This is a genomic window from Streptococcus sp. SR4 (assembly GCF_000517725.1).
Taxonomy (GTDB): Bacteria; Bacillota; Bacilli; order Lactobacillales; family Streptococcaceae; genus Streptococcus; species Streptococcus salivarius_F.
This window is the reverse complement of the sequence record NZ_AZYW01000026.1, coordinates 1-41,624: the sequence shown is the minus strand read 5'-3', so window position 1 is coordinate 41,624 and position 41,624 is coordinate 1. Positions and strand designations below refer to the sequence as shown.

Genomic DNA, 41,624 nt, shown 5'->3' with positions numbered 1-41,624 from the left:
CAAAAGAACCTGGCTGTTGCCAAGTTCTCATTTTTAGTGTGGAGGACTCCCCTCCCATTTGTAATCTGTTCAATGCTAACGAACTGAGCAAGCAACTGTTATTTCACAGTATTTTCACGGCTCACATTTTGTGATTCGCCAGCCTTGCCGTTGATACGATAGTTGCTGTAGTCAGAACTGCTACTGCTAGAATCGCTATCGTCACCAACAGATTCCACATTACATGACCAAGAGATTTTATCTTTGATATCTCCTGATGACTTGAATTTCGAATCATAACCATAATAGAAATCATAAACTGCTGTGAAGGTCACCTTGAAGGTCTTCTCACCAGTCTGAACGACTTCTGTGACGTCAACGTCTGAGAAAGTAATACTATCAGCGGCACGGTTTTTAGCACCTGTAGTATTTTTGTCAATGTCAGCCGTTACATCCTTGTACATGGTATCATCAGTACCATTAAGGAAAATGTCGGATACACCATCTGGTGTCGTGTTGTGATTAGAAGCGTAGCTACCAAATTTACCGTAGGCAGCAGTCAAGAGACGATCTGCCGTATCACGGTCAAGAACTCCATCAGCATCTAGAGTAACCGTTTGACCTTCAGAGATTTTCTTAATAGACAATGTCTCTGTCTTGATAGAGCTACCATCTTCGAAATTCTTCTTAACATAAACGGCTGATGAACCAGCTACTGCTACCTTGTTAACATCTAGTTTCCCTGAGTTAAGGATTCCAATCTTAGTACCACCAACATAGAGGTCTCCATCCTTGAGATTAGACTTAACAGTAAAGCTGAGATACTCTACTGAAAGATTGACTTCTGTTTTAGAGGTCACATTTTCCTCAGATGAGACAGTGATATCTTGATCATTGACCTTACCAGAAGCCACAAAATTGTAGGTTCCTGGATAGAGATGATTCAATTTAGCCGTGTAGTTATTACCATCTGTAGTAGCGTAAGAAACCCCATTAATGGTCACATTCAAATCAGCTGTATTAACAGTCAAATCAACCGTTCCAGGATCTACCACGACTCTCCACTTTGGAAAAATAAGGAACTGACGTCCAACCTTTTGCATACGTTCACCAGACATGAGTTGGCTCTTGCTATAGGCTTGTGTACTTTTAGTGTCTGTGTACTTGACTTCGGATGTTTTAATTTCCTTTTTAGTATCAGACCATACTTGGTATTCCAAGCTATCTTTAAAACTCTTCTTAGCTGCTGCTTCATAACGCTCTGCTACTTGACCACGTGAGTAGTAGTAAGAACCAAAGCCGTAACCAGCAAGTGCTAAGACTGCTGCAACAACACCAGCAATAATCAGGATTTTCTTCCCTTTAGCCATAGCTGGCTTGGCTGGTTTCGCAGCCTTACCATCTGAGATAAACTGATGGATGGTTGATACATCATAACCTGAAGACTTACCAAGTAGGAATTCCTCAGGAAGAGGTTGACGTCCAACATAGGTTTTAAAAGCCTTCATCCAGATAGCTTGTGCTTCTTTAGAAGCGGCTTCAGAATTTTCTTCAGCTTGACCTTGATCAGCTTGAGATAATGGTGCAAGCTCCTCTGTTTCTAAAGGAGTCGTTTCCTCTTCGTCACCAAGCGGTACATCTTCAAATACTTCCTCGGCAACGTCATACTCATCAACTTCTTCTGTTGATTCAGAAGGAGTGGCTTCTTGGTCCAAGCCCATTGCCGCAATGCCTTTAATAGCCTTTAAGTCAAAGTCTGCTTTCTGGCCTTCTTCAATCTCCAAAGCATGGGGCGGACGACCAACTGCCTTTTCAAATAAATCAATCCACTTTTCTTTTGTTGCCATAAAGACTCCTATAAACTTACTTTTTCAAAAAATGCTAGAGGTTTACTTAGATTAGAATAGAAGCCCCACCATAAATGATGACATAATAGTAAATACGATTGCAAACAAGATTGACAAAATTACACCATTCAAAAGTGCTGCCAAGATCATTTGATAGAACTTATCAGCCTTCCACGCTGTTGTTACAGGAACAATTGTAAAGAGGTTTGCAAGTGCAAATAAGAAGTAAACAACATAGAACAAGAAAAGTGGGAAGCCAACAAGTCCAATAGCTCCGAACAAGATTGTTACGAGCAAGATTGGCAAGGCCAATGACGTCAAGCGACCAAAACGGTCAAAGCTATTCAAGAAAGTAGTCTCAGGATCACGGAAGATGGCCTTACGTGTCACAAACCCTGCCAAGATGAAGGCAAAGATGAAGAAGAAGGCAGCTAGAATACTTGCGAAGAAAGCTCCAAAACCAATGCTAGATGTATGGCTTGAAAATGAAGATGAGTAACTATCTGTTCCGTAAGAACCAAACATACTAGACAATGCGTTTGTTGTTGATACAACTGGGCTAACAAATTTACGTGCCATAGCGCTCAAGATTGCAAAGAAGGCAAGTCCAGTGAAGAGTGACAAGAAGATATAGTTAAGCCAACCATTGTGTTTCCCATAATCTGTCATGTCAGCTGGACGACGCCATGCATTAAGCAACCATGTCCAGTAGTTTTTGAAAGTTGTCGCAAATGCTGATGGTTGTGCTGGAACAACTACGGCTTGACCGTTGATAAATTGAACGTTTTGACCTGGTTGAAGAGGTTGACCGTTAGCAAAAGCTGCTTGTTGACCAGCTTGAGCATTGGCAAAACCAGCTTGTGGTTGTGCTGCCTGATTTGGCACTCCTTGTACTGGAGCAGCTTGAGCACCTGCAAAGGTTGGTTGAGGTTGTGCTGCCTGAGCATTTGCAAAAGGAGCTTGCGCTTGTGCGTCTTGTGCACTCGCAAAAGTCGGCTGTGGTTGCGCCTCTTGGGCACCAGCGAAAGTTGGCTGTGGTTGCGCCTCTTGGGCTGGTGTTTCTTGAACATTAGCGAAAGCTGGTTGTGCTGGCGCTTCTTGTACTGGAGCAGTTTCTACTGCTGGTGCGTCATCTTGGAACTCACCAGCTGCAAGTGCAGCTGCAATTTCTTCTTCAGTCGCTGAACGACCGTTGATGGCTTCAAAAAAATCTAACCAATCTGCTTTAGTCATAATAATCTCCTTAAAAATACATAGAATGACTTTATTTTATCACAAATAAAGCCATTAATAAATGTCATTTTTATTAGAAAAAGGCTTGGAGCAAACTGTCCAAACCTTATATCTTCTTATTTATTTCTTTGTAGAGATTTTTGAATCTGGCGATCCAGCTCACGCTTAATGTGTGGTTCTGGTGCAAATCGCTCTTCCCAGTCACTTGGTTTAAGAATTTTGTGGGTCACAGGATCAAAATGAGCCTTGCCATCTGGGAAAATTTTCCCCATATTAGCCTCATGAACCGTATCAAAGAAAGGTTTAGGATCCACCCCCATAAGAACAAATGAACCATAGGTCAAGTAAAGCAAGTCAGTCAAAGCATCCACCTGACCAACCATCGTTGACTCTGAGTGCTCTTTAGAACTAACTTTGAGGGCTGCCTTATCAAGAGCAGCATGCAAATCCAGAACAGCCTGACCAAAGACACGCTTGTCCCCACCTGATGAGGCATAAAGAAATTCGACGATTTCTTCCAACTTGAAGTCCGCACGGTGACCAGCTTCCTCAATACCGTAAACACGAGGCATGTCGGTAGTTGAGCCATCCATCAAATGGTGGAAATCCTTAACCTTGTTGAAGTTGTCATCATCACTGGTAAATGAATTTTCTGTCTCAAAGTGAATCAAACCGTAGTGTGATAAGGCTTTGGCAATCCCATTCTGGTTATTAGTGTCAGTGACATGGGTAGCCTGGTCTTTCAGCTCGTCTTCACCATTACCCATGGCAACACCAATGCCGACGCCAGACAGCATTTCTAGGTCATTTTCCGAATCCCCGAAGGCCATAACCTCACTGAGTTCGAAACCAAAAACCTCACCTAGATGAGCGATACCTTTCAACTTAGATTGGTCCGCTGAAATAATATCGGCTGAATAAGGACTTGAACGGGTAATCTTCACATGAGGAAACTTTTCTTCAATATCTTGTGTTTCACCTACCGTCGCTACCATAACCACCTGATAAATAGGCTCACGCATGATAGTCTTAAGAGTCTCAATACTTTGTGGCTTGAAACGACGAATCAAAGACTTGAAACTACGTTCCACCATCTTAGCCCAGGACTTAGGGACAATACGGCTAACGATTTGCCCAAACTTACTCGTTCCCATACTGATAATATTGGAACCAACAAGACCTGTGCTAGTCCCTAGAGAAATCTCTCTACGGTGCTTGGTGGCATAGCGAATCAAGTTGTAGACTGTTGATTTAGGGAGCTGATTTTGATACAGGACCTTGTCATGAGTCAAAATATATTGACCATTATAAGTGACTGCAAAATCCAGACCCAGATTGTCCATGAAGGGCTGAACAAATCCTGGACCACGACCTGTTGCCAAACCAACCAAGATACCATCTTCCTTCATTTGACTGATAGCTTTTTTGGTTGAACTTGACACACGTTTTCGGTCATTTAGAAAAGTCCCATCAATATCAAAAAAGACTGCTTTAATAGCCACAGAGCTCCCCTCCTTCTAACATTTTATGCTAAAATAAATTATAACATATAATATAATGGTGAGTAATATAAATGACAAAAAAAATCCTAGTCCTTCACACTGGAGGAACAATTTCCATGTCAGCGGATAATGATGGCAAGGTCAGTCAAAACGATGATAATCCCATGAACCATGTGGGGCTTGATTTAGACAATTTAGAACTAACCGTTCTCGATTTTCTTAATATCCCTAGCCCGCATATCACACCCTACCACATGCTGGATATTTACAAAAAAATCAAGGAAACAGCTGGGCAATATGATGGGGTGGTCATCACTCATGGGACAGATACTCTGGAAGAGACAGCCTACTTCCTAGACACCATGGCCGTCCCTGAAATTCCAATCGTTTTAACTGGTGCCATGCGTTCGTCGAACGAGCTAGGTAGCGACGGGGTCTATAACTATCTCTCAGCCCTACGCGTTGCTAGCGACGACAAGGCCGCTGACAAAGGAATCCTGGTCGTAATGAATGATGAAATCCATGCAGCTAAGTATGTGACTAAGACCCATACCACAAACGTGGCAACCTTCCACACACCAACTCATGGTCCACTGGGTATCATAATGAAGCATGATATCCTCTGGTTCAAAACTGCTGAGCCTCGTGTTCGCTTTGATTTGGAACAAATCACAGGAACAGTCCCAATCATCAAGGCCTATGCTGGGATGGGTATCGGAGATGGTATCATCAGTCTCCTAGACCCTGAGAAGATTGACGGTGTAGTTATCGAGGCACTAGGTGCTGGAAACCTACCACCATTAGCTGCAAGAGAAATCACAAATCTTATGGAAAAAGGTGTCCCCGTTGTGCTCGTTTCCCGCTGCTTCAACGGTATCGCCGAACCTGTTTACGCCTATGAAGGAGGTGGGGTCAAACTCCAAGAAGCTGGCGTTATGTTTGTTAAAGAACTCAACGCACCAAAGGCTCGTCTCAAACTTCTCATTGCACTTAGTGCGGGACTCAAAGGCCAAGAATTGAAAGACTATATCGAGGGGTAAAACATGAAACTTAGTATTGAAGCAACCGATAAATTGAAAAATAAAGATTTCCACTATGAGCTAACAGTCTCAAAAACATATATCACCATAGTCTGTGGTACCGTGCTAGCCAGTCTAGCCTTGGTCGCATGGTTAAAGAAAAAATAAAAAAGCTTGAAGCATGGTCACTAGAGAAGTGACTGAACTGCTTCAGGCTTTTAGTTTTCTTCGTCTGGTCTATATTCAAGAATATCTCCTGGTTGGCAATCTAACTCCTTACAAATAGCATCCAGTGTTGTAAAACGGATTGCCTTGGCCTTGCCTGTCTTAAGAACTGAAAGATTGGCTGGGGTAATACCAATACGTTCTGCTAGCTCACCCGAGCGCATCTTCTTCTTGGCAAGTTCAACGTCCAAATTGACAATAATCATAAGCCCCTCCTAAATCGTGTACTCATTTTCCTCAGCAATGGCATTAGCCTTAGTCAAAATCATAGCAACAGCATAGAGAACAAAGCTAACTAGCAAATAACTGATATTAAAGAAACTATAACTATGGTTGCCTGTCCCAAATGTAAAGATACCATTATTGATAAAGGCCCCAAGAACTAACAAATGTGCTGACCAACGAACCAACTTGGCATTTTTAGCGATGAAAATATCAGAACGATAAAGATTAATCAGAAAGGCACGTAGACACAACAAGAAGCCTATGTTGACTGACATACGAAGGAAATCAATGATTGCTGCAAAAAGCGTCAGACTAGTGCTACTACTTTTCACGGTAACTCCCGAACCGAGAAGCATACGCAAACCTTGTTGTAAGAGCCCTTCATGACCTGTCAGGATAAAGGCATCATTAAGAATGGTAATAACAAGACTTAAAAAGCCCGCAAAAAGGAGGACATTAACGAACAGGAGAACACTACGCAGACGTTTCTGTTCTTGCGTTTCCTGACGATTTTTAGCACTTTTAGCCGATCTCCAACCATAATAACTAGAACCAGCCAAGGCTAGGATGATTAAAAAATAAAATAAGATAGTTGTCATGTGTTACCTCGATTGTAAATTCATTTGATTTCTTTGGGCATAGACTAGAAAAAGCCAAGGTGCCTCTAGGAGCCCTTGACCTTATACTAAATCAGTAGCTAACTATTAACAGTATTAATTATATCGAATATCAATATAAAATACTAGTTTATAGGTAAGATTTTACTACTTTTCAAATAAGATGCTTTCAATTATTTGACAGCGGTTTGTCCCTTACGAAGACGGACAGCATCACAAGCTAGAGAGACCAAGAGGAGCCAGACTGATGTGCTGAAGTCTACTACAAGGTGATTAGTCGTTCCCAACTGCAAAAAGATATTCAAGCCTGAGGGCACAAAGGTTAGAAGAGCAGCCTTTTTCAAGAAGAGAGAAAAATCTTCTGTCCAAAATGCCTTCCAAGTAAAGTCTTTAAACTCTTTACGAAGGAGACAAATCAAGGCAAGATAGAAGGCGAATTGTAACTCTGATACAAGCCAGTAACCCCATCCAGAAAGATAATGAACCTCAGCACCTGGGAAAAGATTAGTCACATCCACAAAAGGAAGGATAAGTAAAGTAAGCATTGCAAGACCGTAGATTGCCATAAGAAGAATAAGAACTGCGTTGATGATTGATTTAAGTGTTTTCATGATAAGTATTTCCTTTATTAAATAGTTTTTGGTATATAATTTCTCTTTTTCGCGAATAAGATTATCTTTATCGAAAACTTATTGCCGTTTATCGATAATTATATATTACACTCTTTATTTCTCCTTGTCAACACATTTTTATCGTTTTTCGATATTTTTTGTCTAAAAATCAAAAAATAAAAACCAGTCAAGAAAATCTCAACTGGTTAGCTTACTTATGTTAATCGCCTAGACTGGTCATGCTTCCGTCTAGACTTTTTATGAGTTTAAGAAGAGGGATTCTACGTTATGAAAAAAAGGAAAAAGGGATTTTGGAAAATAAGGGATGAAAGTTGTAGAATATGGGTAAATTTAGCCTCTTCCTAGCATCAATACTAGTTTTGATAAACCTTAAAGTCTTGAGGATGCTTCTGGAAATTTCGGTTGTAGGTTACTTTAATTTTTACTGTCATTGTTATGTCCTCCTTTTTAGGAATGGTTTGGCTTAGCCAAAACGTTTTATTATCAAAACCTATCTCGTTTTGATGGTTTTATTATAGGTGTCCTAACTTAAAGAAAGCTTGTAATAAGCTTGAAGGAAACTTAAAACTCTCAGTGAGTTTACTGAGAGTTTTTCTGTCTAAAGCATGGATAAAATAATTCCCAAGACCAGAGCCACCCAAACGGCATAGCGAATTGTCGCATGATAGCGGTAACTTTCAATAACCTTGGGTAGCTTTGTAAAGAGATAGGCAATGTAGGCAACTATGGAAAGAAAATACCCTTTAAAATTCCAGGACGAGCCTAAGATACTAAAATCTTCGAATAGGGGCACAAGCATCAGTACAGCCGTAAGCATACACCAGACCGGCAAAAGCGTCCTTTCCTTTTGATGCTGTATATGTATAATCAGCTGAGCTATAAAACCCGCGACGTACATAATCAGTAATATCGAACAAGCTAGAGAGATAAGAAGTGAATAAAAATATAGGGTATGAAAGTCCGTCTTTCCTTCTATCAGCTTTGCCAATTCGGTAATAAACCAAATCAAGATGAAGGCGAAAAAATAAAACAGGAGACCTAACATCATAAGAAATAAGGGATGCAAGATAGCAAAAAAATCGATTTTTAACCGTTTCTTTTTCATGGGTTCCCTCCTCAATCAAACTCGCCTTGGCTTCTCAAATGAGCTCCTAGCACCTGCCAATCAGGATTCTCACGCCAGTTAGGGTCAGACACAATTTGGCTGGCCACGCGCCTTGCTTCTTCTAAGATATTGTAGTCTTCCACAATATCAGCCACTTGAAATTCAGGAATTCCTGACTGACGTGTTCCAAAGATCTCTCCTGAACCACGCATTTTAAGGTCCTCTTCTGCTAGAACAAAACCATCCGTAGTCTCACACATGGCCTGCATGCGTTTTTTCCCGGTATCATTTTTAGGATTGGCCACTAAAACACAGTAGGACTGCTTATGGCCACGACCTACACGGCCACGAAGTTGGTGCAGCTGGCTAAGTCCAAAGCGGTCGGCATCCATAATGACCATAACCGTAGCATTTGGCACATTAACCCCCACTTCGATAACTGTGGTTGATACTAAAATCTGAGATTTTTTATCCTTGAAGTCCTGCATAATTTGGTCTTTTTCATCATTTTTCATGCGACCATGCATCAGGGCCACTGTAGCTGAATCCCCCAAAAAATCTGTGAGTTCCTGATGAAGGGCCACCGCATTTTTCAAATCGAGAGCCTCAGACTCTTCAATCAGAGGTGAGATAAAATAGACCTGAGCATCTTCTTCCAACTCGCCCTTAATCCAAGTCAGTACGGTATCTAGTTGCTCATGTTTAACCCAACGGGTAATAATGGGCTTACGTCCAGCCGGCATCTGGTCAATGATTGACACATCCATCTCCCCAAAGGCAGTGATTGCCAAAGTCCTAGGGATAGGTGTCGCTGTCATCATAAGGACATCAGGATTGTCACCTTTCTCACGGAAAATACGACGTTGATTAACCCCAAAACGGTGCTGCTCATCAGTAATTACTAGCCCAAGCCTGTGATAAGTCACAGCATCCTGAATCAGTGAGTGAGTCCCCACAATCATCTGAGCCTCGCCAGATTCGATTTTGGAAAGAGCTACTTTTTTGTCCGCTGCCTTCATCCCAGAAGTTAGGAGCACTACCTCTAGCTCAGGAAAAAGTCCCTGTAAACTCTGATAGTGCTGCTCTGCTAAGATTTCCGTCGGTACCATGAGGGCAGACTGCAATCCTGCCGTATAAGCCCCATACATGGCCAGACTAGCGATAACTGTTTTCCCTGAACCCACATCTCCTTGCAAAAGACGGTTCATATGAGCCCCAGATTTCATATCAGCTAGGATTTCCGATAAACTACGCTGTTGGGCTTCTGTCAAGGGAAATGGTAATTCTGCAATTTTGGCTTTGATTTTAGCTTCATCGTAAGCAATTGCTAGACCATTGGTTTCGGACTTATTCTCAGCCTTGAGCACCTGTAAGTTCATCTGGAAATAAAAGAGCTCCTCAAACTTGGTCCTACGTAGAGCCTGCTTATATTCAGCCAAATCTTTCGGAAAATGCATGGCACGCACAGCCTCTTGGCGACCCATAAGACGATACTTGTCCATAAGCACCTGTGGGAGACTCTCCTCCAACAAATTCAAGGCCCCACTATCAAAAGCTGCCCTTATAGCCTTTATCAGCTGGGCCTGACTAACGCCCTGGGCCACATGGTAAACCGGCTGCATATCGTCTTCAACTTGGGCCAACACTTTCATACCAGTCACTGCAGACTTCTTCTGGTCCCATTTGCCAAAAATAGCGACTTCTGCCCCCATCTCAATCTTGTCTACAAGATAAGGCTGGTTGAAGAAACTAATGGCAATCACTGCCTCTCCTTGCTTGATTTTAAAACTCAGACGATTACGTTTAAAGCCATAATACTGCACATTGGCAGGGGTTACCACGGTTCCCGTAATAACTGCCTTTTCGCCATCCATCAGTTCAAAGATAGACTTACTCTTAAAATCTTCATATCGGAAAGGAAAATAAAGCAAGAGGTCCCCAACCGTGTGCAAATCTAATTTGGTAAATTTTTCAGCGGACTTAGGACCAAAGCCTTTCAAATCCGCAATCGGTGAATCTAGTTGAATCATATCCTCTATCATTTCTATCGTGTTCTTCTCCTCGTGAAAAAGGAAGCCTTATCAGCTATTATAACACATGAAAATGGTCTTCACTAAAATCAAAAAATCCAGTATCAAACTGGATTTCTCTTTTTATTTATATTAATCATAGCTACGAGGTACACGATCACTAAGCAAACAAAGAACTTCGTAGTTGATAGTACCACGTTTTTCAGCCACCTCTGTCGCAGTGATGCTTGCTCCTCCATTTTCACCCATAAGAGTAACAGGAGTTCCTAGGGGATAAACCTTAGGAAGGCGAACAGTGATTTGGTCCATAGACACACGCCCAACAATAGGACAAAGCTGTCCATCCACAATAACGTGGAAACCTTGTAAATCTCTGGTCCAACCATCCGCATAGCCAATCGGAATGGTTCCAATAACCTCATCAGCTGTCGTCGTATACGTTGCACCATAACCCACATCTTGACCTGCTGGCAAGGTCTTAACATGAACAAGTGCTGTCTCCAAACTTAAAGCAGGACGAATGTTATATGGAAGGTCTAAAACACTGCCACTAGGATTGAGACCATAGATGACGACACCCAGACGTACCGCATTAAAGACTGTTTCTGCATGCCAGATGCTTGTCGCAGAGTTGCTAGCGTGTACCAAGCGAGGACGGTCCACCAAGTTATTAACCAAATCCGTGAAGAAGACCAATTGACGCTTGAATTTACTATCATCTGCCTCATCAGCCGTTGCAAAATGAGTAAAAATACCTTCGACATTCGCACCAAGTGATTTCAGACCAGCAATCAAGCTATCCGCATCCCCTTGGCTACGCACCCCAATACGACCCATACCTGAATCAACCTTAATATGACAGGTTAAACCAGTCAAATCAAGCCCTTGATTCTTAGTCATTTCCAACCACTCTAGCGAAGCTACCGTCAGCGTGATGTTTTCTTGAATAGCCAAAGGAACCTCGTCTGGCAAGACTACTCCTAAAATAAGTATCGGTTGTTCTAAGCCAGCTTGACGAAGTTCAAGCGCCTCGTCTAGGTTGGAAACACAAAAACCATCCACCTGCTTAGATACATGCTTGGCCACTTCGACAGCGCCATGACCATAAGCATTGGCCTTAACAACTGCAAAAGTCTGCACCTGTTTAGGGATGTGACTAACCACTTGTTCAATATTTTCTGAAATTGCTGATAGATCAACCTTTGCCAAGGTTGGTCGATGTAAACTTGAAATCATAAGCTATCCTCTTCCAACATCTATCTCTTAGTTTTTTTCTAAAATGACACTTGCCTGAACAAAATCACCGCTATGGGAAATCGAGATAAAAACCTTGCCTTCAAAAGGTGATTGGGTCACCACTGGAGCTCCCTTGTCATTGGTCAATATTTCAATATCCTTAAAGCCGACTGCTCCAATACCAGTACCCCAGGCCTTTGAAAATGCTTCCTTACCGGCCCAACGCCCTGCTAAATAGGACATCTGACGATTACCAGAAAGGGATTCAAAACGCTCCCACTCTTTTGGTGTCAATACCTTTTTTGCAAAGCGTGGATTACGGTCATAAGCCTTTTTTACAGCTGAAATTTCCTGCAAGTCTATACCATATCCAAAAATCATAATTATAACGAAAGTCGATTGTGGATTTCACGAATAAGGCTATCTGTCTTATCCCAACCAAGACATGGATCTGTAATTGATTTACCATAAACTTCAGGTGTGTCTTGACGACCATCCTCAAGGTAAGACTCAATCATAAAGCCACGCACGGTATCCGCGATACGCTCATCCCACTCACGGTTAAGAAGGACTTCACGCACAATACGAACTTGCTCCATGAAGTTTTTACCTGAGTTGTCATGGTTAGTATCAACAAGGATAAATGGATTTTCCAGATTAAGTGCACTATACTTGTCCAAAGCCTTAACCAAGTCCTCGTAATGGTAGTTGACAATGTTCTGACCATTTTCATTGTTGGCACCACGCAGGATAGCGTGAGCGAGTGGGTTACCATCTGTTTTAACTTCAGCACCATTGTAAAGGAAATGCTGTTGATTCTGCGCAGCATAGATACCATTAAACATGACATTCAAATTCCCTGACGTTGGGTTCTTCAAGCCAATTGGCACATCAATACCTGAAGCTACAAAGCGGTGCTCTTGGTCCTCAACAGAACGTGCTCCAACAGCATGATAGCTAAGCAAATCATCAAAGAAGGAAAGATTTGACGGATAAAGCATCTCGTCAGCGATGGGAAGACCTGTCTCAGTAATAATACGTGACTGAAGGTGGCGAACTGCCTTAACCCCAGCAAGAAGGTCTACATCACCCTCTGCATCTGGCTGGTGGATAAGCCCCTTATAACCGTCCCCATTAGTACGTGGTTTAGCTGTATAAACACGCATAACAATAAAGATTTTATCTTTCACTTCTTCCTGAAGTTTGGCCAAACGGTGAGCATAGTCAAGAACAGCTTCTTCATTATCAGACGAACATGGACCAATAACCAAGAGAATACGTTTGTCCTCACCCTTGATAATTTTTGCCAAAGCCTCATCATTAGCCTGTTTAGTTACTAGTGCATCTCCCGTAAGAGCATGCAATTTCCTTACTTCCGCTACATCAATAAGCGGACTATTTTGATGAATTCCCATCTATTTCCCTCTCTTTGTGAAAAGAGAGCGAACCGCTTGGTCATCCAAACGGTTCACTCCCCATATATGGTTTCTGTTACCTTATTATTTTGACAAAGTATCGTGGATTTCACGAATCAATTCTTCTGTCTTATCCCAACCAAGACATGGGTCAGTGATTGATTTACCATAGACATCTGGCGCATCTTGACGGCCATCTTCAAGGTAAGATTCGATCATGAAACCACGTGCAACTTTGTTGATTTTTTCATTCCAGTCACGGTTAATCAAGGTTTGGCGAACAATACGGATTTGTTCCAAGTAACGTTTACCTGAGTTATCATGGTTTGTATCAATAACGATGAATGGATTTTCAAGGCCCATTTGCTCGTAGTGTTCAATTGTTTCAAGAACATCATCATAGTAGAAGTTAGGCACGTTTTTACCATATTCATTCGTTGAACCACGAAGAATAACGTGGGCCAATGGGTTACCTGAAGTTTCAACTTCTTCACCATTAAAGAGGAAGTTTTGTTTGTTTTGTGCAGCGTAGATACCATTAAACATAACGTTAAGATTCCCTGATGTTGGGTTCTTCATACCAGTTGGAACATCAATACCTGATGCAACAAAACGGTGTTGTTGGTCTTCTACAGAACGTGCACCGATGGCAATATATGACACAAGGTCATCTACCAAAGGAAGGTTTTCTGGGTAAAGCATTTCATCAGCAGTTGTGATACCAGTTTCAGTGATAACACGGTAGTGAAGATTACGCACAGCCTTGATACCATTGATTAGGTTTGGTTTACCTTCAGCATCAGGTTGGTGGACAAGTCCTTTATAACCATCACCATTTGTACGAGGTTTAGCTGTATAAACACGCATAACCATAAAGACTTTATCTTTCACTTCTTCTTGAAGTTTAGCCAAACGGCGAGCATAATCAAGAACTGCATCCTCATTATCAGATGAACATGGACCAATAACCAAAAGCGTACGGTCATCTTCACCCTTCATGATTGCTTCAAGCTCTTTATCACGAGCTTGTTTCTTGGCAAGGGCTTCACCTGTCAATGTAGTTGATTCTTTGACTGCATCAAAATCAATTTTTTCACTTACTGCTTTAAAAACCATAATAATTACCTATTTCTTTTTTCCTAAAATTGTTTACGACCGTGACAATTTTTAAATTTCTTACCAGAGCCACATGGACAGAAGTCATTACGACCAACCTTACTAAAGTCAATTTCTTGACCATTAGCATCTGCTTGGTGAGCCTGGATATTGCCTGTTGCTGTTGTTGAAACACGTTCATTCACATTTTCACGAGATTGTTCATGAATTTGTGCTTTCATCATTGTACGTGTCACATCATATTCAATTGCCCCAATCATATCTTGGAACATCTTGAACCCTTCAGATTGATACTCAACGATTGGGTTGTTTTGGGCATAACCACGCAAACCAACGGCATTACGTAATTGATCAAGGGCATCGATATGGTCCGTCCACTTGTTATCAACAACCATCAAAATCAAGACTTTTTGGAATTCACGGATAGCTTCCTCTGAACGCAATTTCTTGATTTGACGATCATAAACATCATCTGCTAACTCATTCAAGTAAACTTTAATAGCGTCATAATTAACACTACGTTTCGTTACCTCTCCCACTTCTCGTAAATCTTCAAGTGAGATGGCATTCTCAGGAACCAAGGCCTGACGAGCAAAGTTCAAGATACCTTTAAGAGCTTCCTCTTGATCATTGCGGCTGTGACCATCTACCGTACGGTTAATCGTACGCTTAATCATAGCCTTAATCTCAGGTTCAAGGTCACGTTCCGCTGTGATAACATCATAACGCTCAGCGTAGATGATTTCACGTTGTTCACGCATAACGTCATCGTACTGAAGGACTTGTTTACGAGTATCGTAGTTATTTCCTTCGACACGTTTTTGAGCCGCTTCCACTTGGCGTGTCAACATACGTGATTTGATAACGATATCTTCATCATCAGCATTCAAACGTTCCAAGACTTGCTTGATACGATCAGAACCGAAACGACGCATCAATTCATCTTCAAGTGAAAGGTAGAATTGAGATTCCCCTGGGTCCCCTTGACGTCCCGCACGACCACGTAACTGGTTATCGATACGACGGCTTTCGTGACGCTCTGTACCAATAACACAAAGTCCACCAAGTTCAAGAACACCTTCACCAAGTTTGATATCGGTACCACGACCGGCCATGTTGGTCGCAATCGTAACGGCACCACGTTGACCCGCATTCATGATAATATGCGCTTCTTTTTCGTGGTTTTTAGCATTAAGCACTTCATGAGGAATGCCTGCTTCAACCAACATCTTAGAAATCAAGTCAGATGTTTCAACGGCAACCGTACCAACAAGGACTGGCTGTCCCTTTTCATAACGACGTTTAACATCTTGTACCACAGCACGGAATTTAGCATCCAAGGTTGGGTAAAGAAGGTCGTCGTGGTCAATACGTTGAATTGGACGGTTAGTTGGAATCGGAATGATTCGCATGTTATAGATTTCACGGAATTCATCTTCCTCGGTCTTACCAGTACCGGTCATACCTGACAATTTCTTGTACATACGGAACATATTTTGGTAAGTGATTGAGGCAGATGTCTTCGTTTCTTCTTGAACTGGCACACCTTCTTTTGCCTCAATGGCTTGGTGAAGTCCATCAGAGAAACGACGACCTTCCATGGTACGACCTGTAAATTGGTCGACGATAAGAATTTCTTGCTCAGGACTGACCACATAGTCGATATCATGCAACATGATGTAGTTGGCACGAAGGGCATTGTCAATATAGTGAGTCAAGGCAACATTGTCAATATCATACAAGTTGTCCAAGTTGAAGAATTCTTCAGCCTTGTCAATACCTGAGTCATTCAAACCAATTGTTTTTGTTGGAATATCAATGGCATAATCATCCTCTGTCAAGGTCTTAACAAAGGCATCTGCACGATGATACAACTGGTTAGTTTCTGAACTTACAGGACCTGATACAATCAATGGCGTACGAGCTTCATCGATAAGAACCGAGTCTACCTCATCGACCAAGGCATAGTTCAATGGACGTTGTACCATGTTTTCCTTACGAACAACCATGTTATCACGAAGATAGTCGAAACCTACCTCTGAGTTGGTTGAGTAAGTGATGTCACAGTTATAAGCTTCACGTTTTTCAGCTGGCGATTTGGCTGAAAGGTTAATCCCTACTGACAAACCAAGCCAACTATAAAGCTCACCCATTTCAGTCGCATCACGCTCTGAAAGGTATTCGTTAACGGTGATAACGTGCACACCTTCACCTGAAATAGCATTTAGGTAAACAGGCATTGTCGCAGTCAGGGTTTTCCCTTCCCCTGTACGCATCTCTGGGACGTCACCATGGTGAAGAACGATACCACCCATGATTTGCACACGATATGGGAAAAGTCCAAGGACACGTTTTGCCCCTTCACGAACAACTGCAAATGCCTCTGGCAAGAGTTGGTCTAGGCTTTCTCCGTTTTGATATCGTTTTTTAAATTCTTCTGTTTTTGCCTGAAGTTCTTCATCTGAAAGAGCCGCCATTGCATCAGCATAGCTCTCGACTTTCTTGGCAGTTTTTTCTAGTTTCTTAATTTCGCCTTTATCATTTTCAATGATTTTGCGTAATATATTTGCCATCTTTTTTCCTTTCGACAGTCTTTATCTCCATATTTTACCACAAAAGCCCCCTTTAAACAAGAAATCACTCAAGGATTGACAAAGAAAAAAGCCCTAGTTTAAGGGCTTTCACAATGGATTCGCAAATAAAGTAAAACTTTTTTATTAGATTCACTGAAAATATCGACAATAATACTTTATGTCTACTTCTCAGAGTTTTCTTGGCTCTCTAGAATATCCTCAAAATCATGCAAAAGATTTTCAAAAGCCTGCTCAAAGAAAGCATGGTCGGTGCTACTACAGGCCTTCATTATCATAGGACTAGCTTCAAAATCAACGTAAAATTGATAGTCCAAGACACCATTTTTCCAGTAAAATTTGATGCTAGGGGAAGCTGTTTTTTCACCACACATACCAGGAATTGCCCGTTGTAAGCCATAAATATGGTCGCCATAGTCTTTCAGACGATAATAAGCTCCCTCAAAATAATAGGATTTGTTGATTTCAATACGCTCAAATAGGGCCGCTAAAACTTTTTCATTACTCATACTTAAGCCTCGTTAGGGTGACTGACAATCATCTCCAATTGTCCATCAATTTCCCAATCTGTCACATCATTTGGAAGAATAAAGTGATCGCCTTTTTTTAGACAATAAATGCGTGAATCGATAGTCATGGTCCCATTGCCAGAAAGTACGGAACAAAGCAAATAGGGAGCTGATTGCTTGAAGTCAACCAAGCCACTGAGTTTCCATTTATACACAGTGAAAAAGGAGTTTGATGTTAAACAAGTCGACTCTAATTGCAAGGTCTTAACAGTTGCTGGGATGCTATTTTCTGGAGCCCCTAGATTCAAGACATCAAGAGACTGTTGAATATGAAGTTCACGTTTATTGCCCTGATCATCCCTACGATCAAAATCATATACACGGTAAGTAGTATCACTAGATTGTTGAGTCTCTAAGATAAGGATACCTGGACCAATAGCATGCATGGTGCCACTTGGTACAAAGAAAAAGTCACCTTTCTTAACAGGAGTTTTCGACAAAAGTCCATCCCAATCACCTGCTTCAATCAAGGATGCCAGCTCTTCCTTGGTCTTAGCCTTGTGACCATAAATAATTTCTGCACCCTCTTCAGCATCAATAATATACCAACATTCTGTCTTTCCTAGCTCACCTTCGTGCTCTATCCCATAAGCATCATCAGGGTGTACCTGCACTGAGAGCCAGTCATTAGCGTCCAAAATCTTAGTCAATAAAGGAAAAACACTAGTCTTGGGGTTCCCAAAAAGTTCTGGTTTATCCTTGTAAAGCTCTGCCAGGTGGAAACCAGCATATTTTCCATTTTTGACATAGGATACACCATTAGGATTGGCAGAAATTGCCCAGTATTCACCAGTCTGTTCACTGGGAATATCGTAACCAAACTCTGTCTTGAGGCGGTTCCCTCCCCAGATTTTCTCATGCATTGGTGAATCTAAAAATAAAGGTTCCATTACTTCCTCCTGTATAGAGCAAAACGCCTTAAGATTATCTCTTAAAGCGATTTTACATATTTTGTTTATTTGTTTGCATGCTTGTCAGCTACGTCTTTAGCAAGTGCGAAGTTACCAAGCGTCGCAGAACCATTACCTGAAACAGCAGGTGTCACAATATACTCATTTACATCTGGTACTGGAAGGTAACCATTCAAAAGAGCTGTGAATTTTTCACGAACACGACGAAGCATGTGTTCTTGCCCCATAACACCACCGCCAAAGACGATAACTTCAGGACGGTAAAGGACTGTTGCTTGGACAGCCGCTTGAGCAATGTAGTAAGCTTGGACATCCCAAACTTCAGAATGCTGATCAATCAATTCACCACGAATACCTGTACGAGCTTCGAGCGATGGTCCAGCAGCTAAACCTTCCAAACATCCACGGTGGAATGGACAAGTACCGTTAAATTCATTGGAAACATCATTTGGGTGAAGAGGTACATATACGTGACCAGCTTCAGTATGACCCATACCACCAATGAATTCACCATTTTGAATAGCTCCAGCTCCGATACCTGTTCCGATAGTGTAGTAAACAAGACTCTTAACACCTTTACGAACAAGTGTCTCACCATAAGCAGATGAGTTAACATCAGTCGTAAAGTAGAAAGGAATATTAAACTCCTTAGCAATCAAACCAAGAAGGTCGACATTTGACCAATGTGGTTTTGGTGTTGAAGTCACAAAACCATATGTTTCAGAGTTTGGATCAACATCAATTGGTCCAAATGAACCAATTGCAATTCCAGCCAATTGATCTTCATAACGTTTGAAAAATTCAATAGTACGGTCAATTGTTTCGTAAGGTGTAGTTGTTGGGAATTGAGTTTTTTCAACGACTTGGAATTTCTCATCGCCAACAGCACAAACAAATTTTGTACCACCAGCTTCCAAGCTTCCGTAAAGTTTAGCCATAGGTAAAGCTATCTCCTTTTATGATCAATAATAACTATTTATACTATTATAAATAAAAGCTAGGCAAAAGACAATCTAAATGAGACCTTGTTTAAGGAGGTACAGACTACTCTGCTTCATACTTTTCTTTATGAGCCATTTAACTAAAAAAGCCGAATTGGCTTCGACTTTTCTAGCTTATTATTTAACTGCGATGAAGTCTGCACCTTCAGCAACTGAACCAGTCGCTACTGATGAAACATCTTCGAAGTCTGCAGTGTTTGTAACGATAACCATAGTTGTATCGTCAAGACCTGCTTCAGTGATTACTGAGCTATCGAAGGTAGCCAAGACATCACCTTTTTTAATACGTTGATTTGCTTGAACTTTAGCATCAAATCCTTTACCGTCAAGTGAGACAGTGTCGATACCGATGTGGATAAGCACTTCAGCACCTTTATCAGATTTAAGACCGTAAGCGTGACCTGTTGGGAAGGCGATTTGCACTTCACCATCAAATGGTGCGACTACTTGGTTTCCTGAAGGTTTAATAGCGGCACCTTTACCCATAGCTCCTGATGAGAAGACTGGGTCATTAACATTTTCCAAAGCTACAACTTCACCTTTAAGTGGTGCAGCGATTGTTTCGGCTTGCAATGCAACTGGAGCTGATTCTGCAGATGCAATATCTTCAGCAACAACTTCTTTTTGAGCTTCAACTTCTTCCTCTTTGTAACCGAAGATCCAAGTAAGAGCAAAACCAAGAGCAAGTGTTACAAGTACCATAAGAACATATTTAAGTACTTGACCGTTAAGGTAAAGAAGAGTACCAGGAACGATTGTTACACCAAATCCTGTACCAGCGAGGTTAAGGATTGAGGCCAACCAACCACCAGCAGCACCAGCGATAAGACCCATGATAAATGGTTTACCGAAACGAAGGTTAACCCCAAAGATAGCTGGTTCAGTGATACCAAGTACCGCTGAAAGAGTTGCAGGGAAAGCAAGTGCTTTCAATTTAGCATCTTTAGTTTTAACACCCACTGCAAGTGTCGCACCAGCTTGGGCAGTCATAGCAGCTGTGATGATAGCGTTAAGTGGGTCTTTACCAGTATTAGCAATGAGGTTAGCTTCAAGCAAGTTAAAGACGTGGTGAACCCCTGTAACGACGATAACTTGGTGAACTCCACCAAGAACAAGACCAGCAAGACCAAATGGCAAGTTAAGAATCCATTCTGTAGCAGCAAGAACATAGCTTTCAACAGTATGGAAGACAGGACCAATGATAAAGAGGGCCAAAGCTGACATTACTGCGAAGACGATAAGTGGACGCAAGAGAAGGTCAAGAACGTCTGGAACCCATTTACGAACCCATTGCTCGAACTTAGCACCAAGCAAACCTACGAAGAAGGCTGGAAGCACTGAGTTTTGGTAACCTACTACTGGAATAAAATCAAAGAAGTAAATTGGTTTAGCAGCACCTGATGCAACATCCCAAGCGTTAGGAAGGGCGTTGTTAACCATCATCAAACCAAGAACCAAACCAAGAAGTGGTGAACCACCAAATACGTTAAAGGCTGACCAACAAATCAAGGCTGGGAAGAAGGCGAAGGCTGTATCTGTCAATACAACTGTGTAAGTGTAGAAATCTGTAGCAGCAAAAGCTTTTGATGTTGTACCGAACAAACCAAGAACTGTATCGTTATTGATTGCTCCACGGATACCCATGAAAAGACCAGTCGCTACGATTGCTGGAAGCAATGGAACGAAAACGTCACCGAATGAACGGATAGCACGTTGGAACCAGTTACCTTGTTTAGCAGCTTCTGCTTTTTGTTCGTCTTTAGATGCTGTTGGAAGACCTTGAGCAACGACTTCGTCGTAAATCTTGTTAACAGTACCTGTACCAAAAATCATTTGGTATTGACCTGAGTTGAAGAAAGCACCTTGAACTTTTTCAATGTTCTCAGCCTTTTCTTTATTGATTTTGTTTTCATCTTTGACCATCACACGTAGACGAGTCGCACAGTGAGCAACACTGTTGACGTTTTCACGTCCACCAAGGGCATCGATGACTTCTTTTGCAATTTGTTTGTTATCCATTTGCAAAATTCTCCTTAATAAAATTTGGTATGAAAGCGTTTAGCTTTTCTTTACGATAACTATTTTAGCATCTTTCTATCATATGTCAACCGTTTAGCATAATTTTTTATTTTTTTTATGATAAATCGTTGATTTTTCTAGGTAAAACGTTTACTATATTACTAACAAATAGATTAGGAGATCCCTTTATATGAATCTACCAACAGAAGTTCGTTACCGTCCATACGCAGATTGGACAAACGAAGAAAAAACAAAAATTAAAGAAAATGTCGCTAAATCACCTTGGCGTGCAAGTTACCATATCGAACCAGAAACAGGTCTACTTAATGATCCAAACGGTTTTTCTTACTTTAATGGTAAGTTCCAACTCTTCTACCAAAGTTGGCCATTTGGAGCTGCTCATGGTTTGAAACAATGGGTGCATACTGAATCTGAAGATTTGGTTCACTTTACAGAAACTGGTGTCAAACTCTTGCCAGACCATGAAAATGATAGCCACGGTGCCTACTCAGGTTCTGCTTATCAAATCGGTGATAAACTCTTTATCTTCTACACAGGTAACGTTCGTGATGAAAACTGGATTCGTGACCCACGTCAAATCGGCGCTTGGATGGATAAAGACGGCAAAATCGAAAAATTCGACAAGGTTCTTATCAAACAACCTGCTGACGCTACTGGGCACTTCCGTGACCCTCAAATCTTCGATTACAAGGGACAATTCTACGCTATCGTAGGTGCTCAAAACCACGATAAACAAGGTTATATCAAACTTTACAAGGCAGTAGACAATGATGTCGAAAACTGGGTTGAGGTTGGTAATCTTGACTTTGGTGGCACTGGGTCAGAGTACATGATTGAGTGTCCTAACCTTGTCTTTGTAGATGGCAAACCTGTTCTTCTTTATAGCCCACAAGGTCTCGATAAAGCTGGACTTGACTACGGTAACATCTACCCTAACACTTATAAGATTTTCCAAGATTTCGACACAGAAAAACCTGCCCTCGTTGATGGCACACCAATTATCAACTTGGACTACGGATTTGAAGCATATGCAACTCAAGGCTTTAATACTCCAGATGGTCGTGCCCTTATTGTCAGCTGGATCGGTCTTCCAGATGTGGACTATCCAACTGACAAATACGACTACCAAGGGGCTATGAGCTTGGTTAAAGAATTGTCTATTAAAGATGGCAAACTCTACCAATATCCAGTCGAAGCCATTACAAGCTTACGTGCTAGCCAAGAAGATTTCTCTGAAAAAACGGCAACAACTAACACTTACGAGCTTGAACTTAACTTTGAAGCTAACACTCAAACAGAACTTGTCCTCTTCGCAGACCAAGAAGGAAATGGCTTGTCACTTACAGTTGATACTGAAAACGGAAAAGTTATCCTTGACCGTTCTAAAGCTGGTGAACAATATGCGACTGACTTTGGCACAAGTCGTGAATGTACTCTTGATGCCGGTCAAGCTGCAACAGCAAACATCTTTGTAGACAATTCAATCGTTGAAATTTTCTTCAACAAAGGTGAAAAAGTCTTCACTAGCCGCGTCTTCCCAAGTGCAGAACAAACTGGTATCAAAGTGACATCAGGGAACGTTTCTGGACACTACTTCGACTTGAAATACTAAGGTGATTTATGGTCGCAAAGCTTACTGACGTTGCCGAACTGGCTGGTGTGAGCCCAACCACAGTTTCTCGCGTCATAAACAAAAAGGGCTACCTCTCACAGAAGACCATTGACAAAGTTCACGCTGCTATGCAAGAACTCAACTATAAACCTAATAATTTAGCTCGAGGTCTTCAAGGAAAGTCGGCCAAACTTGTTGGCTTGATTTTCCCAAATATCTCCAATGTCTTTTATGCTGAGCTTATTGAACGTCTTGAAGATGAACTCTTTAAGCAAGGCTATAAAACCATCATTTGTAACAGTGAGCATGATCCTAACAAGGAAAAGGACTATTTGGAGATGCTTGCCGCCAATCAATGTGATGGCATCATCTCGTCTAGCCACAATCTTGGCATTGAGGATTATGAGAAGGTTGAAGCTCCCATCGTTGCCTTCGACCGTAATCTCGCCCCAAAGATTCCTATCGTTTCATCTGACAACTTTGAAGGTGGGAAGTTAGCCGCAAGAGCTCTGGTTAAAGCTGGTTGTCAACGAATTGTCATGATTACAGGTTATGATAATTCGGATTCTCCAACAGGACTCCGTCAACTAGGTTTTAATTATGAGTTGGACAAAAAAGGTATTATCTGTCCCGTTCCAAACGATTTGTCTCTCATGCGACGAGAATTAGAAATCAAATCTATCATTTCTCGTGAAAAGCCAGATGGCATCTTTGTTTCGGACGATTTAACAGCTATCTTGGTTATGAAGGTAGTTAGACAATTGGAACTTTCTATCCCTGATGACCTTAAAATCATCGGTTATGACGGTACTGCCTTTATCCGTCACTTCTACCCAGAGCTAGCAACCATCCAACAACCTTTAGATGAAATCGCTAAGCTTTGTGTCGAAATTCTTCTCAAGAAAATTAAAGGCAAAACAGTTAATCGTGATTACGTGCTTCCAGTAAATTTGATTGCCGGTGGTAGTATATAAATAAAAGTCGCAAGAAATCTCCGCTTGCGACTTTTTTTCTTGTTAAATTTGTAGAAAAAAGAAGTTGAAATAGTGTTCAACTTCTTTTGCTTATGCTTCATCTGTCACGAACTGACTAAGTACACCGTTAATGAACTTAGCAGATGTTTCTTCAGAATATTTTTTAGCGATTTCAATGATTTCGTTGATAGCCACACGTCCTGGTGTTTCTTCAAATGACGTGATTTCATAAAGTCCTAAACGAAGGAGGGTACGATCTGTCACAATCAAACGTGAGAGACTCCAACCTTCTTTCAATTTTTCTTCAATTTGACTATCAAGTTGAGCCAACTCTTCACGGACGCCTGTTACTAGGCTAAGGAGAAAGGCTGGTACATCAACTTCAGTTTCTTCGTCAATTGGCTTGTCATAAGTGTAAGCGAAATGTGCTTGTTCCAGAGCTTCACCACCAAATTCAAGGGCAAAAAGCGTTTGAAAAGCACGCTCACGAAGGTCACGACGTGAATCTTTAAAGATATTAGTCATTCAAAAAATCCTCGTTAAACAATTCAGCCAAGTCTGGTTTTTGTGACTTTTCAGTAACAATAGATTCAACGTGAACGTTGACTTCTGAAATTGCCACTTCTGCCATATCATAGACAGCTGCTTTAACAGCCTTTTGAATTTCAATTGAAACCGCTGGTACGTTAACCCCATACTGAAGTGAAACGTAGATATCAGCATTTACAGTACCATCTTCTTCTGTTCGGAGGTAAACACCACGTCCCAAGCTTGTTTTGCTGAGACTATCCGTAACATTTTTATTTTGAAGGGCGTAAACACCTTCCACTTTAGTTGCAGCGATACCTGTAATCACTTCGAGCACGCGAGGGGCAATTACAATTTCACCGATATTTTCTGTAGTCATCGCATGTTTCCTTTCCGTTAGTTTGGAAAATAAAGCCTTCAAACCAATGGTTTGAAAGACTTAGTCGGGCTTAGGCACGTGATACGTAAGTACCTTCAGCTGTGTTGATAACCAATTTTTGACCAGCTTCGATAAAGTCTGGAACGTTAACCACAAGACCAGTTTCAAGTGTTGCAGGTTTACCTGAACCTGTAACTGTTGCACCCTTGATTGATGGTTGTGTTTCAGTAACAGTCAATTCAACAGTTGTTGGTACTTGCACACCGATAACTTCTGTTCCGTAGAATTGGATTTTTACTTCTGAGTTTTCAAGGATAAATTTCAATTCTTCTTGAACGTTGGCTACTGGAATTTCATATTGGTCATATGTTTCAGTGTTCATGAAGTATGCAGTATCATCCATTTGGTACAAGTATTGTGCTGGTACTGTTTCGATGATTGCTTGTTCAAATTTTTCTTCTGGACGGTAGCTAGTATCAAAAGTTGAACCTGAGCGAACATCACGCAATTTCATACGCATGATTGTATTACCTTTACCAGGTTTGTGGTGGCTAGCTTCAAGAACTTTGATCAATTTGCCATCGTTAGTTACGAAAGTCATACCCGCACGGAGTTTACTTGCTTCAATCATTATTAAATACCTCTTTGTAAAAAATTATTATCAGTTTATTCTACCATAAATGACAGCATGGCTCAAATGTTTTATAGATTCAAACCCAATCCTCAGGCTTTTTTCAAAGAACAAACTAGTCATCCATTCCTAAGTGAACCTCTGGGACATCATGTTGCAAATAAGAAACACCCTTTTGTTCCATCAACTCAATCGCAAATGGGTGCGGTCTATAATTGGCCTTGTAAGTAATCTTTACGATACCAGCTTGCAAGAGAGCTTTGGTGCAGTTGATACAAGGAAAATGCGTCACATAAATCTCTGTATTTTTGGTAGAAATCCCCTCTTTGGCACATTGGATAAGGGCATTCATCTCTGCGTGTACCGTACGAATACAATGACCATCTTCCATGTAGTGACCTACTTCGTTACAGTTATCAGTCTCAGAAACCCCGCCATTATAACCTGTAGCGATAATACGCTTGTCCTTGACTAAAACAGCCCCAACAAAGGCACGATCACACGTAGAACGCTTAGAAATCAGCTCTGCATTAGCCATAAAATAATCTTGCCAAGATAAACGGTTTGGCATAAAGTATTCCTCCAAATCTTAGAGAACAATCAATTCCTTAGGCGCAAGGGTAATCAATTCACAACCATTCTCTGTGATAATGATGTCATCTTCGATACGAACACCATATTTATCAGCCAAATAAACACCTGGCTCGTCCGTCAAGACCATGCCAGCTTCGATAGTTTCATCAGAATTACCAAAGTAAGGAATCTCGTGAATGTCAAGACCGATACCATGTCCGATACCATGTGTAAAGTAATCACCGTACCCCGCTTCGACAATAACATCACGCGCAACCTTATCATAGTCACGACGTGTCATGCCAGCCTTAGCCGCATCAATCAAGGCCTGGTTAGAACGTAAAACGATATCATAAATTTCACGCTCCTCATCAGTAGTGTCACCAATATGGATAGTACGAGTCATATCGCTAACGTAGTGGTTGTAGTAGCATCCAAAGTCCATAGTCAGGGTCTCACCAGATTGAATAACCTTTTCTGAAGCAACCCCGTGAGGCATAGCTGAACGGTAACCTGAAGCAATGATAGACTCAAAGGAAATCCCTGAAGCTCCGTACTCGCGCATACGGAAATCTAGGAAGTTTGCCACTTGTAGCTCTGTTGTTTGACCTGGTTTAATGAAATCAAGCACATCTGTAAAGGCACGGTCTGAGATAGAACAAGCCTTACGGATAGTTGCCAATTCTTTTTCGTCCTTGATCATACGCAACTCTTCCATGAAATTGCTTTGTGGTGACAAAGTGTAGCCTTCAAAAATCGCTTGAAGACCTTGGTAGTAAGCAAATGACACCTGATTATCGAAACCGATAGTTTCAAGTTTATCAGACTCGATAATTTTAACAATATCCTTAAGTGGATCCTTAGTTTCAATAATATCAAAGCCATGCACAGATTGTTTGGCAATGAGGGTATAACGTGAATCCGTTAAGAAGAGGCGACGATTCTTAGTAATGAAGACAGTCGCATTTGTCCCCCAGAAATCTGTTAAATAATAGATATTTTTTTGTCCTGTCACCAACAAGGCATCAAGGCCTGATTGGGCAAGTTTAGCATCAAATCGTTCAAGTCTACGTTGCATTATGAATTACTCCTTTGGTATTTTAGGTTAATTATACCAAATTTTCAGACTTTAAAGGATTAAATTGGCATTTTAGATAGTTTTTTTGATGTCATAAAGAAAAAGTCAGATGAAACTCTGACTTTATTAGCATTACACAAAGGCTCGCTTTTCGTAGATAGTTGGCGCAAAGAGGAGCAAAACCAAAGTCCAAGCAAACAAAACAAGGGCTTCGCGAAGACTGAAGAACTGTTGACCGCTAGTAAAGACTGCTCGCATAAAGCTAAATGGCACATAAGTCATCAGCTTAGTCATGGTATCCCCTAAACTAGCCAAATAGAGCGTAAAGAAAGTCATTCCTGTCACTCCAAAATAGGCCGTTACAAAGGCTGTCAAGGTATTTTTTACAAACAAGACAAGCAAAGAGGAAACCATATAAATAAAGGCTCCATAGAGTAGGAAATCAATATAGATGTTTCTAATATAATCCCACAAAGGAAAATCTACATGTTGCACAGAATATTTGTAGAAGGCCAACTCCAAAACCAAAATAGTAGCAGCAACTATAGACAACACAAGGAAACTTAAGAGTTTTCGAAGAATAACCTCGCGTCCAGATAAGGAAGACACCCTAATCATATTAATTGTTCGATTCTGAAATTCTCGTCCAAGACTAGATACTGCTAGATAAGCAAAAACGATATCCACGATAAAGGAATAACTGGCAATAATCGCTGATGGCCCAAGGTAATCTCCCTTATAGCCATCACATAAGATTACAATTGCACCAATCAAGGCTACCAATCCAAGACAAATAAAGACACTCCTTGTCACACATTCCTGCTTTAAAAATACCGTTCTCAATTTACTTTTCATTGAATAGCACCTCACTTAATCCTTCTTTTTCATAAGTAAAAGGAATCCCCTCCCGATCCATAACCTGCTTAACAGCTGCTAATCCTTTGACTAAGATGTCATGATTTTGTCGTTCAAAAGATAGACCATTTAATTTGAGCAGAGACATCAATGACTTCAAACTTAAATCCTCAGTATAAATCTTGTATTTGACATTATTACTGTCATCTAAGTAAATCAGCTTATGATTCTTCAACAAATAGTTTTTCGTACAAACCTGTTCAAGGTTAGACAGGATATGACTTGAGATAATAAAGGTTAGGCCATAATTTTTAGCTAACTTTTTAATTAATGTGAGAAGACTGTTGATTCCATTGGGATCCAGACCATTTGTAGGCTCATCAAGAAGGATGAGTTCATCGGAAGCAATTAAGGCGATAAACAACCCCACGCGTTGCTTCATTCCCAAAGACAATTTGGAAGCCTTGCGTCTAAGATAGGCCGCCACCTCCAACTCGTCCTTATAACGGTCAATCAACGCATAATCCTTACTGTACAACTTACAATAAAATTTAAGGTTTGCTTCAACAGTCATGTTAGGATATAGGGCTGGAGCTTCAATCAAGGCTCCTACACTTTTTGTTTTTAAGTCAATAATATCCTTGGGTCCTGTCAAAATACCTGATACTAGTTTCATCAGGGTCGTCTTCCCTACACCATTATTACCAATCAAACCGGCAATATCCCCCTTCTCTAACGTGAACGAGATATTATCCAAAACGGTTTGCTTTCCAAAACTATAGGTTAAGCCTTTCACCGCTAGCACTGTCATGTATCTACCTTTCTTTGTTTAAATAACTAGCCCAATCGCTTATGATACTCGAAGAAATGACCTTAGATTAAGTCCGATGAAATCATATTTGATAAATTCTTTTATTTCTCGACTTAGAAAATAGTCTGTTAGAAAAATTTCCCTAAAAGACTTATAAGCAGGTCTGTTAGATTCCTAAAAACTTGCTTAATTTGAGACATTAGGCTATTAACAGACTGGTCTGTATGATTAACTGTATTCTCACCACCATACTTGATAGTATCTTCAGAGGGGGATTCAGGTAAGGGATTTTCCGCCTTCTCTACTACCTCTGTTCCCTCTCGTGTCTCCGTTTTCTCAGTTTCTTCCTTAAAAACAGCCTGATAAATAGCTTGGGCATCTGGAGCACTGCCAAGATAGCCAGAAACCAATTGACCATTTTTGAGACGAATTACACTTGGAGTCCCTGGAATACCTAGCTTATCAAATAGTATTTTACGAGACTCACGGTCCAGCTGATCCGAATCTGTATTGTAATAAAGAAGCTGACCATCAATCAGGGTATTGAAATCCTTCAAAACTGGAGAATTTTGACGACAATAGTAGCAGGTTGGCCGGCCAACATAAAGGATATGGTCTCCGCCATCTTCAGTCAACATATTTGTGACATCACTATAAGAGACTGGCTTCAGGTTTTCAAGATTCTTTTCATAAGTTTCAACCGAAACCTCTTCGGACCTCACTTCTGTCTCAGCCACTCCTGTCTGTGATGATGGAAGAAGTGAATTTTCCTTTGTCTCACTATTAGATTCAGCCTTCTCAACCACTTGTTCGGAGGTTGTTTCGGAAGAAATCTGTACATTATCTACCTGACTATTCTCAACAAAATTATTGGATAATTCGATTGTAGATTCCTTAACATCTGGCTCATCCGCTGCTCCACTAAGCACTGCTAACTGGCAAGTACCTAAAACAAAACTCGCCATCAAAATAAATTGTATTTTCTTCATGTGTTCTCCTTATTTGTTTACTGTGTGACATCTTATCTTTTACCCATTAACAAAAGCAAGGGTACCATGACATTAATTACCATATTTCTCTCCTTTTTCTATTTAATTAGCACTTTAACAACTAGGTCCAAGCTATGAACTTCATTATAAGAGCTTAACAAGATAAAAAATAGTGACATAGATGTCACCATTCCATAGAATTAAAGACAAAAAGAAAAGGCTAAGTATATAAACTCAACCTGAGACTATAGCAATTAGCAGAGAAAATCATTTCTCCTTGTCCTTACCCGCTACCCTAAGCGCGAACAAAGAAAAAGCTAGCGAAAGTGTTGACCAGACGAGACAATGGTCAATAAAGGCAACGCCTTCGGTGAAACTTAACGTAGCATTTATGATCACAATAAATAGCCAGACAATCACGATAACAATGCTTAAGCTTCTAATAAGATTATTTTTCTGTTTATCCATATTCTTATTTTCCATATCTGGTCCTCATCTTAACTTCTAATCGCCATAAGGGTATTTTCTTTTTAACCACCATCTGTCCCAACCTAATCGTTCAGGAAAAGTCTTGGGCCTATATACAAAATTACCTCCTGTGACATTTTCTAAGGTTTCAGCAGTTAGCTCTTCGCCATATGCTTTAGTACGCATTCTTATTTCTCCTTTATTTTCAAAAATTACAGCAATAACTACTTGGACTATTCAAAGACTTGCTGTCTTTAAAACCTAGTGAGTTTAGCTACAATGTCATTATAAGTTCCTCTTTTTCAAAAAAATAGTGACATAGATGTCACTATCACTAAACACAAAAAGACAGGCCTTTATAAAACCTGTTCCAAAACTTGCTTATTTCTACGATGTCTTACAATAAGATAAAAAATAACTTCAAAAAGGAGGAAACTAAAATAAAATCCTATGACATAAAGCAAAGTTTCCCATTTATCTGTTGCTGATTGAAAATGGCCATGATGATCCACTGTACGAATGCTAATCAAAAGACAAATATCTAGAAATAGGGCTAGTAGAATGCCGTTAAAGGCTATGAAAAAACGCTTTTTAACCATAATACAACTCCTTTTTGTTTTTCTTAACTGTAGGATAGCAAGCTCAACTTAAATTAGCCTAAAGCAAAAAAAGACTCCGAGAGCCTTTTTCCTTTATTTCAATTTTTCTTTCAAATATTGTCCAGTGTAGCTTTCTGGAACAGCTGCTACCTCTTCTGGAGTCCCTGTAGCTACGATGGTACCTCCACCGACACCGCCTTCAGGACCCAAATCAATGATATGGTCTGCTGTCTTTATAACATCCAGATTGTGCTCGATTACGAGAACAGTGTTCCCATCGTCCGCAAAACGCTGCAACACCTTCAAGAGACGCGCAATGTCATCTGTATGAAGACCTGTCGTAGGTTCATCTAGAATATAGAAAGACTTCCCTGTAGAGCGTTTGTGCAACTCACTAGCTAGCTTCATACGTTGGGCTTCACCACCTGAGAGGGTTGTTGCTGGTTGTCCCAGGGTCACATATCCAAGTCCTACATCCTTGATAGTCTGTACCTTACGAGCAATCTTAGGAATAGCCGCAAAGAAGTCAACTGCGTCATCAACTGTCATATCCAGAATCTCCGCAATATTTTTTCCTTTATAACGAACTTCTAAGGTTTCTGAATTATAGCGTGTGCCATGGCAAACCTCACAAGGAACATAAACATCAGGTAGGAAGTGCATCTCAATCTTGATAATACCATCACCAGAGCAGGCTTCACAACGGCCACCCTTGACATTGAAAGAGAAACGCCCCTTCTTATAACCTCGAATCTTGGCCTCATTGGTTTGAGCAAACAGATCACGAATATCGTCAAAAACGCCTGTGTAAGTCGCTGGATTAGAACGAGGTGTACGCCCAATTGGACTTTGGTCAATATCAATCAATCGCTCGATATGCTCGATTCCTGTCACTGATTTGTGTTTACCTGGCTTCTCACTATTACGATTAAGCTCTTGGGCAATTTTTTTCTTGAGAATTCCGTTAACCAAAGTCGATTTTCCCGAACCAGAAACACCTGTGACTGCAATCAACTTTCCAAGTGGAAACTTGACAGACACATTCTTAAGGTTATTTTCGCTAGCTCCTGTAACCTCGATAAAACGACCATTACCTACACGACGTTCCGTCGGTACAGGAATTGATTTAGCACCTGACAAATATTGCCCAGTGATTGATTTCTTGTTCTTAGCCACTTCCTCTGGAGTTCCCGAAGCCATGATTTGCCCACCAAAGGCACCAGCACCAGGTCCCACATCGATAAGCCAGTCAGCCTCACGCATGGTATCTTCATCATGCTCCACCACAATCAAGGTATTGCCAAGGTCACGCATCTTTTTAAGACTTGAAATCAAGCGATCATTGTCACGCTGATGAAGCCCAATAGAAGGCTCATCCAAAACATATAGGACTCCAGAAAGATTAGAGCCAATCTGTGTCGCCAAACGGATACGCTGACTCTCACCACCTGAAAGAGTTCCAGCCATACGAGAGAGAGTCAAATAATTAAGACCTACATTATTTAGGAAAGTCAAGCGATCCTTGATTTCCTTAACAATTGGACGAGCGATCACTCCCTCGTTTTCACCTAATTCAAGGTTATCGATTTCCTTAAGATGATCTGAAATAGACAAATCAGAGATTTGACCAATATTGAGACCATTCTCACCACCAACACGAACTGAGAGTGCTGCTTCGTTAAGACGATAGCCATGACAAGTTGGACATGACAGCTCATTCATATAACCTCGCATGACATTGCGAGTGAAATCACTATTGGTCTCGTGATAGCGACGATTGATATTAGTCACAACCCCTTCAAAAGGAATATCAATATCACGAACCCCACCAAAATCATTAACATAATGGAAATGGAATTCACGATCCCCAGATCCGTAGAGAATCAAATCTTGTTCTTCTTTTTTAAGATCTTCAAATGGCGTATCCATATCCACGCCGAACTGCTCCATAGCCTGCTCAAGCATGGCTGGATAGTAGTTGGACGAAATAGGATTCCAAGGCGCCAGAGCACCTTCACGTAAGGTCTTACTAGCATCAGGGATAACCAAATCCATATCAACTTCCAGTTTATTACCCAAACCATCACAGGTCGGACAAGAGCCAAATGGCGCATTGAATGAAAAGAGACGAGGCTCCAACTCTGGCACTGTGAAGCCACAAACCGGACAAGAATAATGTTCTGAGTAAAGCAGTTCATTATCATCCATGGTATCCACAATCAAGTAGCCATCTGCTAAACGTAGGGCCGCCTCCACCGAATCAAAGAGACGACTACGGATACCATCCTTATTCACCAAGCGGTCTACAACTACTTCTATATTATGCATTTTAGACTTAGACAACTCTGGCACTTCTGTGACATCGTAAATCTCACCATCTACACGAACACGAACATAACCGTCCTTTTGTACACGCTCAAAAACGGCCTTGTGTTGCCCTTTTCTACGACGAACAATCGGCGCTAAAATCTGCATACGCGTACGCTCAGGAAGAGCTAGAACCTCGTCCACAATCTGTTCCACAGAGGATGACTGAATGGCCCCATGACCATTAGGACAATAAGGAACACCCACACGGGCATAAAGAAGACGAAGATAGTCATTAATCTCTGTTGCCGTTCCGACCGTCGAACGAGGGTTTTTGCTTGTTGTTTTCTGGTCAATGGAGATGGCAGGACTCAAACCATCAATCGAGTCCACATCAGGTTTCTCCATATTTCCCAAAAACTGGCGGGCATAGGCTGAGAGACTTTCCACATAACGACGTTGCCCCTCTGCATAGATGGTATCAAAGGCCAAAGAAGACTTACCAGAACCTGACAAGCCCGTCACCACCACCAGTTTATCACGCGGAATCTCCACATCGATATTTTTTAAATTGTGAGCTCTTGCTCCATGAATCACTAACTTATCTTGCATATTTTTAAGAGGCCCTAGCGCAAAAGCTACTGCCGCTCCTTTCTACAGACGGATGGAAAATCCATCCCGACTTTCTCTCATAATTATAACAAAATTTCAATTTATCCAGCCCAAAAATGTTTCAAATGTAGTATAATGGTGGAGTGTCTAAAAAAGGCAAGGAACATCATCCCAAGCCTCATTTGACAGCACTAAAAAAGCTAAGAGCAGTGTTTATTGGACTTAAAAGCGATTGTAAAAATCCTTTTATAATCAAGACGCCAGCGCTTACTTAATGACGAAGGAGGGGTTCCCATTGAAACAAATGTTCTTATCCACCGGAAAAGAATTCAAAGAAATTGAAACATTCGAGCCTGGTGCTTGGATTCATTTGGTGAACCCTTCCCAAGAAGAAGCCATGAAGGTTGCAGAACGGTTTAACATTGATATTCAAGACCTCCGCGCCCCTCTGGACGTGGAAGAAACTTCACGTATCGATGTCGAAGATGACTACACCCTGATTCTGGTCGACGTCCCAACCCAAGAAGAGCGTAATAACAAAAGCTACTACGTCACTATTCCATTGGGTATCATCGTTACTGATGAGGTGGTTGTTACTACCTGTCTTGAGGACATCAGTCTCATGGATAACTTCCTCAACCACCGTGTACGTAACTTCTACACCTTCATGAAGACCCGTTTTGTCTTTCAGATTCTTTATCGCAATGCCCAACTTTACCTAACCGCCCTACGTTCTATCGATCGTCAAAGTGATAAATTGGAAGCTCAGTTGGAAAATGCGACAAAAAACGAGCACTTGATTGACATGATGGAATTGGAAAAATCCATTGTCTATCTAAAAGCCTCACTTAAGATGAATGAGCGAATTGTTAAAAAGCTAACAGGTAACGCCTCTAGCTTGAAAAAATATATCGAGGACGAGGATCTCTTGGAAGATACACTGGTCGAAACCCAACAGGCCATTGAGATGGCAGGCATCTATGAAAATGTCTTGAATGCCATGGCTGAAACCTCTGCCTCTATCATTGGCAATAACCAGAACACTATCATGAAAACACTCGCTCTCATGACTATGGCTCTGGACATCCCAACCGTTATCTTCTCCGCCTACGGTATGAACTTTAAAAACAATTCTATGCCACTAAACGATTTAGATAACGCCTTTTGGGTCATCTTCTTCATCGCAGCTTTCGGGTCATCCTGCGTTGTTATCTACTTTATCAGGAAAAAATGGTTCTAACATAGAGCCTCTTCTTTTCCCTAAACTTTAAAACTAAAAAAATAATACTATTTATCGAAAGGTCATCTCATGGACATCCAAAAACTCACCAAGAAAAACCAAGAATTTATCCACATCGCAACTAACCAACTCATCAAAGATGGTAAATCAGACCAAGAAATCAAAGACATTCTTGGCAATGTCATTCCTGAACTTATCGAAAATCAGAAAAAAGGAATTACAGGACGTGGACTCCTTGGTGCTCCAACTGTTTGGGCTGCTAGTTTCTCTCCTGAAAAACACCAAAAACCTGAAACTGATAAGCCTAACAAAGAAGTGCCAGAAACAGATAAAACACCTTGGAAGATGTGGCTTGATACCTCACTCTTCCTTCTAGCCATCGTTGCTATCATGAACGCAATCTTTGGTTTCTCAGGTACACAAACTAGCTACGGTCTCACAACCCTTCTTTCAGTGTCATTCATTGGAGGCCTTGCTATGTATACCCCTTATCACTACATCTACCGTCACAATAACAAACCAAAAGAAGAACGTCCAAAATGGTGGTTCAGCATGACCGTCATCACACTCTCTTTTATTGCATGGTTTGCTCTCTTTAGTCTTACAGCCCTTCTTCCAAGCTACCTCAACCCTGGTCTTTCACCAATTGTGATCCTTATCATTGGTGTCATTGCTGGTGTTGCCAAATACTTCTTCAAACGTCATTACAACGTCCAAAGTACTTACGCACCTGCATCTTAATCAATCTCAACCTCAAGTACCCTTATGGGTGCTTTTTTACGTCAGAAATCTTGACACAGTTGGCTATTCTATACTAAAATGTTAAAGTTAATAGACAAAAGAAAGAATTCCAATAGATGCGTATCAAATTCCCTCTACTAATCATTGCTTGCTGCCTATTACTTATGGCTTGTGGCCACAAGAATACTCAGAAAAACTATCAAGCTTACTATAGTTTTAACAATGTGACGACTTCCACTCAGGAAAAACAGCTAGCAAAAGCCTTAAAAAGCAAGGGCATCCCGACAAAAGACTGGGACAATCTAGCCCCTTATATTAGTCGTTACAATCAGGAAAATACAAACCTCCAACCTGTTGTCAAAAATTGGACCAAAAGTAAAATCGGCAAGGATCAAAATCAATTCGTCACCTTCCTTAATGAAAAAACTTTCGAAGATAACAAATCACATTTTACTGATGACTTAAACTGCCGACGAACATCATTCCTCCTTCTTCATGATCTTATTACAAGTTCAGAGGACCTCACCAAATTAGACCTCCCCCTTCAAAATGAATTTATAGATCTTAAGTCACGCCACAAAGAGCTAACCGCCAAGGATCAAGCTCTCTATAGTCTCCTCTTTGGGGATAATATTAGCTACCAGTCTACGGATGACCTTCTTAAAGCTTGGAAAAAAGCTGGACTCAAGTTCCCAGAAAAGGTTAAACTCCTCTCTGTCTTTCAAAATAGCCCTGGTGATGTCAGCAATTTCCACACGGCTATAGCTTACGAAAAAGATGGCAGTATCTATGTCTTTGAAAAGCAGGACCCAACACTTCCTTATCGCTGGAGCCGCTTCAATAATTGGGCTGACATCAAATCACACTGGTTATCCAATCGCTTCAAAGTCTTCAAAAATAATGTTGATATCCTCGTTAACGACCAAAAATTTGATGATTTCTTAGAAAACGCCCTCTTTATACCACAAAACAACCAACTAGCTCCTCAAGACAAATGAGAGACCAGTTGGTTTTTCTTTACGCTTAACTATAAGACTAAATCTCTCCATGTAGCCCTAGAAATGTCTAAAATCTACAAAATCAAGACAGAAAAAAATACCCTCAATCGAGGGCATTATTTTAGTCTTCGTTTACGTAAGGCATAAGTGCCATAACGCGAGCGCGTTTAATCGCTGTTGTTACTTTACGTTGGTTTTTAGCTGAAGTTCCTGTTACACGACGTGGAAGAATTTTACCACGTTCTGAAACGAAACGGCTAAGAAGCTCAGTATCTTTGTAATCAACATATTCGATTTTGTTAGCTGCGATGTAATCAACTTTTTTACGGCGTTTGAATCCGCCACGACGTTGTTGAGCCATGTTTATTTCTCCTTTATATATTTAATTCGTTTTGTCCATTATTAGAATGGAAGATCGTCATCTGAAATATCCATTGGGTTTGAATTACCAAATGGACTCTCGTCACGACCGAAGTTTGGTGTAGATTGCGCAGGCTGTGATCCACCAAATGAACCACCAGTTGAAGCTCCACCACCGAATGAATTTGAATTATCAAATCCTCCAGCGTTGTAAGAACCACCACTGTGACCTTCACGTGCCGCACGGCTTTCCAACATTTGGAAATTATCAGCGACAACTTCAGTTACGTATACACGTTGACCTTGTTGATTTTCATAGTTACGAGTCTGAATACGACCTGTAATTCCAATCAATGCGCCTTTCTTAGCCCAGTTCGCCAAATTTTCAGCTTGCTGGCGCCAGATAACACAGTTAATAAAGTCAGTTTCACGTTCACCATTAGCACCCTTGAAGTTACGATTAACTGCAAGACTGAATGTAGCAACTGCAACATTACTTGGTGTATAACGAAGTTCCGCATCACGGGTCATGCGACCAACGAGTACGACATTATTAATCATAATCTACCTTCTTACGCGTCAAGTTTAACAATCATGTGACGAAGAATGTCACCGTTGATTTTTGAAAGACGGTCAAACTCGTTAAGAGCAAAATCGTTATCAGATTCAACGTTAACAACGTGGTAAAGTCCTTCACGGAAATCTTGGATTTCGTATGCTAGACGACGTTTTTCCCAATCTTTTGATTCAACAACAGTTGCACCGTTGTCAGTCAAGATAGAATCGAAACGTGCTACCAAAGCGTTTTTAGCTTCTTCTTCAATGTTTGGACGAATGATATAAAGAATTTCGTATTTAGCCATTGATATTTTCCTCCTCTTTTGGTCTAATGACTCATGGTCTTTCGCCACGAGTAAGTGAGGTGCACTCACAAGATATGATTTTACCAAAGAATAGGAGATATTGCAAGGAAAAACTTATTAACTTTATCTTCCAAATAGTAAAAAGTTTAAATGACCAAGAAAAGAGCTAGACCTCATCAGTTATCTTTTCTCCGGTCAAACTTCATGCTAAAATAAAAGAATGCTTTATCATAAAAAGAAATTAGGGGAAAAACTAGGACTTCCAACCTTTAACCACTACTACAATATTCCTATTACTTTCCTAGAATATAACCTTAAAAACTTAGATCCGAGTGATACCTACATTATCACTTTCAAACAGGACAATAACCTCTTTGTTGTTGACATAAGACATCAACTTGGTCATACCAGTCATTTTGATACCGTCTCCCTCTTTGAACAAGACAAGCTCTTATCAGGTATCGCTGCTGTCCCTTTAGCCTCTGTTCATAGCATACAAATCTTGTCTTTTCCAGACAAGTTACACTCTCTGGATTCTAGCCAGCATCTTAAAAATCTGGTCGCTCTTTACTACAAGGATGCTGAAATCATGTGCTACCTCAAGACGACTACAAATATTGGTGACCAGGTGACAAGATATCAATTAGAAGCTAATCAACTAGAAAAACAGGGCAAGGACTTTGACTTCTTCAAATACACCAGCCGAGGTAAGACACAAGAAGAAAATCGTTTATCAGAAGTGTCTAGCAAAGACTACGACTTCATCCCAGATTTTCATCCCTTCTTAAGCTCGCCAAGAAACCAACAGGTTCTAAGCGTACCAGTAACCTACTTTGACGACAAAACGAAACAAACCGCTAGAATAGACATCATGGGCTGGTACATCAAGGACCAGCAGCTTAAGATTCGTTGGAAACCTAAGTACATGCGCAAACGCCGATGGCGTTCTTCACGTATCTCAGTTGACATCGTGACCGGCAACTACTTCTTCCAAGGGCAAATCTATAGAGACAGTAGCGCCCCCATATTTCTGGACAACCTAAGCTTTGATAACAAGGTTCCTAAAAGTTTCCTGCCACATCTCCAGAAACAGTACCAAATCTTTATGGCTCTAGTCGAAGAACAAAAAAGACTGGCTCTCCTACGAAAGGTCCAGTTAAACAATAAGGATTAAGTACCTTTCAGCAAAATTCAACATATCAAAAAGCTCATTCTTACACGCTAGAATGAGCTTTTAAGATTCTTCAATTGTCATTAGAACATCCTTTTGGAATTTTGTAAAAAATATTTTCATAAGGAGGAGTCATTGTGTGTCACCATTTTTATACCTAGCAATCATAGATTACCTCCATCAACTTACAAATAACTTTTTTGTATTGTAAATTTTCTATTACATTGGTATCACTCCCTAAGCTATTTTATGCAATAACTTGAAGTGTCTCCATTTTTATAACGTCCTAAATTCATCATCATAGTAATCACCTCTGATTCGTATGATTTGAGACCTATCTCCCCATTGACCACTCAATGAGATTTACTTGTCGCCGTTCTTATAACGACTTACATCAAACATCAACATAAGCGTCACCTCGGTACTTTTTTACAAGATTTAAGCATTTAACTTTTGTCGATAGTTTACTCATTTGGCATCGGTATCACTCCTTAAGCTATTTTACGCAACAGCTTAAGTGTCTCCGTTTTTATACCTACTAACATTTCTCATGAGCTTTACCTCACTTTTTGACGTTAATCTTGAGTTTAGCTTTCGATTTCTGGTGGTATCACTCCCTTGTAGCTATTTTATGCAACATTTTTAATCGCCGTTTTTATACCTACTGATATTTTTCATGAACTCACCTCGTTCATCTTAAGAATATAGGATTTACGTTTCGTGTGGCATGGGTATCACTCCTTAGGCTATTTTACGCAACAACCTAAGTGTCTCCATTTCTATACCTACTAACATTTCTCATGAGCTTTACCTCACTTTTTCTTAAGTTAACAGATTTGAGTTTGGCTTTCGACTTCTGGTGGTATCACTCCCTTGTAGCTATTTTATGCGACTGAATTAATCTCCGTTCTTGTAACGTCCTACTGTCATGCGGTCACGCTCCTCAGAGATGAATGGTAAAGTTATTTGTTTTGCCTACTGTTTTGTCTAGAGATCTTAGTCTCCGTTTTTGTACCTTGAAATATTGACTCTCACCATGGCTTTTACCTCCTTGATGAATCCTTATCTTCTTTACACTCTTAGTATAATGTAAACGCTTACTTTTGTCAATCTTTTTAACAGAAAAACGCATAATTTTTTGAAAAAAGATTTCTTTGCTACAATAGAGACATGTTAGATTTAAAAGAATACGGCATTGTCATGTGGGATGCTGAGAAAATCGCCTCTTTTCGTCGTACCCTCCTGGACTGGTACGATCGAGAGAAACGAGACCTACCGTGGCGTAGAACTAAAAATCCCTATTATATCTGGGTCAGTGAAATCATGCTACAACAAACCCAGGTTCAGACTGTCATTCCCTATTACGAGCGCTTTTTAGACTGGTTCCCAACAGTTAAGGATTTAGCTGAGGCTCCTGAAGAGAAGCTTCTCAAAGCTTGGGAGGGGCTAGGTTACTATTCACGTGTCCGAAACATGCAAAAGGCTGCGCAACAAATCATGAATGATTTTAATGGTCAGTTTCCAGATACTTATGAAAACATTGCCAAACTCAAGGGCATAGGGCCTTATACTGCTGGTGCGATTTCTAGCATCGCCTTTGGGCTCCCAGAACCCGCTGTTGATGGTAATGTTATGCGAGTCATGGCTCGTCTCTTTGAGGTTAACTACGATATCGGAGACGCCAAAAATCGTAAGATTTTCCAAGCAATTATGGACATTTTGATTGACCCTGACCGTCCAGGTGACTTTAATCAGGCGCTTATGGACCTTGGAACTGATATCGAATCAGCTAAAAATCCGAGACCAGACGAAAGCCCAATTCGCTTTTTCTGTGCAGCCTATCTCAACGGAACTTATGATAAATACCCCATAAAATTACCTAAGAAGAAGCCTAAACCTATGCAAATTCAAGCTTTTATTATCAAAAATGAAAAGGGAGAGTTTTTGCTCGAAAAAAATGTCGAGGGACGTCTACTAGGTGGTTTCTGGTCCTTCCCTATCATGGAAACGGACTTTATTGGTCAACAACTTAGTCTTTTTGAAAAGGACGATTGTATTCTCGAGACAGTCTCTCAAAAGGCTATTTTTGAGGAAAATTATGCCCTCAAACCAGAGTGGACGAATAATAGTTTTACACCCGTAAAGCATACTTTCAGCCACCAAAAATGGACCATCGAGATGGTGGAAGGTAGCGTTAATGACGATAAAGTCACTACCGATAAGGAGCTATGCTGGGTAGCGGCTGAAGACTTCGACCAGTTCCCAATGGCCACACCACAGAAGAAAATGATTAAAACTTATGAAGACAGCAAAAAAGGATAGCGTTGAGTGCTACCCTTTTTCTTATGCATCAATTTTATTGTGCTTCCGGCTACGCAAAGCAAGGTATACTTTTGAAAGAACTACTCCCAAAAAGATATAAAACAACTCCAAATAAGTCACATTTTTTGACATCAAAAATTCAATCATAATACGACACTCCTTTTTATTAAGAACTCCTGCCACTGTTCTTAGTTGTGCTTCTATTATAGGTAAGAGGGCC

Annotated in this window: 42 protein-coding genes; 9 read left to right on the top strand and 33 right to left on the bottom strand. The window is 40.7% G+C overall.

Annotated elements, in window-relative coordinates:
* Positions 1–98: 98 nt before the first annotated feature.
* From HMPREF1519_RS03660 to HMPREF1519_RS03650, 3 genes are all read right to left on the bottom strand, one after another.
* Entirely contained in the window at positions 99–1,826 is a 1,728-nt protein-coding gene (locus HMPREF1519_RS03660) for a zinc ribbon domain-containing protein (protein WP_037611189.1), read from the bottom strand.
* Positions 1,827–1,877: 51 nt separating this feature from the next.
* A complete protein-coding gene (locus HMPREF1519_RS03655) occupies positions 1,878–3,059 on the bottom strand; it encodes a DUF6574 domain-containing protein (protein ID WP_037611188.1) in 1,182 nt (393 codons plus the stop codon).
* 116 nt (positions 3,060–3,175) lie between these two features.
* Positions 3,176–4,561 (bottom strand): Cof-type HAD-IIB family hydrolase, encoded by a 1,386-nt coding sequence (locus HMPREF1519_RS03650; protein WP_037611187.1) that lies wholly within the window; start codon positions 4,559–4,561, stop codon positions 3,176–3,178.
* 71 nt (positions 4,562–4,632) lie between these two features.
* On the opposite strand from HMPREF1519_RS03650, the gene HMPREF1519_RS03645 reads away from it, so the two are divergent.
* The gene (locus tag HMPREF1519_RS03645; protein ID WP_037611186.1) at positions 4,633–5,601 is read left to right on the top strand and encodes an asparaginase; all 969 of its coding nucleotides are present in this window, start codon (positions 4,633–4,635) and stop codon (positions 5,599–5,601) included.
* 3 nt (positions 5,602–5,604) lie between these two features.
* Positions 5,605–5,748: a hypothetical protein gene (locus HMPREF1519_RS10565; RefSeq protein WP_014635026.1), complete on the top strand. Its 144-nt coding sequence runs from the start codon at positions 5,605–5,607 to the stop codon at positions 5,746–5,748.
* 50 nt (positions 5,749–5,798) lie between these two features.
* Here the strand turns inward: HMPREF1519_RS10565 and HMPREF1519_RS03640 are convergent, their stop codons facing one another.
* The 14 genes from HMPREF1519_RS03640 to HMPREF1519_RS03575 form a co-directional block, all read right to left on the bottom strand.
* The gene (locus tag HMPREF1519_RS03640) at positions 5,799–6,011 is read right to left on the bottom strand and encodes a helix-turn-helix domain-containing protein (protein ID WP_002884695.1); all 213 of its coding nucleotides are present in this window, start codon (positions 6,009–6,011) and stop codon (positions 5,799–5,801) included.
* A gap of 9 nt (positions 6,012–6,020) precedes the next feature.
* Positions 6,021–6,629 carry a DUF2975 domain-containing protein gene (locus HMPREF1519_RS03635; RefSeq protein ID WP_037611185.1) on the bottom strand — a complete coding sequence of 203 codons (609 nt, stop codon included), beginning with the start codon at positions 6,627–6,629 and terminating at the stop codon, positions 6,021–6,023.
* A 191-nt stretch (positions 6,630–6,820) separates the two neighbouring features.
* A complete protein-coding gene (locus HMPREF1519_RS03630; RefSeq protein WP_037611184.1) occupies positions 6,821–7,258 on the bottom strand; it encodes a hypothetical protein in 438 nt (145 codons plus the stop codon).
* 619 nt (positions 7,259–7,877) lie between these two features.
* A complete protein-coding gene (locus HMPREF1519_RS03625) occupies positions 7,878–8,384 on the bottom strand; it encodes a hypothetical protein (RefSeq protein ID WP_037611183.1) in 507 nt (168 codons plus the stop codon).
* 11 nt (positions 8,385–8,395) lie between these two features.
* Complete coding sequence (gene recG / locus HMPREF1519_RS03620) at positions 8,396–10,426, bottom strand: ATP-dependent DNA helicase RecG (protein ID WP_269316774.1); 2,031 nt, start codon at positions 10,424–10,426, stop codon at positions 8,396–8,398.
* A 120-nt stretch (positions 10,427–10,546) separates the two neighbouring features.
* On the bottom strand, positions 10,547–11,650 hold the full coding sequence (alr, locus tag HMPREF1519_RS03615; RefSeq protein ID WP_037611181.1) for an alanine racemase: 1,104 nt from the start codon (positions 11,648–11,650) through the stop codon (positions 10,547–10,549).
* A gap of 27 nt (positions 11,651–11,677) precedes the next feature.
* Positions 11,678–12,031 (bottom strand): holo-ACP synthase, encoded by a 354-nt coding sequence (gene acpS / locus HMPREF1519_RS03610; protein ID WP_022496303.1) that lies wholly within the window; start codon positions 12,029–12,031, stop codon positions 11,678–11,680.
* Between the two features lie 2 nt (positions 12,032–12,033).
* On the bottom strand, positions 12,034–13,065 hold the full coding sequence (locus tag HMPREF1519_RS03605) for a 3-deoxy-7-phosphoheptulonate synthase (RefSeq protein ID WP_002884569.1): 1,032 nt from the start codon (positions 13,063–13,065) through the stop codon (positions 12,034–12,036).
* Between the two features lie 84 nt (positions 13,066–13,149).
* Positions 13,150–14,181 carry a 3-deoxy-7-phosphoheptulonate synthase gene (locus HMPREF1519_RS03600; protein ID WP_002884553.1) on the bottom strand — a complete coding sequence of 344 codons (1,032 nt, stop codon included), beginning with the start codon at positions 14,179–14,181 and terminating at the stop codon, positions 13,150–13,152.
* 23 nt (positions 14,182–14,204) lie between these two features.
* Positions 14,205–16,754, bottom strand: a complete 2,550-nt coding sequence (secA, locus tag HMPREF1519_RS03595) for a preprotein translocase subunit SecA (RefSeq protein ID WP_014635034.1) — start codon at positions 16,752–16,754, stop codon at positions 14,205–14,207.
* Between the two features lie 182 nt (positions 16,755–16,936).
* Positions 16,937–17,281 (bottom strand): hypothetical protein, encoded by a 345-nt coding sequence (locus tag HMPREF1519_RS03590; protein WP_231470851.1) that lies wholly within the window; start codon positions 17,279–17,281, stop codon positions 16,937–16,939.
* A 2-nt stretch (positions 17,282–17,283) separates the two neighbouring features.
* Positions 17,284–18,231 (bottom strand): mannose-6-phosphate isomerase, class I, encoded by a 948-nt coding sequence (gene manA / locus HMPREF1519_RS03585; RefSeq protein ID WP_037611180.1) that lies wholly within the window; start codon positions 18,229–18,231, stop codon positions 17,284–17,286.
* A gap of 65 nt (positions 18,232–18,296) precedes the next feature.
* Positions 18,297–19,190, bottom strand: coding sequence for a fructokinase ScrK (gene scrK, locus HMPREF1519_RS03580; RefSeq protein WP_037611179.1), 894 nt, complete (start codon positions 19,188–19,190; stop codon positions 18,297–18,299).
* A 180-nt stretch (positions 19,191–19,370) separates the two neighbouring features.
* A complete protein-coding gene (locus tag HMPREF1519_RS03575) occupies positions 19,371–21,272 on the bottom strand; it encodes a sucrose-specific PTS transporter subunit IIBC (protein WP_022496300.1) in 1,902 nt (633 codons plus the stop codon).
* Positions 21,273–21,462: 190 nt separating this feature from the next.
* Between HMPREF1519_RS03575 and HMPREF1519_RS03570 the strand changes: the two genes are divergently transcribed.
* Both HMPREF1519_RS03570 and HMPREF1519_RS03565 read left to right on the top strand, forming a co-directional pair.
* The gene (locus HMPREF1519_RS03570) at positions 21,463–22,905 is read left to right on the top strand and encodes a sucrose-6-phosphate hydrolase (protein ID WP_022496299.1); all 1,443 of its coding nucleotides are present in this window, start codon (positions 21,463–21,465) and stop codon (positions 22,903–22,905) included.
* Positions 22,906–22,913: 8 nt separating this feature from the next.
* On the top strand, positions 22,914–23,879 hold the full coding sequence (locus HMPREF1519_RS03565; protein WP_014635040.1) for a LacI family DNA-binding transcriptional regulator: 966 nt from the start codon (positions 22,914–22,916) through the stop codon (positions 23,877–23,879).
* A gap of 90 nt (positions 23,880–23,969) precedes the next feature.
* Here the strand turns inward: HMPREF1519_RS03565 and nusB are convergent, their stop codons facing one another.
* From nusB to uvrA, 12 genes are all read right to left on the bottom strand, one after another.
* Positions 23,970–24,404 (bottom strand): transcription antitermination factor NusB, encoded by a 435-nt coding sequence (nusB, locus tag HMPREF1519_RS03560; protein WP_022496298.1) that lies wholly within the window; start codon positions 24,402–24,404, stop codon positions 23,970–23,972.
* Positions 24,397–24,786 carry an Asp23/Gls24 family envelope stress response protein gene (locus HMPREF1519_RS03555; protein WP_002884704.1) on the bottom strand — a complete coding sequence of 130 codons (390 nt, stop codon included), beginning with the start codon at positions 24,784–24,786 and terminating at the stop codon, positions 24,397–24,399. The genes nusB and HMPREF1519_RS03555 overlap by 8 nt, the downstream gene beginning before the upstream one ends.
* Positions 24,787–24,856: 70 nt before the next feature.
* Complete coding sequence (gene efp / locus HMPREF1519_RS03550) at positions 24,857–25,417, bottom strand: elongation factor P (RefSeq protein WP_002884532.1); 561 nt, start codon at positions 25,415–25,417, stop codon at positions 24,857–24,859.
* A gap of 115 nt (positions 25,418–25,532) precedes the next feature.
* A complete protein-coding gene (locus HMPREF1519_RS03545) occupies positions 25,533–25,988 on the bottom strand; it encodes a deoxycytidylate deaminase (RefSeq protein ID WP_002884736.1) in 456 nt (151 codons plus the stop codon).
* An 18-nt stretch (positions 25,989–26,006) separates the two neighbouring features.
* Positions 26,007–27,068, bottom strand: coding sequence for a M24 family metallopeptidase (locus tag HMPREF1519_RS03540; RefSeq protein WP_022496297.1), 1,062 nt, complete (start codon positions 27,066–27,068; stop codon positions 26,007–26,009).
* 132 nt (positions 27,069–27,200) lie between these two features.
* Positions 27,201–27,923: an ABC transporter permease gene (locus HMPREF1519_RS03535; protein ID WP_022496296.1), complete on the bottom strand. Its 723-nt coding sequence runs from the start codon at positions 27,921–27,923 to the stop codon at positions 27,201–27,203.
* Complete coding sequence (locus HMPREF1519_RS10560; RefSeq protein WP_022496295.1) at positions 27,913–28,734, bottom strand: ABC transporter ATP-binding protein; 822 nt, start codon at positions 28,732–28,734, stop codon at positions 27,913–27,915. Before HMPREF1519_RS10560 ends, HMPREF1519_RS03535 begins: the two co-directional genes overlap by 11 nt.
* A 128-nt stretch (positions 28,735–28,862) precedes the next feature.
* The gene (locus tag HMPREF1519_RS03525; RefSeq protein WP_022496294.1) at positions 28,863–29,723 is read right to left on the bottom strand and encodes a thioredoxin family protein; all 861 of its coding nucleotides are present in this window, start codon (positions 29,721–29,723) and stop codon (positions 28,863–28,865) included.
* 267 nt (positions 29,724–29,990) lie between these two features.
* Positions 29,991–30,206, bottom strand: coding sequence for a hypothetical protein (locus HMPREF1519_RS03520; RefSeq protein ID WP_022496293.1), 216 nt, complete (start codon positions 30,204–30,206; stop codon positions 29,991–29,993).
* Positions 30,207–30,227: 21 nt separating this feature from the next.
* Positions 30,228–30,377 (bottom strand): hypothetical protein, encoded by a 150-nt coding sequence (locus tag HMPREF1519_RS10555; protein ID WP_022496292.1) that lies wholly within the window; start codon positions 30,375–30,377, stop codon positions 30,228–30,230.
* A 170-nt stretch (positions 30,378–30,547) separates the two neighbouring features.
* Complete coding sequence (locus HMPREF1519_RS03515; RefSeq protein ID WP_022496291.1) at positions 30,548–30,790, bottom strand: DUF3923 family protein; 243 nt, start codon at positions 30,788–30,790, stop codon at positions 30,548–30,550.
* Positions 30,791–30,883: 93 nt separating this feature from the next.
* Positions 30,884–33,709, bottom strand: a complete 2,826-nt coding sequence (gene uvrA / locus HMPREF1519_RS03510; RefSeq protein ID WP_037611178.1) for an excinuclease ABC subunit UvrA — start codon at positions 33,707–33,709, stop codon at positions 30,884–30,886.
* A 295-nt stretch (positions 33,710–34,004) separates the two neighbouring features.
* Here uvrA and HMPREF1519_RS03505 point away from each other — a divergent pair, with 295 nt between their 5' ends.
* The 3 genes from HMPREF1519_RS03505 (at position 34,005) to HMPREF1519_RS03495 (ending at position 36,688) form a co-directional block, all read left to right on the top strand.
* On the top strand, positions 34,005–34,949 hold the full coding sequence (locus HMPREF1519_RS03505) for a magnesium transporter CorA family protein (protein WP_037611177.1): 945 nt from the start codon (positions 34,005–34,007) through the stop codon (positions 34,947–34,949).
* A gap of 69 nt (positions 34,950–35,018) precedes the next feature.
* Entirely contained in the window at positions 35,019–35,690 is a 672-nt protein-coding gene (locus HMPREF1519_RS03500) for a DUF1129 domain-containing protein (RefSeq protein WP_002884401.1), read from the top strand.
* Positions 35,691–35,806: 116 nt separating this feature from the next.
* Positions 35,807–36,688: a DUF4300 family protein gene (locus HMPREF1519_RS03495; protein ID WP_037611176.1), complete on the top strand. Its 882-nt coding sequence runs from the start codon at positions 35,807–35,809 to the stop codon at positions 36,686–36,688.
* Positions 36,689–36,809: 121 nt separating this feature from the next.
* Here the strand turns inward: HMPREF1519_RS03495 and rpsR are convergent, their stop codons facing one another.
* From rpsR to rpsF, 3 genes are read right to left on the bottom strand one after another with little or no spacing between them, the layout of a single operon-like run.
* Complete coding sequence (gene rpsR / locus HMPREF1519_RS03490) at positions 36,810–37,049, bottom strand: 30S ribosomal protein S18 (protein WP_000068665.1); 240 nt, start codon at positions 37,047–37,049, stop codon at positions 36,810–36,812.
* Positions 37,050–37,090: 41 nt separating this feature from the next.
* On the bottom strand, positions 37,091–37,609 hold the full coding sequence (locus tag HMPREF1519_RS03485; RefSeq protein ID WP_002891844.1) for a single-stranded DNA-binding protein: 519 nt from the start codon (positions 37,607–37,609) through the stop codon (positions 37,091–37,093).
* Between the two features lie 11 nt (positions 37,610–37,620).
* Positions 37,621–37,911, bottom strand: a complete 291-nt coding sequence (gene rpsF, locus HMPREF1519_RS03480; protein WP_002884188.1) for a 30S ribosomal protein S6 — start codon at positions 37,909–37,911, stop codon at positions 37,621–37,623.
* Between the two features lie 220 nt (positions 37,912–38,131).
* On the opposite strand from rpsF, the gene HMPREF1519_RS03475 reads away from it, so the two are divergent.
* Both HMPREF1519_RS03475 and mutY read left to right on the top strand, forming a co-directional pair.
* Positions 38,132–39,085 (top strand): hypothetical protein, encoded by a 954-nt coding sequence (locus tag HMPREF1519_RS03475; protein ID WP_037611175.1) that lies wholly within the window; start codon positions 38,132–38,134, stop codon positions 39,083–39,085.
* Positions 39,086–40,252: 1,167 nt separating this feature from the next.
* On the top strand, positions 40,253–41,404 hold the full coding sequence (gene mutY / locus HMPREF1519_RS03470; RefSeq protein ID WP_037611174.1) for an A/G-specific adenine glycosylase: 1,152 nt from the start codon (positions 40,253–40,255) through the stop codon (positions 41,402–41,404).
* A 21-nt stretch (positions 41,405–41,425) separates the two neighbouring features.
* On the opposite strand, the gene HMPREF1519_RS10670 is transcribed toward mutY, so the two are convergent.
* On the bottom strand, positions 41,426–41,624 hold a 199-nt coding region (locus tag HMPREF1519_RS10670), incomplete at its 5' end, for a hypothetical protein (protein ID WP_231470850.1).

Coding starts and splice junctions, on each gene's coding strand:
- uvrA (WP_037611178.1), bottom strand. CDS start 33,709: ATGCAAGATAAGTTAGTGATTCATGGAGCAAGAGCTCACAATTTAAAA.
- HMPREF1519_RS10565 (WP_014635026.1), top strand. CDS start 5,605: ATGAAACTTAGTATTGAAGCAACCGATAAATTGAAAAATAAAGATTTC.
- scrK (WP_037611179.1), bottom strand. CDS start 19,190: ATGGCTAAACTTTACGGAAGCTTGGAAGCTGGTGGTACAAAATTTGTT.
- HMPREF1519_RS03525 (WP_022496294.1), bottom strand. CDS start 29,723: ATGAAGAAAATACAATTTATTTTGATGGCGAGTTTTGTTTTAGGTACT.
- HMPREF1519_RS03575 (WP_022496300.1), bottom strand. CDS start 21,272: ATGGATAACAAACAAATTGCAAAAGAAGTCATCGATGCCCTTGGTGGA.
- HMPREF1519_RS10560 (WP_022496295.1), bottom strand. CDS start 28,734: ATGACAGTGCTAGCGGTGAAAGGCTTAACCTATAGTTTTGGAAAGCAA.
- HMPREF1519_RS03660 (WP_037611189.1), bottom strand. CDS start 1,826: ATGGCAACAAAAGAAAAGTGGATTGATTTATTTGAAAAGGCAGTTGGT.
- HMPREF1519_RS03540 (WP_022496297.1), bottom strand. CDS start 27,068: ATGCAACGTAGACTTGAACGATTTGATGCTAAACTTGCCCAATCAGGC.
- HMPREF1519_RS03570 (WP_022496299.1), top strand. CDS start 21,463: ATGAATCTACCAACAGAAGTTCGTTACCGTCCATACGCAGATTGGACA.
- mutY (WP_037611174.1), top strand. CDS start 40,253: ATGTTAGATTTAAAAGAATACGGCATTGTCATGTGGGATGCTGAGAAA.
- HMPREF1519_RS03635 (WP_037611185.1), bottom strand. CDS start 6,629: ATGACAACTATCTTATTTTATTTTTTAATCATCCTAGCCTTGGCTGGT.
- HMPREF1519_RS03475 (WP_037611175.1), top strand. CDS start 38,132: ATGCTTTATCATAAAAAGAAATTAGGGGAAAAACTAGGACTTCCAACC.
- HMPREF1519_RS03500 (WP_002884401.1), top strand. CDS start 35,019: ATGGACATCCAAAAACTCACCAAGAAAAACCAAGAATTTATCCACATC.
- HMPREF1519_RS03600 (WP_002884553.1), bottom strand. CDS start 14,181: ATGGTTTTTAAAGCAGTAAGTGAAAAAATTGATTTTGATGCAGTCAAA.
- HMPREF1519_RS03655 (WP_037611188.1), bottom strand. CDS start 3,059: ATGACTAAAGCAGATTGGTTAGATTTTTTTGAAGCCATCAACGGTCGT.
- HMPREF1519_RS03545 (WP_002884736.1), bottom strand. CDS start 25,988: ATGCCAAACCGTTTATCTTGGCAAGATTATTTTATGGCTAATGCAGAG.
- HMPREF1519_RS03515 (WP_022496291.1), bottom strand. CDS start 30,790: ATGGTTAAAAAGCGTTTTTTCATAGCCTTTAACGGCATTCTACTAGCC.
- HMPREF1519_RS03520 (WP_022496293.1), bottom strand. CDS start 30,206: ATGGAAAATAAGAATATGGATAAACAGAAAAATAATCTTATTAGAAGC.
- rpsF (WP_002884188.1), bottom strand. CDS start 37,911: ATGGCTAAATACGAAATTCTTTATATCATTCGTCCAAACATTGAAGAA.
- HMPREF1519_RS03645 (WP_037611186.1), top strand. CDS start 4,633: ATGACAAAAAAAATCCTAGTCCTTCACACTGGAGGAACAATTTCCATG.
- recG (WP_269316774.1), bottom strand. CDS start 10,426: ATGATAGAGGATATGATTCAACTAGATTCACCGATTGCGGATTTGAAA.
- HMPREF1519_RS03495 (WP_037611176.1), top strand. CDS start 35,807: ATGCGTATCAAATTCCCTCTACTAATCATTGCTTGCTGCCTATTACTT.
- secA (WP_014635034.1), bottom strand. CDS start 16,754: ATGGCAAATATATTACGCAAAATCATTGAAAATGATAAAGGCGAAATT.
- efp (WP_002884532.1), bottom strand. CDS start 25,417: ATGATTGAAGCAAGTAAACTCCGTGCGGGTATGACTTTCGTAACTAAC.
- acpS (WP_022496303.1), bottom strand. CDS start 12,031: ATGATTTTTGGATATGGTATAGACTTGCAGGAAATTTCAGCTGTAAAA.
- HMPREF1519_RS03565 (WP_014635040.1), top strand. CDS start 22,914: ATGGTCGCAAAGCTTACTGACGTTGCCGAACTGGCTGGTGTGAGCCCA.
- HMPREF1519_RS03640 (WP_002884695.1), bottom strand. CDS start 6,011: ATGATTATTGTCAATTTGGACGTTGAACTTGCCAAGAAGAAGATGCGC.
- HMPREF1519_RS03590 (WP_231470851.1), bottom strand. CDS start 17,281: ATGAGTAATGAAAAAGTTTTAGCGGCCCTATTTGAGCGTATTGAAATC.
- HMPREF1519_RS03485 (WP_002891844.1), bottom strand. CDS start 37,609: ATGATTAATAATGTCGTACTCGTTGGTCGCATGACCCGTGATGCGGAA.
- HMPREF1519_RS03535 (WP_022496296.1), bottom strand. CDS start 27,923: ATGAAAAGTAAATTGAGAACGGTATTTTTAAAGCAGGAATGTGTGACA.
- HMPREF1519_RS03605 (WP_002884569.1), bottom strand. CDS start 13,065: ATGGGAATTCATCAAAATAGTCCGCTTATTGATGTAGCGGAAGTAAGG.
- HMPREF1519_RS10555 (WP_022496292.1), bottom strand. CDS start 30,377: ATGCGTACTAAAGCATATGGCGAAGAGCTAACTGCTGAAACCTTAGAA.
- HMPREF1519_RS03625 (WP_037611183.1), bottom strand. CDS start 8,384: ATGAAAAAGAAACGGTTAAAAATCGATTTTTTTGCTATCTTGCATCCC.
- HMPREF1519_RS03630 (WP_037611184.1), bottom strand. CDS start 7,258: ATGAAAACACTTAAATCAATCATCAACGCAGTTCTTATTCTTCTTATG.
- alr (WP_037611181.1), bottom strand. CDS start 11,650: ATGATTTCAAGTTTACATCGACCAACCTTGGCAAAGGTTGATCTATCA.
- HMPREF1519_RS03555 (WP_002884704.1), bottom strand. CDS start 24,786: ATGACTACAGAAAATATCGGTGAAATTGTAATTGCCCCTCGCGTGCTC.
- nusB (WP_022496298.1), bottom strand. CDS start 24,404: ATGACTAATATCTTTAAAGATTCACGTCGTGACCTTCGTGAGCGTGCT.
- manA (WP_037611180.1), bottom strand. CDS start 18,231: ATGGAACCTTTATTTTTAGATTCACCAATGCATGAGAAAATCTGGGGA.
- rpsR (WP_000068665.1), bottom strand. CDS start 37,049: ATGGCTCAACAACGTCGTGGCGGATTCAAACGCCGTAAAAAAGTTGAT.